Source organism: Oceanimonas sp. AH20CE76, from assembly GCF_039654065.1.
Classification (GTDB): Bacteria; Pseudomonadota; Gammaproteobacteria; order Enterobacterales; family Aeromonadaceae; genus Oceanimonas; species Oceanimonas smirnovii.
This window is the reverse complement of record NZ_CP155481.1, coordinates 1-55510: the sequence shown is the minus strand read 5'-3', so window position 1 is coordinate 55510 and position 55510 is coordinate 1. Positions and strand designations below refer to the sequence as shown.

The 55510-nt window shown below is 57.0% G+C and carries 58 protein-coding genes and 1 pseudogene (1 of these 59 cut by a window edge); 18 read left to right on the top strand and 41 right to left on the bottom strand.

The genetic code is table 11. The features are described from left to right. From atpB to mioC, 7 genes are all read right to left on the bottom strand, one after another. A protein-coding gene (gene atpB, locus N2M06_RS00295; protein WP_346351269.1) for a F0F1 ATP synthase subunit A crosses the window boundary here: on the bottom strand, window positions 1-93 show its 5' portion. Its footprint begins 687 nt before the window's first position; only the first 93 of its 780 coding nucleotides appear in the window; it begins with the start codon at window positions 91-93; the stop codon falls past the left edge of the window. Window positions 94-101: 8 nt separating this feature from the next. After that, window positions 102-494, bottom strand: a complete 393-nt coding sequence (locus tag N2M06_RS00290; RefSeq protein WP_019935685.1) for an ATP synthase subunit I — start codon at window positions 492-494, stop codon at window positions 102-104. Between the two features lie 198 nt (window positions 495-692). Further along, entirely contained in the window at window positions 693-1598 is a 906-nt protein-coding gene (locus N2M06_RS00285; protein WP_019935684.1) for a ParB/RepB/Spo0J family partition protein, read from the bottom strand. Continuing rightward, window positions 1595-2398, bottom strand: a complete 804-nt coding sequence (locus N2M06_RS00280) for a ParA family protein (protein WP_026344915.1) — start codon at window positions 2396-2398, stop codon at window positions 1595-1597. Before N2M06_RS00280 ends, N2M06_RS00285 begins: the two co-directional genes overlap by 4 nt. 9 nt (window positions 2399-2407) lie before the next feature. After that, window positions 2408-3031, bottom strand: coding sequence for a 16S rRNA (guanine(527)-N(7))-methyltransferase RsmG (gene rsmG / locus N2M06_RS00275; RefSeq protein ID WP_346352198.1), 624 nt, complete (start codon window positions 3029-3031; stop codon window positions 2408-2410). A gap of 8 nt (window positions 3032-3039) precedes the next feature. Further along, window positions 3040-4929, bottom strand: a complete 1890-nt coding sequence (gene mnmG, locus N2M06_RS00270) for a tRNA uridine-5-carboxymethylaminomethyl(34) synthesis enzyme MnmG (protein ID WP_346351268.1) — start codon at window positions 4927-4929, stop codon at window positions 3040-3042. Between the two features lie 520 nt (window positions 4930-5449). After that, entirely contained in the window at window positions 5450-5905 is a 456-nt protein-coding gene (mioC, locus tag N2M06_RS00265; RefSeq protein ID WP_317074106.1) for an FMN-binding protein MioC, read from the bottom strand. Window positions 5906-6227: 322 nt separating this feature from the next. On the opposite strand from mioC, the gene gdhA reads away from it, so the two are divergent. Next, window positions 6228-7580 (top strand): NADP-specific glutamate dehydrogenase, encoded by a 1353-nt coding sequence (gene gdhA, locus N2M06_RS00260; protein ID WP_317074107.1) that lies wholly within the window; start codon window positions 6228-6230, stop codon window positions 7578-7580. A gap of 72 nt (window positions 7581-7652) precedes the next feature. Here the strand turns inward: gdhA and N2M06_RS00255 are convergent, their stop codons facing one another. From N2M06_RS00255 to N2M06_RS00230, 6 genes are all read right to left on the bottom strand, one after another. Continuing rightward, window positions 7653-8003, bottom strand: a complete 351-nt coding sequence (locus N2M06_RS00255) for a RidA family protein (protein WP_019935660.1) — start codon at window positions 8001-8003, stop codon at window positions 7653-7655. An 81-nt stretch (window positions 8004-8084) separates the two neighbouring features. Then, entirely contained in the window at window positions 8085-10925 is a 2841-nt protein-coding gene (locus N2M06_RS00250; RefSeq protein ID WP_346351267.1) for an FAD-binding and (Fe-S)-binding domain-containing protein, read from the bottom strand. Then, on the bottom strand, window positions 10925-11578 hold the full coding sequence (locus tag N2M06_RS00245; RefSeq protein WP_317074109.1) for a lactate utilization protein C: 654 nt from the start codon (window positions 11576-11578) through the stop codon (window positions 10925-10927). Before N2M06_RS00245 ends, N2M06_RS00250 begins: the two co-directional genes overlap by 1 nt. Then, complete coding sequence (locus tag N2M06_RS00240; protein ID WP_346351266.1) at window positions 11578-12996, bottom strand: LutB/LldF family L-lactate oxidation iron-sulfur protein; 1419 nt, start codon at window positions 12994-12996, stop codon at window positions 11578-11580. The genes N2M06_RS00245 and N2M06_RS00240 overlap by 1 nt, the downstream gene beginning before the upstream one ends. Further along, on the bottom strand, window positions 12989-13759 hold the full coding sequence (locus N2M06_RS00235; RefSeq protein ID WP_317074111.1) for a (Fe-S)-binding protein: 771 nt from the start codon (window positions 13757-13759) through the stop codon (window positions 12989-12991). The genes N2M06_RS00240 and N2M06_RS00235 overlap by 8 nt, the downstream gene beginning before the upstream one ends. 59 nt (window positions 13760-13818) lie before the next feature. After that, on the bottom strand, window positions 13819-15516 hold the full coding sequence (locus tag N2M06_RS00230; RefSeq protein ID WP_346351265.1) for an L-lactate permease: 1698 nt from the start codon (window positions 15514-15516) through the stop codon (window positions 13819-13821). 172 nt (window positions 15517-15688) lie between these two features. Here N2M06_RS00230 and N2M06_RS00225 point away from each other — a divergent pair, with 172 nt between their 5' ends. Then, entirely contained in the window at window positions 15689-16591 is a 903-nt protein-coding gene (locus N2M06_RS00225; protein ID WP_346351264.1) for a LysR family transcriptional regulator, read from the top strand. Window positions 16592-16733: 142 nt separating this feature from the next. Further along, a complete protein-coding gene (locus tag N2M06_RS00220) occupies window positions 16734-17768 on the top strand; it encodes a Gfo/Idh/MocA family oxidoreductase (RefSeq protein WP_019935653.1) in 1035 nt (344 codons plus the stop codon). Between the two features lie 144 nt (window positions 17769-17912). Here the strand turns inward: N2M06_RS00220 and N2M06_RS00215 are convergent, their stop codons facing one another. Further along, complete coding sequence (locus N2M06_RS00215; protein ID WP_001067848.1) at window positions 17913-18617, bottom strand: IS6-like element IS26 family transposase; 705 nt, start codon at window positions 18615-18617, stop codon at window positions 17913-17915. A gap of 513 nt (window positions 18618-19130) precedes the next feature. Here N2M06_RS00215 and N2M06_RS00210 point away from each other — a divergent pair. Genes N2M06_RS00210 through mphR(A) form a run of 3 tightly spaced genes read left to right on the top strand, consistent with a single transcriptional unit; the run spans window position 19131 to window position 21855 of the window. Continuing rightward, complete coding sequence (locus N2M06_RS00210) at window positions 19131-20036, top strand: Mph(A) family macrolide 2'-phosphotransferase (RefSeq protein ID WP_000219391.1); 906 nt, start codon at window positions 19131-19133, stop codon at window positions 20034-20036. Further along, window positions 20033-21271, top strand: a complete 1239-nt coding sequence (gene mrx(A), locus N2M06_RS00205) for a macrolide resistance MFS transporter Mrx(A) (RefSeq protein ID WP_000004159.1) — start codon at window positions 20033-20035, stop codon at window positions 21269-21271. Before N2M06_RS00210 ends, mrx(A) begins: the two co-directional genes overlap by 4 nt. Beyond that, window positions 21271-21855, top strand: coding sequence for a macrolide-binding transcriptional repressor MphR(A) (gene mphR(A), locus N2M06_RS00200; RefSeq protein WP_001137892.1), 585 nt, complete (start codon window positions 21271-21273; stop codon window positions 21853-21855). Before mrx(A) ends, mphR(A) begins: the two co-directional genes overlap by 1 nt. A 404-nt stretch (window positions 21856-22259) precedes the next feature. Here mphR(A) and N2M06_RS00195 read toward each other — a convergent pair whose 3' ends face one another. Beyond that, on the bottom strand, window positions 22260-22952 hold the full coding sequence (locus tag N2M06_RS00195; RefSeq protein ID WP_064145616.1) for a S24 family peptidase: 693 nt from the start codon (window positions 22950-22952) through the stop codon (window positions 22260-22262). A gap of 107 nt (window positions 22953-23059) precedes the next feature. Here N2M06_RS00195 and N2M06_RS00190 point away from each other — a divergent pair, with 107 nt between their 5' ends. Continuing rightward, window positions 23060-23278, top strand: coding sequence for a hypothetical protein (locus tag N2M06_RS00190; protein WP_042881802.1), 219 nt, complete (start codon window positions 23060-23062; stop codon window positions 23276-23278). 19 nt (window positions 23279-23297) lie between these two features. Then, on the top strand, window positions 23298-23738 hold the full coding sequence (locus tag N2M06_RS00185) for a phage regulatory CII family protein (protein WP_162852153.1): 441 nt from the start codon (window positions 23298-23300) through the stop codon (window positions 23736-23738). On the opposite strand, the gene N2M06_RS00180 is transcribed toward N2M06_RS00185, so the two are convergent. From N2M06_RS00180 to N2M06_RS00165, 4 genes are all read right to left on the bottom strand, one after another. Continuing rightward, the gene (locus N2M06_RS00180; RefSeq protein ID WP_001389365.1) at window positions 23710-24474 is read right to left on the bottom strand and encodes an IS6-like element IS6100 family transposase; all 765 of its coding nucleotides are present in this window, start codon (window positions 24472-24474) and stop codon (window positions 23710-23712) included. The two genes, N2M06_RS00185 and N2M06_RS00180, sit on opposite strands and share 29 nt — an antisense overlap. A 506-nt stretch (window positions 24475-24980) precedes the next feature. Beyond that, window positions 24981-25481: a GNAT family N-acetyltransferase gene (locus N2M06_RS00175; protein ID WP_000376623.1), complete on the bottom strand. Its 501-nt coding sequence runs from the start codon at window positions 25479-25481 to the stop codon at window positions 24981-24983. Between the two features lie 127 nt (window positions 25482-25608). Then, a complete protein-coding gene (sul1, locus tag N2M06_RS00170; RefSeq protein ID WP_000259031.1) occupies window positions 25609-26448 on the bottom strand; it encodes a sulfonamide-resistant dihydropteroate synthase Sul1 in 840 nt (279 codons plus the stop codon). After that, window positions 26442-26777, bottom strand: a complete 336-nt coding sequence (locus tag N2M06_RS00165; protein ID WP_052238321.1) for an SMR family transporter — start codon at window positions 26775-26777, stop codon at window positions 26442-26444. The genes sul1 (N2M06_RS00170) and N2M06_RS00165 overlap by 7 nt, the downstream gene beginning before the upstream one ends. Here N2M06_RS00165 and hypA point away from each other — a divergent pair. Continuing rightward, a complete protein-coding gene (hypA, locus tag N2M06_RS00160) occupies window positions 26670-27035 on the top strand; it encodes a hydrogenase maturation nickel metallochaperone HypA (RefSeq protein ID WP_025999322.1) in 366 nt (121 codons plus the stop codon). The two genes, N2M06_RS00165 and hypA, sit on opposite strands and share 108 nt — an antisense overlap. A gap of 3 nt (window positions 27036-27038) precedes the next feature. On the opposite strand, the gene ampR is transcribed toward hypA, so the two are convergent. Beyond that, window positions 27039-27914 carry a LysR family transcriptional regulator AmpR gene (ampR, locus tag N2M06_RS00155; protein WP_004193231.1) on the bottom strand — a complete coding sequence of 292 codons (876 nt, stop codon included), beginning with the start codon at window positions 27912-27914 and terminating at the stop codon, window positions 27039-27041. A gap of 110 nt (window positions 27915-28024) precedes the next feature. Here ampR and N2M06_RS00150 point away from each other — a divergent pair, with 110 nt between their 5' ends. Both N2M06_RS00150 and N2M06_RS00145 read left to right on the top strand, forming a co-directional pair. Then, a complete protein-coding gene (locus N2M06_RS00150) occupies window positions 28025-29164 on the top strand; it encodes an extended-spectrum class C beta-lactamase DHA-1 (RefSeq protein ID WP_004236386.1) in 1140 nt (379 codons plus the stop codon). Between the two features lie 194 nt (window positions 29165-29358). After that, a complete protein-coding gene (locus N2M06_RS00145; RefSeq protein WP_346351263.1) occupies window positions 29359-30354 on the top strand; it encodes a hypothetical protein in 996 nt (331 codons plus the stop codon). A gap of 121 nt (window positions 30355-30475) precedes the next feature. Here N2M06_RS00145 and N2M06_RS00140 read toward each other — a convergent pair whose 3' ends face one another. From N2M06_RS00140 to fosK, 5 genes are all read right to left on the bottom strand, one after another. Continuing rightward, window positions 30476-32017 carry an IS91-like element ISCR1 family transposase gene (locus N2M06_RS00140; RefSeq protein ID WP_346351262.1) on the bottom strand — a complete coding sequence of 514 codons (1542 nt, stop codon included), beginning with the start codon at window positions 32015-32017 and terminating at the stop codon, window positions 30476-30478. A 404-nt stretch (window positions 32018-32421) separates the two neighbouring features. Beyond that, window positions 32422-33261, bottom strand: a complete 840-nt coding sequence (gene sul1 / locus N2M06_RS00135; RefSeq protein WP_000259031.1) for a sulfonamide-resistant dihydropteroate synthase Sul1 — start codon at window positions 33259-33261, stop codon at window positions 32422-32424. Beyond that, a complete protein-coding gene (locus N2M06_RS00130) occupies window positions 33255-33602 on the bottom strand; it encodes a quaternary ammonium compound efflux SMR transporter QacE delta 1 (protein WP_000679427.1) in 348 nt (115 codons plus the stop codon). The genes sul1 (N2M06_RS00135) and N2M06_RS00130 overlap by 7 nt, the downstream gene beginning before the upstream one ends. A 168-nt stretch (window positions 33603-33770) precedes the next feature. Next, a complete protein-coding gene (locus tag N2M06_RS00125; RefSeq protein ID WP_003159191.1) occupies window positions 33771-34325 on the bottom strand; it encodes an aminoglycoside N-acetyltransferase AAC(6')-Ib4 in 555 nt (184 codons plus the stop codon). A 112-nt stretch (window positions 34326-34437) separates the two neighbouring features. Beyond that, complete coding sequence (gene fosK, locus N2M06_RS00120; RefSeq protein ID WP_346351261.1) at window positions 34438-34836, bottom strand: fosfomycin resistance glutathione transferase FosK; 399 nt, start codon at window positions 34834-34836, stop codon at window positions 34438-34440. 159 nt (window positions 34837-34995) lie between these two features. Here fosK and intI1 point away from each other — a divergent pair. Then, window positions 34996-35793: pseudogene (intI1, locus tag N2M06_RS00115) on the top strand (class 1 integron integrase IntI1); the annotation flags it as partial. 52 nt (window positions 35794-35845) lie between these two features. Here the strand turns inward: intI1 and N2M06_RS00110 are convergent. Continuing rightward, complete coding sequence (locus N2M06_RS00110; protein WP_001067855.1) at window positions 35846-36550, bottom strand: IS6-like element IS26 family transposase; 705 nt, start codon at window positions 36548-36550, stop codon at window positions 35846-35848. Window positions 36551-36700: 150 nt separating this feature from the next. Here N2M06_RS00110 and N2M06_RS00105 point away from each other — a divergent pair, with 150 nt between their 5' ends. Further along, a complete protein-coding gene (locus N2M06_RS00105) occupies window positions 36701-37516 on the top strand; it encodes an aminoglycoside O-phosphotransferase APH(3')-Ia (RefSeq protein WP_000018329.1) in 816 nt (271 codons plus the stop codon). A 189-nt stretch (window positions 37517-37705) separates the two neighbouring features. Here N2M06_RS00105 and N2M06_RS00100 read toward each other — a convergent pair whose 3' ends face one another. Then, window positions 37706-38410 carry an IS6-like element IS26 family transposase gene (locus N2M06_RS00100; protein WP_001067855.1) on the bottom strand — a complete coding sequence of 235 codons (705 nt, stop codon included), beginning with the start codon at window positions 38408-38410 and terminating at the stop codon, window positions 37706-37708. 11 nt (window positions 38411-38421) lie between these two features. After that, window positions 38422-39354, bottom strand: coding sequence for a TDT family transporter (locus N2M06_RS00095; RefSeq protein ID WP_346351260.1), 933 nt, complete (start codon window positions 39352-39354; stop codon window positions 38422-38424). Between N2M06_RS00095 and N2M06_RS00090 the strand changes: the two genes are divergently transcribed. From N2M06_RS00090 to N2M06_RS00070, 5 genes are all read left to right on the top strand, one after another. Continuing rightward, a complete protein-coding gene (locus tag N2M06_RS00090; protein ID WP_346351259.1) occupies window positions 39341-39919 on the top strand; it encodes a LysR substrate-binding domain-containing protein in 579 nt (192 codons plus the stop codon). The two genes, N2M06_RS00095 and N2M06_RS00090, sit on opposite strands and share 14 nt — an antisense overlap. Window positions 39920-40002: 83 nt before the next feature. Next, on the top strand, window positions 40003-40935 hold the full coding sequence (locus tag N2M06_RS00085; protein ID WP_346351258.1) for a metal ABC transporter substrate-binding protein: 933 nt from the start codon (window positions 40003-40005) through the stop codon (window positions 40933-40935). Beyond that, window positions 40932-41840, top strand: coding sequence for a manganese/iron ABC transporter ATP-binding protein (locus tag N2M06_RS00080; protein WP_346351257.1), 909 nt, complete (start codon window positions 40932-40934; stop codon window positions 41838-41840). The genes N2M06_RS00085 and N2M06_RS00080 overlap by 4 nt, the downstream gene beginning before the upstream one ends. Further along, window positions 41824-42681, top strand: a complete 858-nt coding sequence (locus tag N2M06_RS00075; RefSeq protein ID WP_346351256.1) for a metal ABC transporter permease — start codon at window positions 41824-41826, stop codon at window positions 42679-42681. The genes N2M06_RS00080 and N2M06_RS00075 overlap by 17 nt, the downstream gene beginning before the upstream one ends. Next, window positions 42678-43505: a metal ABC transporter permease gene (locus tag N2M06_RS00070; RefSeq protein WP_346351255.1), complete on the top strand. Its 828-nt coding sequence runs from the start codon at window positions 42678-42680 to the stop codon at window positions 43503-43505. The genes N2M06_RS00075 and N2M06_RS00070 overlap by 4 nt, the downstream gene beginning before the upstream one ends. A 38-nt stretch (window positions 43506-43543) precedes the next feature. Here the strand turns inward: N2M06_RS00070 and N2M06_RS00065 are convergent, their stop codons facing one another. The 13 genes from N2M06_RS00065 to azu all read right to left on the bottom strand — a co-directional run bounded on the left by N2M06_RS00065 (window position 43544) and on the right by azu (window position 55189). Beyond that, window positions 43544-44587 carry an NADP-dependent oxidoreductase gene (locus tag N2M06_RS00065; RefSeq protein WP_346351254.1) on the bottom strand — a complete coding sequence of 348 codons (1044 nt, stop codon included), beginning with the start codon at window positions 44585-44587 and terminating at the stop codon, window positions 43544-43546. A gap of 29 nt (window positions 44588-44616) precedes the next feature. After that, a complete protein-coding gene (locus N2M06_RS00060; RefSeq protein ID WP_346351253.1) occupies window positions 44617-45774 on the bottom strand; it encodes an iron-containing alcohol dehydrogenase in 1158 nt (385 codons plus the stop codon). Between the two features lie 103 nt (window positions 45775-45877). Further along, the gene (locus tag N2M06_RS00055) at window positions 45878-46468 is read right to left on the bottom strand and encodes a TetR/AcrR family transcriptional regulator (protein WP_346351252.1); all 591 of its coding nucleotides are present in this window, start codon (window positions 46466-46468) and stop codon (window positions 45878-45880) included. A gap of 57 nt (window positions 46469-46525) precedes the next feature. Then, window positions 46526-48163, bottom strand: coding sequence for a methyl-accepting chemotaxis protein (locus N2M06_RS00050; protein ID WP_346351251.1), 1638 nt, complete (start codon window positions 48161-48163; stop codon window positions 46526-46528). A gap of 122 nt (window positions 48164-48285) precedes the next feature. Then, window positions 48286-49647: a tRNA uridine-5-carboxymethylaminomethyl(34) synthesis GTPase MnmE gene (gene mnmE, locus N2M06_RS00045; protein WP_346351250.1), complete on the bottom strand. Its 1362-nt coding sequence runs from the start codon at window positions 49645-49647 to the stop codon at window positions 48286-48288. A gap of 113 nt (window positions 49648-49760) precedes the next feature. Beyond that, a complete protein-coding gene (yidC, locus tag N2M06_RS00040; protein WP_317074123.1) occupies window positions 49761-51422 on the bottom strand; it encodes a membrane protein insertase YidC in 1662 nt (553 codons plus the stop codon). A 4-nt stretch (window positions 51423-51426) separates the two neighbouring features. Next, window positions 51427-51672, bottom strand: a complete 246-nt coding sequence (gene yidD / locus N2M06_RS00035; RefSeq protein WP_083928722.1) for a membrane protein insertion efficiency factor YidD — start codon at window positions 51670-51672, stop codon at window positions 51427-51429. Beyond that, window positions 51633-51995 (bottom strand): ribonuclease P protein component, encoded by a 363-nt coding sequence (gene rnpA / locus N2M06_RS00030; RefSeq protein ID WP_346351249.1) that lies wholly within the window; start codon window positions 51993-51995, stop codon window positions 51633-51635. Before rnpA ends, yidD begins: the two co-directional genes overlap by 40 nt. Further along, a complete protein-coding gene (gene rpmH, locus N2M06_RS00025) occupies window positions 51995-52129 on the bottom strand; it encodes a 50S ribosomal protein L34 (protein WP_019935639.1) in 135 nt (44 codons plus the stop codon). Before rpmH ends, rnpA begins: the two co-directional genes overlap by 1 nt. A 250-nt stretch (window positions 52130-52379) precedes the next feature. Next, the gene (locus N2M06_RS00020; RefSeq protein WP_346351248.1) at window positions 52380-53120 is read right to left on the bottom strand and encodes an amino acid ABC transporter ATP-binding protein; all 741 of its coding nucleotides are present in this window, start codon (window positions 53118-53120) and stop codon (window positions 52380-52382) included. 11 nt (window positions 53121-53131) lie between these two features. Then, the gene (locus tag N2M06_RS00015) at window positions 53132-53797 is read right to left on the bottom strand and encodes an amino acid ABC transporter permease (protein ID WP_019935637.1); all 666 of its coding nucleotides are present in this window, start codon (window positions 53795-53797) and stop codon (window positions 53132-53134) included. A gap of 2 nt (window positions 53798-53799) precedes the next feature. Further along, a complete protein-coding gene (locus N2M06_RS00010; protein WP_019935636.1) occupies window positions 53800-54558 on the bottom strand; it encodes an amino acid ABC transporter substrate-binding protein in 759 nt (252 codons plus the stop codon). A 178-nt stretch (window positions 54559-54736) separates the two neighbouring features. After that, the gene (azu, locus tag N2M06_RS00005) at window positions 54737-55189 is read right to left on the bottom strand and encodes an azurin (protein ID WP_019935634.1); all 453 of its coding nucleotides are present in this window, start codon (window positions 55187-55189) and stop codon (window positions 54737-54739) included. Window positions 55190-55510 lie beyond the last annotated feature (321 nt).

The following is a 55510-nucleotide window of genomic DNA, read 5'->3' as shown; positions in this document are numbered from 1 at the left end:
ATTCAACGCCCAGAATCCCGAACCAACCTGCAAGTGTGCAAGGTGGTGAGAGATATAATCCTGGGAAGTTAAGACATCTCCTGTTGCAGCCATGTGTTTTCCTAGTAACGGTTGTTGAGAGTGAATGAAGAAATCCACTGCATCAGCAATGCCAGGGTGTAAGCCGTGTACAGGGGCAAGATACTTACCTCCATGTACTTGAACACCAACACAAACAGCATGATGGTGCTCGTCAGCTTAATCCCTGCCCCACTGTAAAAGCTCGCCACAATGCTATGCGGCGTGGCATCGCTGGTACTTCTGGCCAACACCACCACACTGAAAAGACATTGGGGAACCCAGTAGATTCCGCCCCCTAGAAGGGCGGAACGAGCGGCAATCTCTCCCTGTCCGAAACCGAACAGAGCAGCGACTGCCACCACCAGGAGAAATTGATAAATCAGTATTACCAGCGCCACTTGTCTGTCACTGAGGTGCCGGGTTTTCTGCTTCACAACCACTCCTGATACAGTTAGGGGCCTTCCCGATGCACTTCCACCGGTTAAGCCCCAAAAAAGCAGGTCAAATTATACCCGTGAACGCCGCAAATGCAATTACACTAAATCCTTATTTTTCGCGGATTTCAGTGCTTTTTTTATGCATTTTCAGCACACTTGTGTTGACTGAAGGTTTACTACAATTTTTGCACAAACCTACTTGTCAGCGTCATCGCCAATGCCAAAGAAATGGCCAATTTTATCCAGCTCATTCAACGAGTTATAGGAAATAACCAGCTTACCTTTATCTTTACCCGATGACTTTATTTCTACTTTTATCCCTAATTTTTCACCAAACTCCTGCTCAAGCTGGGTCATGAACAGAGAGCGAGGCTGCTCATTTTTCGGCTTTTGCGGCGAAAGTACCTGTTTCACCAATTTTTCGGTTTCGCGTACCGTCAGTCCTTTTTGCACCACGATATGAGCGGTTTGAGACTGAAGTTCAGCTTCCAGAGCCAGTAATGCACGAGCATGGCCCATTTCCAGTGAGCCGTGCTCAACCAGCTGCTTCACATCGTCGTTAAGCTGATTAAGACGCAACAGGTTACTTACCGCACTGCGGCTTTTGCCCACGGCATCGGCCACCGTCTGGTGAGTGAATGCAAACTCTTCAATCAGTCGGGTCAGGGCACGGGCTTCTTCCATCACGTTAAGATCTTCGCGCTGAATGTTTTCAATCAGGCCAATGGCCAGCGCCTGCTTGTCAGACACCGGCTTGATAAGTACAGGCACCTTGCCAAGACCGGCCATACGTGCCGCCCGCCAGCGCCGCTCGCCCGCCAGAATTTCATAACCGCCGGCTTCAAGTGGCCGCACCACGATGGGCTGAATGATACCCTGCTGACGAATGGACTCGGCCAGTTCTTCCAGTGCCTGCTGTGACATGTCCCGGCGAGGCTGGTATTTACCCGGCTGCAGGGTATTGATGGCCAGATTTTGTAATTCGCCGCCGGCTCCTGCTTCAGAATGAGTATCGGCCTGTTCCCGGCGCAGATTGGCAGCTGAGCTGGTGCTGAGCAGAGCGTCCAGGCCTTTACCCAGTCCGCGACGTTTCATGTTCATGCTGTCTGTTCTACCTGTTCGGAGTTGGACTGTTCATCTTCAGCCCGGCGAAGAATTTCACCGGCCAGCGCCAGATAGGATTTGGCACCTACCGACGACTTGTCGTAATACATGGCGGGAGTGCCGTGGCTGGGGGCCTCGGCCAGACGGACATTACGCGGAATGACGGTACGATACACCTTGTCGCCGAAATAGCTTTTCAGCTGATCGGACACCTCATTGGACAGGCGGTTGCGGTGATCGTACATGGTGCGCAATATACCCTCGATTTTGAGCTCCGGATTCACCACCGCCGCCAGCTTACTGATGGTATCTACCAACGCAGTCAGACCTTCCAGTGCAAAATATTCACACTGCATGGGTACCAGCACCGAATCGGCCGCCGACATGGCGTTCACCGTCAGCAGGTTAAGGGATGGCGGGCAATCGATGAAAATGTAGTCATAGTGCTCTCGCACCGGTGCCAGCGCATTACGCAGCCGCACTTCCCGGGCAAAAAATTCCATCAATTTAATCTCGGCGGCGGTCACGTCACCGTTGCCGGCGATCAGGTCATAGCCTCCGCTGGTATCGGTGACCACCACATCGGCTACCGGCAGCTCGTCAACCAACAGCTCATAAGCGGTATTGGCCACCTGGTATTTGTCGACACCGCTGGCCATGGTGGCGTTGCCCTGGGGATCGAGATCGATCACCAGCACATTGCGTTTGGTGGCCGCCATGGATGCGGCCAGATTCACACAAGTAGTAGTTTTACCTACCCCACCTTTCTGATTGGCAATAGCAATGACTTTTCCCACCGAAAACCTCTACTGGCTGGCTTGCGAAATGACCACCAGATGGCGGTCGCCTTCCTGCCCGGGAACGTGCAGCGGATAAACACCGGAGCAGCTCAGGTGGGCGGGCAGGGTTGTTAACTCCTGCGCCGGAATTTGTCCCTTAAGGGCAAGAAAACAGCCGTCCGGTGCAGGCAAATGTGCGCACCAGCTTAGCATGTCGTCAAGGGAAGCAAAGGCCCGGCTCAGCACACCGTCGAACTTTTGCTCAGGCTGAAAGGCTTCCACCCGGCTCTGTACCGCTTCCACATTGGTCAGACCGAGCTGATGCACCACGGTGCGAATAAAGCGAATACGTTTACCCAGACTGTCGAGCAGCACAAACTGTTTATCCGGGTTAATAATGGCCAGAGGAAGGCCTGGCAGCCCCGGGCCTGTGCCCACATCGATAAAGCGCTTGCCTTCAAGGTAAGGGCTCACTACCAGGCTGTCCATGATATGGCGCACCAGCATGGCTTGCGGATCCCGAACCGAGGTGAGGTTATAGGCTTTGTTCCACTTGTGCAGCAAACCCACCAGTGCGATCAGCTGCTCGGCCTGTGATTCACTTACGTCAAGACTGGTCTCGGCCAGCAGCGAGTTCAGTTGTTGCAGCATCATAAACCTCAGGCCGACTTACGCAGCAAACCGCGTTTTTTTAAGTGAACCAGCAAAATGGAAATGGCCGCCGGGGTCACACCGGAGATACGCGATGCCTGCCCCAGGGTTTCCGGGTGAGCCTGGTTGAGCTTAGCGATCACCTCATTGGACAAGCCGGAGACCTCGGCATAGTCCAGATCCAATGGCAGTTTAGTGTGTTCGTTGCGCAGCTGCTTTTGAATTTCGTCCTTCTGGCGTTCAATGTAACCGGCGTATTTGGTCTGAATTTCTACCTGCTCGGCGGCCTGCTCATGGTCAATGCCAGGGCCGATGCCTTCAATGGCCATCAGGGTAGGGTAATCCAGCTCTGGGCGGCGCAGCAGCTCCTCCAGATTGTGTTCCCGGCTGAGGGGCGTTTTCAGTTTTTCATTCAGCGCCGGAGCGGCGGTGTGATTAGGGTTGATCCAGGTGCTGCGCAGACGCTGACCTTCCTGCTCGATGCGCTCCACCTTGTCGCAGAACAAGGCCCAGCGGTGATCGTCCACCAGCCCCAGTTTGCGGCCTTCCTCGGTCAGGCGCAGATCGGCATTATCTTCCCGCAGCAGCAGGCGATATTCCGCCCGGCTGGTAAACATGCGGTAGGGCTCCTGCGTACCCAGAGTGGACAGGTCGTCCATCATCACACCCAGATAGGCCTGATCCCGGCGCGGTGACCAGGCATCACGATCGGCTGCACGCAACGCAGCGTTGGTACCGGCCAACAACCCCTGAGCCCCCGCTTCCTCATAACCGGTGGTGCCATTAATTTGGCCGGCAAAGAACAGATTGTGAAGACACTTGTTTTCCATGTTGGATCGCAGATCCCGGGGATCGAAGTAATCGTACTCGATGGCGTAACCCGGTCGCATAATATGAGCCTGCTCAAAACCGCGGATCGAGCGCACTATCTGCAGCTGAACATCAAAGGGCAGACTGGTGGAAATGCCGTTGGGGTAGAGCTCAGTGCTGGTCAGGCCTTCCGGCTCTACAAAGATCTGGTGAGCATTCTTATCGGCAAAGCGCATGATCTTGTCTTCGATCGACGGACAGTAACGAGGCCCGATCCCTTCGATCACGCCGGCATACATGGGGCTGCGATCCAGGTTCTGGCGGATTACCTCATGGGTACGCTCATTGGTGTGGGTGATGTAGCAGGGCACCTGTTGTGGATGATCTGCCCGGCTGCTGATGAAGGAGAATACCGGAGTAGGATTGTCGCCGGGCTGAGCCTGCATTACTGAAAAATTCACGCTATTGGCATCAATACGGGGCGGAGTGCCGGTTTTCAGGCGGTCGATACGCAGCGGCAGTTCCCGCAAGCGGCTGGCCAGAGCAATGGACGGCGGATCACCGGCGCGACCGCCCTGATAGTTATCCATACCGATATGGATGCGGCCATTAAGAAAAGTCCCTACGGTCAACACCACGGTTTTGCCATGAAACCTGAGACCGGTCTGAGTGATCACGCCGGTAACCGTATCGCCATCGAGGATCAGATCGTCACAGGCCTGCTGAAAGATCTTCAGGTTAGGCTGGTTTTCCAGCCGGGTTCTGACGGCCTGGCGATAAAGCTGACGATCTGCCTGAGCGCGAGTAGCACGAACTGCAGGGCCTTTTGAGGCATTCAGGGTACGAAACTGAATGCCAGCACTGTCTGCAGCCTGAGCCATGATGCCACCCAGGGCATCAATTTCTTTTACCAGATGTCCTTTGCCAATACCGCCGATGGCAGGATTACAGGACATTTGTCCGAGTGTATCGATATTGTGGGTCAGCAGCAGGGTATTGGCTCCCATACGGGCAGCGGCGGCGGCTGCCTCCGTTCCGGCATGACCACCACCTACAACGATGACATCAAATGACTCTTCATATTGCATATCGAACACTCTTGAAACACTCAGCTGAAAGGATCTTTCCCCTCTGTGCCGGCGTGTCGTTGCTACCGGTTTACTCAAGGGGTGCACATTTTAGCTGTTTTACCGAAGGGATGGAAACCGGATCTGGGCGATCCTGCCATCACTTAATAGATCTTAGATCTTTAGATCGATCTTCTGTTGGATCTATTATTAGTGCCGTCAGGATCTGTGAATAAGCGTTATTTGATCAGTCAGATCATTTACTTAAGTGAGATCATTCACTGTGGAAAACGTATCCTGAACCTCAGTATGGATGGTGGTTAACTTGGTGTTTTATCCACATATGCTGACGGGATGAAATTTAATTTATAGGATAACTATAGGTTTAACACCGGTTTGCAGCATACTTATCAACATCTGTGGTTTTTGTCTTGTAAAAAAGATGAATGATCCAATGGCCTGGAACTGTTGATAACTTGGTGGAAGAAAATGCAGATCGCTTTCTGCATTTATGTTAATGATGATCCCTGTCAGCGTGGTATCAGCTGATCCCTGCTTCATTCAGGCACTGATCAAGCCAGATCTGTGCCTTCTGTTCCAAAAGATCTTCCGTTCTTACGTCTATTTCAAGTCGATCGCCGATCCGTGTTCCGCCCAGCTGCGCCAGTTGTTGATCCAGTTTCTGTATGGCGTGGCAAAAGGTATCGTAGCTGCTGTCACCCAGGCCTACTGCGAGATAGTTCAGCTGCTGTAAATCTGGCTGCTGATGCTGCAGAACATCAAGCAAAGGCTGAATATTGTCGGGTAAATCCCCTGCACCATGAGTGGAGCACACCAGCAACAGATAATTATCGGGGGTGATCAAGATGTGATCAAGCTGGGGAGAAGTGTGGATAACCGTTGTATGATCGGCAGACTGCAGATGATCAGCCAGGTCATCTGCCAGATCTTCGGCATTACCAAGGGTGGATCCCACCAGCAGAGTAAAGTGACTCATTTGTGCTCCTGTTATCGTAAAAAGGCTATTCTAGTGCTTATGTTTTCTGCAGGCATAGATTTCGCTGATGGTTTGAAGGCTATGTTACCTGTTCGATTATTGTGCTATTGCTGATTAAGTTACTGTTAATAAAAAGTAAAAAATGTTGTTAAAGTGAACAGGAACTTCTTTTTTTGTTCTAAGAAAGCATAAATATTCTGCTTTTTAGTATATATATTTGGAAATTAGTCATTGACCCGAGAACGGTGCCATATTTCAATAGTATGGGGTCTCGTAAGGTGTATCCCCGATGAGGTTTAGAAACAATAACAAGGAAGACATCGTGACGTATATTCATGACACCATTGTCAAACTGCAGAAGACCAGTCCGGCACAAGCAGAATTTTACCAAGCCGTAGAGGAAGTGCTCGACTCCCTGCAGCCCATTCTCGAAACCAATGAGAAGTACCAGAAACACGCCATCATTGAGCGCATGGTTGAGCCAGAGCGCCAGATCATGTTCCGGGTTCCCTGGGTTGACGATCAGGGCAACGTGCAGGTTAACAAAGGTTACCGCATCGAGTTCAACTCGGCGCTTGGCCCGTACAAGGGCGGTCTGCGTTTCCACCCCAGCGTAAACGCCGGCATTATCAAGTTCCTGGGCTTTGAACAGATTTTCAAAAATGCCCTTACCGGCCTGCCTATCGGTGGTGGTAAAGGTGGTGCCAACTTTGATCCCAAGGGCAAATCCGACGGCGAAATCATGCGCTTCTGCCAGTCCTTCATCAATGAACTGTACCGCCACATCGGCCCGACCACTGACGTGCCCGCCGGCGATATCGGCGTGGGTGCCCGTGAAATTGGCTATATGTTCGGCCAGTACAAGCGCCTGACCGGCAACTACGACGGCGTGTTCACCGGCAAGAGCCTGCTGTGGGGCGGTTCTCTGGTGCGTAAGGAAGCCACCGGTTACGGTTGTGTGTACTTCGCTCAGTATATGCTCGAAGCCAAAGGCGACACTCTGGCCGGCAAGCGCTGTCTGGTGTCCGGTGCCGGTAACGTAGCCATTTACACCATTGAGAAGCTGTATCAGCTGGGTGCTGTTCCGGTGACTTGTTCAGACTCCAGTGGTACCGTATATCACGAAACCGGTATCAACCTGGATACGCTGAAAGAACTGAAGGAAGTACGCAAGGTTCGCCTGAACGAATACGTTGCTGCTCATCCGGAAGCCAAGTTCATTCCTGCCGCCGACTATCCGGCCGATGGTAATGCAGTATGGCGTATACCGGCTCAGCTGGCCTTCCCCTGTGCCACCCAGAACGAGCTGTCTGAAGCCGACGCCAAGGCACTGGTTGCCAACGGTGTGATTGGAGTATCTGAAGGCGCTAATATGCCATCCACTCAGGATGCGGTAGAAGTGTTCCTGGATGCCAAAATCAGCTACGGCCCGGGCAAAGCTGCCAACGCCGGTGGTGTGGCCACCAGTCAGCTGGAAATGGCGCAGAACGCCAGCATGCAGCGCTGGAGCTTTGAAGAAGTGGACGAGAAGCTGAAAGTGATCATGAAGAACATCTTCCTGAACGCCAGCGAAACGGCTGCTGAATTCGGTGAGCCCCACAACCTGGTGCTGGGTGCCAACATTGCCGGTTTCCGCAAGGTAGCCGATGCCATGATTGAGCAGGGCGTGGTGTAACACGACCCCCCTCACCAGCGTAACGTCTAAAGGCCCGGCAGACCGGGCTTTTATTTTTTCTAAGCTTACGACTCAGATTTCGGTAGCCACTACCGATATTTCCACCAGCAGCTCGGGGCGGGCCATGGCGGCTTCCACGCAGGCCCGGGCAGGTGCATGACCTTCCGGCACCCAGGCATCCCACACTGCGTTCATGCCGGCAAAGTCGGCCATGGTTTTTACATAAATAGTGGCAGAGAGCATATGTTCGCGGTCGGATCCGGCTTCTTTCAGCAGCTCGTCCACTTTTTCCAGCATGGTGGTTGTCTGGCCGGTAATATCCTGAGTGGCATCCTTGCATACCTGGCCGCACAGATAGATGATGCCGTTATGCTTAACGATGCGGCTCATGCGCTGGCCAACCTGCTGACGTTCAATAGTCATTTATACTTCCTTTCCAGTTCAGCTGAGTGTTAAAAACCAGACATTACCGTCTGTCTTGATTTTGTAAACCGCTTATTTTTGTTATTCCGAAATAATCCGGGCTGGATCACTCAGGTTTTTGCTACAACTGGCTTCGTCCACCAGATAGAGAATGGACTCGTAGTGAATGCCACTGTGATGGCTGAGGCCCAGCTCACAGGTGCGGCTGTTGCTTACGCCCCGGGTACAACCTGCTGGCACCTGCTCCCGCAGCGGCTTGAGAGCGGCGGCGTTCAGTTCCGGCGTGGTGAAGCCCTTGTCGCCGGCAAAGCCGCAGCATTCGATGTGTTCGGGTACCACAACCTCTTTGGCGCAGCGCCGGGCCAGGGTCAGCATGGCGTCGGCCAGCCCCATGCGCCGGCTGCTGCAGGTGATGTGCAGCATCACGGTTTCCTTTACCGGGGTCAGCGTCAGCCGGTCCAGCGCCTGTTCCAGCACAAACTGCACCGGCTCAAACACCCTGAGCGGCAGGCGACCGGTTTCCTGGCTGCGTTTGGCGCAGGGGCTGGTGTCCATCAGTACCGGCCAGCGGCCCTGCTCCGAGGCTTGCCACAGCCGAGCCTCCAGCTCGGCGGCCTTGTTGTCGGCCAGTGCCGCCATGCCCTTGCTCTGATAAGGCATGCCGCAGCACAGGTTGTTCAGCGAGTCGGGCAGGATCACTTCAAAACCTGCCTTCTCCAGCACTGCCAGGGTGACTTCGGTAAGGGAGCGGGTGTCTTTCGCGCCCGGTGACTGCCCCAGCGTGCGGCTGGCGCAGGACGGAAAATACACCACCTTGTCCGGACCTGTGCCGCCGGCCCTGGGCCGGTGCGGGTTGGCGGCCGGGGTTTCCGGCAGCCACAGTGGCACTCGGTTTTTGCTCGCCTTGCGTAATCCGCTGTTCAGCCGGGTCAGGGTGTTTGCACCCAGCAGTTTGCGGCCCAGGCTGGCGGCGTTCAGCCCCAATGCCACGGCCTTGGTGGTAGCGGTGAAGTGATCCGCAGTCCAGCGGGCGATGGGCTCGAATCTTTGATAACGAACGGTGCGTAACTGACGCACCAGATCGCCGGTATTGATGCCCACCGGGCAGCGCTGGGCGCACAGGCCGGTGGCGGCGCAGGTGTCGATGCCCTGTTTATCGAACACGGTTTGCAGGGTGTCGTCGGTGTGCTCGCCGGTGGCGGCCCGACGGCTCAGCTCGCGAAACAGCACGATGCGCTGGCGCGGGGTCAGGCTGAGATCCCGGGACGGACACACCGCCTCGCAAAAGCCGCATTCGATGCATTTGTCGACCAGCTCGTCGGCGGCGGGCAGCGGCTTGAGGTCTTTCAGGTGGGCCTGATGATCGTCGTTGAGGATAACGCCGGGATTGAGCAGTCCCTCCGGGTCGAACAGGGCCTTGATGCGTTGCATCAGGGCGTAGCCGTCGCGACCCCACTCCAGCTCCACGTAGGGGGCCATGTTGCGGCCGGTGCCGTGCTCGGCCTTGAGCGAGCCGCCATAGTCCACCGCCACCAGCTGGGCCACGGCATCCATAAAGCCGCCGTAACGATCCAGCTCGGCCTGGGAATCAAACCCCTGAGTGAACACAAAGTGCAGGTTGCCGGCCAGGGCATGGCCGAAAATAATGGCCTCATGGTAGCCGAAACGGTCGAACAGGGCGGTCAGCTTGCGCACCGCCGGCGCCAGCTCGGCCACCGGAAAGGCCACGTCCTCGATGATGACGGTGGTGCCGGTTTCGCGCACCGCGCCCACCGCCGGAAACATGCCCTTGCGCATGCCCCAGAGGGTGGCACAGGTGACCTTGTCCTGGGTGAAGGCGACTTCGTTGCAGCGTGCAAAGGGGGTGACCGCGGCCATGGCCTGCTCGCATTTGTCCAGCAGCTCCGCCTCGCTGGCGCCGTGCACCTCCACCAGCAGGGCGGCAGCTTCCCCATCCAGCTCGGCCACAAACCCGGGCATGCCCGGCTTGTCGGCGATGGAGGCCAGGGCCCGGCCGTCCATCAGCTCCACCGCCGCCACCTGGGTCTCGGCCAGGGCGGTCACCGCCCGGCAGGTGGTTTCGATGTCCGCATACACCAGCAGGCAGGAGGCTTTGAAGGGGTGATCGGGCACGGTGTGATAGCTGACCTCGGCCATAAAGCCGAGGGTGCCTTCCGAGCCAATCATCAGGTGGGCCAGCATGTCGAACGGGTCGTCAAAGTCGGTCAGGGCGTTCAGGCTGTAGCCGGTGGTGTTTTTCAGCCGGTACTTGTGGCGAATGCGCTCGCTCAGCTCAGGGTTGGCCTTCACCTCCTCGCTCAGCTGCTTGAGGCCGGCCAGCAGCTCGGGTTTCTGCTCGGCAAAGCGGGCCCGGCTGTCGGCGTTCACGGTATCCAGTTGCGTGCCGTCGGCCAGTATCAGCTTAAGGCCGTGCAGGGTGCGGTAGGAGTTCTGGGCGGTACCGCAGCACATGCCGGAGGCATTGTTGGCGGCGATGCCGCCGATCTTGCAGCTGTTGATGGAGGCCGGATCCGGGCCGATTTTACGGCCGTAGGGCGTCAGGTAGCGGTTGGCGTCGGCGCCGATCACTCCGGGCTGCAGGGCAATGCGCCCGCCCTCGTCCTCGATGCGGTGGCCGCGCCAGTCGTCGGTGAGGGTGATCAGCACCGAATCGGACACCGCCTGGCCCGACAGACTGGTGCCGGCGGCGCGAAAAGTGCAGTGAAGGCGGTGTTGCCGGCAGGCCGCCAGCACGCGCACCACTTCGTCTTGGCTTGCCAGCCGCAGCACCAGTTTGGGCAGCAGCCGGTAAAAGCTGGCGTCGGTGCCATAGGCCAGGCACAGGGACGGATCGCTGATGATGCGCTCACTGGGCAGAAAGGTGGCCAGCTCGTCAGCCAGCCGCTGGTAGCGGGCCTCCATCAGGCATCCTCCAGGATCAGCACCGTCAGGGCGCTGGGGCCGTGGGCGCCGTAGGCCAGGGTTTGCTGAATGTCGGCGGTCTTGGACGGACCCGACACCAGCAGCAGGTTGGTGGGCATTCCCTGATTCCAGCCTTCGCTGGCCATCATGGCCGGCAGGTTGGTGTGCAGGGTGGAAGCCTTCAGGATGGCGACATGATGAGGCGGCACCAGCGACAGGGTACGCGGCTCCTCCGGGCCCGGCCACAGCACCAGGCTGCCGGTGGCGGCAATGGCGCCATGGCAGCCGGTGATGCCGGCATCCACCTGATTGAACAGCTCATCCTTCCACTCTTCCAGCGGGCGGTCAAAGCACACCCGTTCGGCGGTGCCGTTCAATGCTAGCGTGATCTCGTCAAAAAATTCGCCGCCGGTGCCGGTGGCCACCCGTTTAACGCCGGCCTGCGCCAGCCGCTCCCGCAGGGTGGTCACCAGGGCGGTACGGGGCAGGCGTAGCACCTCGGCATGGTTTTGTTCCAGCAGGCCGGTCAGCCGGGCCAGCATGGTGTCGGCATCGGTCTCGTTCCAGATGGGGTAGTCAGGCTCCGGGGCGTTGAGTGGCAGCGCATTGACCCGGCGCAGCCGGTCGAGAATGGCGGTACGGGCGGTCGACATTATTTGTTCCTCTCGGCCATGAGTTCACGCAGGGTTTTGGCGGCGGGTCTGGGCGCGGTGCGGCAGCGGGTCCAGGGGCCCAGTTTGCTTGGGATCAGCCGGCGCAACCGGGTCGCACACCAGGTCATGGTGCGGTACAGGGCCGGCTGGCGGGTAGCCAGGGCGAAGCTGCGCCAGATAAAGGCTTCGGTGTTGCTGGCTGCCGCTTTCTGACCGCGCAGCGGTAAAGCACCCGGGTTGGGCTCCTGCTTGGCCTCATGGCGCAGCCGTTGTAACAGTTCGGGGATCGGAATGCGTACCGGACAGACTTCGCCGCAGGCACCGCACAGGCTGGAGGCGGTGGGCAAGTCCTGAGTCGCATCCAGGCCCATCAGATGGGGTGAGATGATTTTGCCGATGGGGCCGGGGTAGACGGTGCCGTAGGCGTGGCCGCCAATGCGGGTATACACCGGGCAATGGTTCATACAGGCACCGCAGCGAATGCATTGCAGGGTCTTGCGCAGCTCTTCGTCGGCAAAGGCCTGGCTGCGGCCGTTGTCGAGCAGCACCAGGTGCACTTCCTTGGGGCCGTCCAGCTCATCGTCCTTGCGCGGGCCGCTGATCATGTTGAAGTAGGTGGTGATCAGCTGGCCGGTGGCAGAGCGGGTCAGGGCGCTGAACAGCGGCGGTACATCGGCCAGGTATTCCACCACCTTTTCAATGCCGGTAATGGCGATATGCACCTCGGGCACGGTAGTGCACATGCGGCCGTTGCCTTCGTTTTCCACCAGGCAAAGGGTGCCGGTTTCGGCTACCGCGAAGTTGACCCCGGACACGCCCACATCGGCGGTGCGGTACTTTTCTCGCAGCACCCGGCGGCCGGTCTGGATCAGGGTGTCCACGTCCAGGGTGTGCTCAAAGCCGGGCACGTGTTCGGCAAACAGGTCGGCTACCTGCCGCTTGTTCTTGTGAATGGCGGGCATGATGATGTGCGACGGCGTTTCCCGGCCGAGCTGGACGATATATTCGCCCATGTCGCTTTCCAGGCAGGTAATGCCTTCTTTGGCCATGGCGGCGTTGAGCTCAATTTCCTCGCTCACCATCGATTTTCCCTTTACAGCCAGGGTGCCGCCGTGGGACTGAATGATGTCGGTGAAGATGGCATTGGCCTGTTCGGCGTTTTCCGCCCAGTGCACGCGAATACCGTTGGCAATGCAGTTGGTTTCAAGCTGTTCCAGCAACTCGGGCAGCTTGCTCAGGCAGCGTTGGCGAATGGCCTCGGACCGATCGCGAATGGCGCTTTCCTCGTCGGCATCGTCAAAAGCGGTTTTACGCTTGTCGCGCAGGTAATCCATGGCACCGCGAAAGTTGGCGCGCAGCTCCTGGTCGGCCAGGGCTGCTTCGGCCTGGGGGTGAAAGTATTGGGGTTGGTTATGCATGGCGTTCCTCCAGCCGGTTCAGCAGAAAGCTGGCCAGGTGAATGCCCTGAAGGGGGCGACCCTGGTATTCCAGAGCACCGTTGATATTGAGCAGGCAGCCCCAGTCGGCACTTATCAGCTGCTCTGCCTGAGTGTCACTCAGATGCTGGGTTTTGTCTTGCACCATGGCCTCGCTGATGGCCGGGTGACGCACCGCAAAGGTGCCGCCAAAACCACAGCACTCGCTTTCGTAGGCCTGCTCGCGCAGCTCAACATGGTCCAGCTGGCCGAGCAGCTGGCGGGCGGTGACATGCACCTTCATCTCCCGGCGGGCGGCGCAGGAGGTGTGCAGCACCACTGAGGTGTCGGGGCCCTTGTCTTCCAGCCGGATGCGGCAGACATGCACCAGAAATTCGGTGAGTTCAAATACCCGATCACAGAATTCATTGGCTTTGTCCTCGTGTTCACTGCCGGCGAACAGGCGACGGTAGTGATGATGCATCATGCCACCACAGGATCCAGACAGTACCACCACCGGCCAGGGCTCGGGAAACAGCGCCATCTGGCTCAGCGCTGTGGTGCGGGCATCGTCGTTGTAGCCGGAGGAGTAGGCGGGCTGGCCGCAGCAACTCTGCTTGGGCACATAGACAACCTCGACCCCGGCCAGCTCCAGCAGACGAATGGCATCCAGCCCGCTTTGGGGCGAAAACAAATCCACCAGGCAGGTGGCGTAGACATAGACCTTTTCGGGTCTGGACGGATAGAGGCGAATAGCGGATGACATAAGCAATTCCTGTCAGGGTTACAACAAGGCCGCCGGCGAGTACCGGCGGCGGCAGAGCATCAGGACAGCGGCAGCAGCGGATCCGAGATACCCATTCCGTAGATGGCGATCATACCAATCACGCCGATGGCCACCAGATAGTAAAGGGTGGGCAGGGCGGTCTTGCGCAGCGTGGTGCCTTCCCGGCCCATCAGGCCGACGGTGGCCGAGGCCGCCACCACGTTGTGAATAGCGATCATGTTGCCGGCGGCAGCCCCCACCGCCTGCAGCGCCACCACCATGGCGGTGGACACCCCAAGAGTCTGGGCCACCTCGAACTGGAACTGGGAAAACATCATGTTGGACACGGTGTTGGAGCCGGCAATAAAGGCGCCCAGGGCACCGATCACGCCGCTGATGGCCGGGAAAAAGTCACCCACCTGATCTGCGGCCACCCGGGCCGCCATCACTGGCATGCTGGCCAGATCCGCTTCGTTGACGCCGGAGTTGATAAAGATCCGTACCATGGGCACGGTGAACATCAACACAAAACCGGCGCCGATCAGGGTCTTGCTCGACTCGTGAATGGCCGGGCCCAGATCCTTGAGCGAACGGGTCTGGCTCAGTACTGCCACCAGCGACACGAACACCAGAATGCCGCCGGGCAGGTACAGGGGCTGAATGCCGGCGCTGATCCCTGCCTCGCCCAGCAGGTTGTTGAAGGCAATGTTCCAGCCGGTGAGCAGGCCCTTGAAGCTGTCGCTGGTGCGGCTCAGTACCAGCAGTACCGGCAGCAGCAGATAGGGGAACCAGGCCAGGGCCAGGCTGATGGGCTTTTTCTGCAGGTCTTCCTTGTGAATGGCCAGGGTGCCCAGCCACTCCGCCGGCCAGTCTTTTTCCTCGGGGAAGTCAAAGGTGTGTTTGGGCACCAGAAAGCCCTTGCGGGCGGCGGTGACCACCACGGCCAGCCCCACCAGGCCGCCGATCAGGGACGGAAATTCGGGGCCGAGAAACACACCGGTGAAGGCATAGGGAATGGTAAAGGCGAGGCCCGCGAAAATGGCAAAGGGCAGAATTTCCAGGCCCTGCTTCCAGCTTTTTTCCTTGCCGAAAAAGCGGGTCAGCATCATGCACATGAACAGCGGCATCAGAATGCCGACAATGGCGTGGGTAATGGCCACGTTGCTGGTGACCGTTTGCAGGTAAGCCGGCCAGCCGGAGCCGGCTGCGCTCAGGGTGGTGTTGATGGCGGCATTATCGAGGCCGGTGGTCACACCGACGATAATCGGGGTGCCAACGGCACCGAAGGAAACCGGTGTGCTCTGGATCAGCATGCCCATCAGCACCGCGCCCAGCGCCGGAAAGCCCAGCGCCACCATCAGGGGGGCCGCCACGGCGGCGGGAGTGCCGAAGCCGGAGGCACCTTCAATAAAGCAGCCAAAGCACCAGGCCACGATAATGGCCTGCACCCGGCGATCCGGGCTGATGGCGGTAAAGCCATTGCGAATGGTGGTAATGGCACCGGTGTGCTTGAGGGTGTTGAGCAGCAGAATGGCACCGAAGATGATCCACAGCAGCGAGACGGAAATCACCAGTCCTTGCAGGGTGGACGCCAGCACCCGGGTGCCGGTCATGTCCCAGACCAGCAGGGCGATGACCACGGTCAGAATAAAGGCTAGTGGCATGGCGCGTTTGGCCGGCCATTGCAGGCCCACCAGCAGCACGGCGGCGAGCAGTATGGGAGAAAATGCCAGTAATGCCAGCAAAGTATCAGTCATAATGTGTGTATCCTTGTCACCTTGTTCATGGGTGGCAACCACTCCACCCGTATCCTTAATAATGTAGAGTACGATGGCACTCGCGGTGTTAAATGGATGTAAACTTTAATAATCTTTTTTTTGTTGATATATAGAGTTAATGAAATCCATTGTTTCCAAAACTGGTTAAATAATGCCGAGAACCGACGATCTCATTCTGTTTTCTCAGGTCATTGAGCTGGGCTCTTTCAGTAAGGCCGCTGATACCAATGGTCTGACCAATTCGGTAGTGAGCAAGCGTATTGCCCGGCTGGAAGCCGAGCTGGGCAGCACCCTGATCCACCGCACCACGCGCCGGTTGACGCTGACCGAGGCGGGCCGGGTGTTGTTTGAGCACGCTCGGGCAGTGGCGCAAACAGCCCAGGAGGCTTTTGATGCGGTGACCGGCTACAGCGACACCCTGCAGGGGCACATTCGCATGTCGGTACCTACCATTTCCGGGGAGTTGCTGCTGGCGGAGGCGGTGGCGCAATTTTGTGAACTGCATCCGGCTATCAGCGTCGACATGTCCCTGGACAACCGCTTTGTGGATCTGGTGGGTGAGGGTTATGACCTGGTGATCCGCACCGGTCATCTGGAAGACTCCAGCCTGATCGCCCGCCATATTCTGGACTCGCGCTGGACCATCTGTGCCGCCCCTGCCTACCTCAGCCGCCACGGCAAGCCTCAGGTGCCGGAAGATCTGCTGCAACATAACTGCCTGATTTACAGCTATCAGGAAAGCGGGGCCCGGGACTGGCTGTTCAGTCGCCATGGTGAGACCTATTCGCTGCGGGTGAGCGGCAACTTTTCCACCGACAACGCCGCCGCCCTGCGCAAGGCGGCCCTGGCCGGCCATGGCCTGGCCTATGTGCCCCGTTGCCTGGTGTATCCGGATCTGCAGGCGGGGCGGCTGGTGGAGCTGCTGCCCAGCCGGGTGGGCAAGGTATTGGGCATTTATGCTGTATATCCCTACAACCGCCAGCCGCCCCGCAAGATAAAGCTGCTGATTGAACATATTCGCGCCCGTTATATGGAGATCAGGCATTATTTCTGAGTATGTCTTCAGTCAGCCGAAAGTGAATGTTCCCGTGACATAGCCTTGACCCACCAACATAAGCTGTGGTTTGTTGTATGGCTAAATGTTTGATTATCTGGCCGGTGTGCAATGTGTTCATTGGTTCGGGATGAGGTTTATCATGATCAAAACCGCCGTAATCGGCTATGGCCCAACGGCCAGTATTTATCATCTGCCCTTTATCGACAGCCTGCCGGAGTTCGAGCTGGTGGCTATCAGTACCTCGCGGCCGGAGCGGGTGGAGCGGGACTGGCCTGAGGTGAAGGTGTATACCGATGTGGATGAAATGCTCAAGGAGTCCGGTGCCCGACTGGTAGTGATCACGGCACCCAACGAGGTGCATTATGAGCTGGGCCGTAAGGCACTGAGTATGGGACTGCATGTAGTGATGGAAAATCCGGCGGTCACTCAGCTGCACCAGGGCAGTGAGCTGATGCGCCTGGCGGAAGCCAGCCGGCTGTGTCTGATACCTTTTCACAATCGCCGTTGGGACAGTGATTTTCTTACCATCAAGCGCTTGCTGGCCGATGGCAAGGTGGGCCCGGTGCATGCTTTTGAATCGCACTTCGATCGCTTTCGGCCCACTCCCAAAGGGCAGCAAGACAAACCCGGTGTAGCCGCAGGCTCCTGGTTTGATCTGGGCGGCCATCTGGTAGACCAGGCGCTGGAGCTGTTTGGCAAGCCTCTGGCGGTGACCGGCCGCTGTTTGTCTCAGCGCCCGGGCTCTGATGTAACCGATTACTTTCATGTTCAGCTGCATTACGCCAGCAAGGAAGTGGTGCTGCATTCCAGCTCTTATCATCCCGGACCCACCTTGCGCTTTAAGTTGCAGGGCGAGCGGGGCTGCTATATCAAGCTGGGTTTTGATCCACAGGAAGAGCGCCTGCGGGACGGTATAGTGCCCGACTCGCCTTACCTGGCCAAGGAAGCAGAAAGTGATTATGGCATTTTCTATTCCGAGGACGATCCGGAAGTGATCGTGTCAGAGGTGGGAGGCTACCGGCATTTTTATGAAGAAACCGCCAGAGCCATTCGCGGTGAAGGCCCGTTGCCGGTCACCATTCGTGATGCGCTCAACGGGCTGAATATTATCATGCTGGCGGAAAAGAGCAGCCGGGAGGGAAAAACCCTGCCGGTGCCCGATGTGAATTACTGAGCCGGCTGCCGTGTTGGTGTGAGCAAACGGCTCAGCAGGGTGAGGTGCATAACATAGCGCAGGGCTACATAGGCCACCACCAGGGTGGCCACGGCACTGTTGCAAAGTTAGCGATGAGGCAGCCTTTTGTCTTATTCAAAGGCCTTACATTTCAAAAACTCTGCTTACCAGGCGCATTTCGCCCAGGGGATCACCATAATAAAATGCTGAGGCCTGGCCTTTGCGTAGTGCACGCATCACCTCAATACCTTTGATGGTGGCGTAAGCCGTCTTCATGGATTTAAATCCCAGCGTGGCGTCGATTATCCGTTTCAGTTTGCCATGATCGCATTCAATCACGTTGTTCCGGTACTTAATCTGTCGGTGTTCAACGTCAGACGGGCACCGGCCTTCGCGTTTGAGCAGAGCAAGCGCGCGACCATAGGCGGGCGCTTTATCCGTGTTGATGAATCGCGGGATCTGCCACTTCTTCACGTTGTTGAGGATTTTACCCAGAAACCGGTATGCAGCTTTGCTGTTACGACGGGAGGAGAGATAAAAATCGACAGTGCGGCCCCGGCTGTCGACGGCCCGGTACAGATACGCCCAGCGGCCATTGACCTTCACGTAGGTTTCATCCATGTGCCACGGGCAAAGATCGGAAGGGTTACGCCAGTACCAGCGCAGCCGTTTTTCCATTTCAGGCGCATAACGCTGAACCCAGCGGTAAATCGTGGAGTGATCGACATTCACTCCGCGTTCAGCCAGCATCTCCTGCAGCTCACGGTAACTGATGCCGTATTTGCAGTACCAGCGTACGGCCCACAGAATGATGTCACGCTGAAAATGCCGGCCTTTGAATGGGTTCATGTGCAGCTCCATCAGCAAAAGGGGATGATAAGTTTATCACCACCGACTATTTGCAACAGTGCCTGCATTCCAGCCTTGCCAAGGGAGAGCGGGGAGGTTAGTCAGCCCGGTTGCCGGTGTTATTTCCCCAAGCGGTTTGTTGCCACCGCTGCCAGTGTTGTGCTGGTCCTCCGGCTGGGGTTGTCCATCGTGCGAAATCAATTTGCTAACTATTGGTTAGCATATGCTTGGTTTGCTTTAAGTCAACACCCAAAAGTTAGTTTTTCAATTTTTTAATTCAGGGTCAGTTGGTGCAAGCTGTGGTGACGCAAAGGAAGGGGTAATTTTCGGATCATTGCCCTGCCGCCCGTTGCTCCGAACCACTGGGAGCTGGACCCCAACGATCTCGGGTGTGACGATGGACCTGTACTGAGGGGGCTGTGGGTCGTACCCCGATTCGCATGAGGATTGAATATAACCGACGTGACTGTTACATTTAGGTGGCTAAACCCGTCAAGCCCTCAGGAGTGAATCATGACCGTAGTCACGACCGCCGATACCTCCCAACTGTACGCACTTGCAGCCCGACATGGGCTCAAGCTCCATGGCCCGCTGACTGTCAATGAGCTTGGGCTCGACTATAGGATCGTGATCGCCACCGTCGACGATGGACGTCGGTGGGTGCTGCGCATCCCGCGCCGAGCCGAGGTAAGCGCGAAGGTCGAACCAGAGGCGCGGGTGCTGGCAATGCTCAAGAATCGCCTGCCGTTCGCGGTGCCGGACTGGCGCGTGGCCAACGCCGAGCTCGTTGCCTATCCCATGCTCGAAGACTCGACTGCGATGGTCATCCAGCCTGGTTCGTCCACGCCCGACTGGGTCGTGCCGCAGGACTCGGAGGTCTTCGCGGAGAGCTTCGCGACCGCGCTCGCCGCCCTGCATGCCGTCCCCATTTCCGCCGCCGTGGATGCGGGGATGCTCATCCGTACACCGACGCAGGCCCGTCAGAAGGTGGCCGACGACGTTGACCGCGTCCGACGCGAGTTCGTGGTGAACGACAAGCGCCTCCACCGGTGGCAGCGCTGGCTCGACGACGATTCGTCGTGGCCAGATTTCTCCGTGGTGGTGCATGGCGATCTCTACGTGGGCCATGTGCTCATCGACAACACGGAGCGCGTCAGCGGGATGATCGACTGGAGCGAGGCCCGCGTTGATGACCCTGCCATCGACATGGCCGCGCACCTTATGGTCTTTGGTGAAGAGGGGCTCGCGAAGCTCCTCCTCACGTATGAAGCGGCCGGTGGCCGGGTGTGGCCGCGGCTCGCCCACCACATCGCGGAGCGCCTTGCGTTCGGGGCGGTCACCTACGCACTCTTCGCCCTCGACTCGGGTAACGAAGAGTACCTCGCTGCGGCGAAGGCGCAGCTCGCCGCAGCGGAATGAGCGAACGTCGATATAGCCCGCTCGCGACGCTGTTCGCGGCGACCTTTCTCTTCCGGATCGGCAACGCGGTGGCGGCCCTCGCGCTTCCATGGTTCGTCCTGTCTCATACAAAGAGCGCGGCCTGGGCGGGCGCCACGGCCGCTAGCAGCGTCATCGCGACCATCATCGGCGCGTGGGTTGGTGGTGGCCTCGTCGATCGGTTCGGGCGCGCGCCCGTCGCATTGATCTCGGGTGTGGTGGGCGGCGTGGCCATGGCGAGCATCCCACTGCTCGATGCCGTTGGCGCCCTCTCGAACACTGGGCTGATCGCTTGCGTGGTGCTCGGTGCCGCGTTCGACGCACCCGGTATGGCCGCGCAGGACAGTGAGCTGCCCAAACTCGGCCACGTCGCCGGGCTCTCCGTTGAGCGCGTCTCGTCACTGAAAGCGGTGATCGGGAACGTCGCGATTCTAGGTGGCCCGGCCCTTGGGGGGGCCGCAATCGGCCTGCTTGGCGCTGCGCCAACGCTCGGGCTGACGGCGTTCTGCTCCGTCCTTGCAGGTCTGCTCGGCGCGTGGGTGCTTCCCGCGCGTGCCGCTCGGACGATGACCACGACGGCGACTCTCTCCATGCGCGCCGGCGTCGCTTTTCTCTGGAGCGAACCCCTGCTGCGCCCTCTCTTTGGTATAGTGATGATCTTCGTGGGCATCGTTGGCGCCAACGGCAGCGTCATCATGCCTGCGCTGTTTGTAGATGCAGGACGCCAAGTAGCAGAGCTCGGGCTGTTCTCCTCAATGATGGGGGCTGGTGGTCTCCTTGGCATTGCCATTCATGCGTCGGTCGGCGCCCGGATATCAGCGCAGAACTGGCTGGCGGTGGCATTTTGTGGCTCTGCGGTGGGCTCGCTTCTGCTTTCACAGTTGCCAGGCGTGCCGGTGCTGATGTTGTTGGGCGCGCTCGTGGGACTGCTGACCGGCTCAGTCTCTCCCATTCTCAACGCTGCCATCTACAACCGCACGCCGCCAGAACTTCTCGGCCGGGTACTCGGCACGGTCTCGGCGGTGATGCTGTCAGCCTCGCCCATGGTTATGCTTGCGGCCGGCGCGTTTGTCGACCTTGCTGGTCCGCTCCCTGGCCTCGTTGTATCGGCCGTGTTTGCGGGGCTCGTGGCTCTACTCTCGCTCCGTCTTCAATTTGCTACAATGGCGGCGGCAGCCACAGCCTCCGCCCCAACCCATACAGAAGGTGAACACTGATGCCCCGCCCCAAGCTCAAGTCCGATGACGAGGTACTCGAGGCCGCCACCGTAGTGCTGAAGCGTTGCGGTCCCATAGAGTTCACGCTCAGCGGAGTAGCAAAGGAGGTGGGGCTCTCCCGCGCAGCGTTAATCCAGCGCTTCACCAACCGCGATACGCTGCTGGTGAGGATGATGGAGCGCGGCGTCGAGCAGGTGCGGCATTACCTGAATGCGATACCGATAGGCGCAGGGCCGCAAGGGCTCTGGGAATTTTTGCAGGTGCTCGTTCGGAGCATGAACACTCGCAACGACTTCTCGGTGAACTATCTCATCTCCTGGTACGAGCTCCAGGTGCCGGAGCTACGCACGCTTGCGATCCAGCGGAACCGCGCGGTGGTGGAGGGGATCCGCAAGCGACTGCCCCCAGGTGCTCCTGCGGCAGCTGAGTTGCTCCTGCACTCGGTCATCGCTGGCGCGACGATGCAGTGGGCCGTCGATCCGGATGGTGAGCTAGCTGATCATGTGCTGGCTCAGATCGCTGCCATCCTGTGTTTAATGTTTCCCGAACACGACGATTTCCAACTCCTCCAGGCACATGCGTAAACGGAGGTGTGCAGAGTCCCTGCGGCAGGCGACGAACACGACCGTCGTCGATTAGTACCGGTACGGTCGGTGGTATCGAAGTCTTGATCACCACTCAGGTCTACGGCTTACAAATGGTGACCATCCCGATACTTGCGTCAGAGCACCGGGCCGATTCTTTGACAGTGAATCACTCCCGTAAGGTTGTGCCGGTGTGGGTGTCCCGGGTCGAGACGATACTCCGCCAATGCGCCCAGCAAACAACCTGGCCATCGCAGGTGGTGGGGAGCGGTGTGGCGGATGAGTTGGACAAGTTGGTGTAGCAGCACGAGCACGGCGAGATAACATCGCAGGAGTTCGACATGCTCAAGAGACAGCTGATTGCGAATCGCGATGCAGATTCATAACCCGATTGCGGGTTGGCTTCACTCCACCATCACCGAGCAGACTAGCACGGCGCATATCTGCACATCCTCATTGACCGGCAGCAGGGGGTATTGCGGGTTGAGAGGCTTTAACCACCAGGAACCGGAATCCATCACCAGCTCTTTGAAGGTCATGTCGCTGCCGTAGCGGGCGATCACCTTCTTGCCCGGGGCGGGCTCCACCTCAGGATCCACGATGATGATGGTGCCGTCAGGGTATGACTTGCCCCCCATGGGGGCCACCATGGAGTCGCCCTTCACCCGTACGGCATAGGCCCGGGTGCTGACGCGAACTGGGCTGATGGTGATCTCTTCTGCCTCTTCCAGGGTTGGGATATCGCCGCAGTCTTTGAACTCACCGGCGCTGACCCAAGAGATCAGGGGAACCTGGTAGACAGGGAAAGGCTGTGGTTCGACATTGCCGTCGCTCGTATCGGTGCCAGTCAGCAACCACTGCACGCTCTTGCCGGTGATGCGCGAGAGCTCTCCCAGCCGTTTGACCTCTGGCAGCCCCTCACCTTTCAGCCATTTCCCTACCGAGACCTCAGACAGATCTTCTCGCAACGTGCGCTTAAGCCGAACTATTCGGCCTCTAACGGGCCAGCCCATTTCATCGAGAGCGGCATTGAGTCGCTGCGAGAATGCCATTTTGTCGGCTTCATAACGCGCCATTGGTGTTTGTTTCTCATCCATTTCCTAACGTCCAGTTATTGTTTGTCAATTTGACCTAACTTTAACCTCTTGCGCATTTTACTAACCAAGAGTTATGATTTTGTGTGTGTAAAACGCCAGAGGACGCCATGCATACCCTGTTAACTCGATTCGGTACCAAGAGTGCCATCGCGGCTGCACTCGGCATCACCCCGGAGGGCGTCAGCAACGCTTTCAGGCGTGGCAAGGTGCCAAGCACCTGGGTGGCCAAGCTCAAGCAGCAAGGTTTGAGCCAATCTGAGCTCGCTGAATTGCCTCTGACTGACGAAGGGCGGGCGATTGTATCAGCATTCACCGGGCAATTATAACCAACCGTTAGGAATCACTATGACAGAGCAACGGAATGACACCACGGCAAAAGTCAGAGCGGTTTTCCGGTCATCGGACGTGATGGCTGCGGCTTATAGCATTGGCCACCGCTTCAACGCCAGCGAACTGGCGCGACTGATGGGGCGCAAGCCGGCGGAGTTTTGCAAGAAGCTCAACCCGGATTGCGATGACCGCCATCTCACCCTGGCCGAGGCGGTCGCCGTCACCGAGATCACCGGTGACAACGCCATCCTCGAAGCCTGGGCGGTGAGCCGCGGAAAGGTGCTAGTGGATCTGCCAGTTGGGGTGGTCAGTGACGATGACCTGGTGGAGCAGGTGCTGCTGGCGCAGGCGGTGTTCGGCAAGCTGATGCAGGGGCTCTGTTGCAAAGATTGGCGGCAGTCAGAGGTAGGCTGTCGCTCTGCGCCGATCAGGCGGCTGCTGCGAAATGGTGGTTGAGCATGCCCATGGCCTCCGTCAGCGCCGAGGGCCCAATGCCAAAAGCTCTCTCCACAAGGCGCACCTCGCCCCTGATGCCGGGCTGCAGGCACCAGGGGCGAGCCTGTCCTTTGCGCAGGGCTCGCATGACTTCGAATCCCTTGATCGTGGCATAGGCCGTGGGGATCGATTTGAAACCGCGCACCGGCTTGATCAGTATCTTGAGCTTTCCGTGATCGGCCTCGATCACGTTATTGAGATACTTCACCTGCCGGTGGGCCGTCTCCCGGTCCAGCTTTCCTTCGCGCTTCAATTCGGTGATCGCTGCACCATAGCTCGGCGCTTTGTCGGTATTGAGCGTGGCAGGCTTTTCCCAGTGCTTCAGGCCTCGCAGGGCCTTGCCCAGGAACCGCTTCGCTGCCTTGGCGCTGCGGGTCGGCGACAGGTAGAAATCGATCGTGTCGCCCCGCTTGTCGACTGCCCGGTACAGGTAGGTCCACTTGCCCCGCACCTTGACGTAGGTTTCATCCAGGCGCCAGCTCGGATCAAAGCCACGCCGCCAGAACCAGCGCAGCCGCTTCTCCATCTCCGGGGCGTAGCACTGGACCCAGCGATAGATCGTCGTATGGTCGACCGAAATGCCGCGTTCCGCCAGCATTTCCTCAAGGTCGCGATAGCTGATCGGATAGCGACAATACCAGCGCACCGCCCACAGGATCACATCACCCTGGAAATGGCGCCACTTGAAATCCGTCATCGTTCCGTCCGTCCAATCTCCGCCAAGCATGCTCAAGCTTCACGATTTTTGCAACAGAGCCCACACGAGTATTGAGCATAGTCGAGATTGGTGCAGATCACTTCTGATATTGAACTGTCAGGAGCTGGCTGCACAACAGCCATTACGCCCAATCAACTGGTGCAGTCGTCTTCTGAAAATGACATTTGGTATCTCTCATAAACGGATGTTTTTGAGAGAACTATCTTCGGCCTTCACACGCACGAAAGGCGGCGAAGCTCCGCCGTTAATCCGTCCGCCGGAGATCTCGCCCAGGCAGGCTGAAGGCCGAGCAAGCCTGACAGGCCCGAAAAGCCCGGCACGGGCGTCGGCGGCGATGACGGCGGCGGCATTATCCAGGGTTGATGATGGAAGTGGAGGATATCGACAACCTCTCGCGCAACCAAGACATCGCGGTCGGACTGCAAGTGATCTTGAAGCCACGGGCCCGTCCCACCCCGACATGGACCTCGATGCCCGAACGGACGTTAGATTTCGAGTTCTAGGCGTTCTGCGATGAAGGTTGGATCCCAGCCGGGATTGAAAGTGTCGACGTGGGTGAATCCGAGCCGCTCGTATAGGCCACGCAGGTTCGGGTGGCAGTCGAGCCGCAGCTTGGCGCACCCCTGCGTTCGCGCGGCATGGCGGCAAGCCTCGATCAGCGCGGAGCTGACACCCCGGCCCGCATGTGTCCGTCGCACCGCGAGCTTGTGCAGATATGCGGCCTCCCCCTTGAGGGCGTCGGGCCAGAACTCGGGATCCTCGGCCGACAAGGTGCAACAGCCGACGATGCCGTCGCTGCAACTCGCGACTAGGAGCTCGGATCTCAGGACGAAGGTCTCCGCGAATGTCCGGTCGATCCGCGCGACGTCCCAGGCGGGCGTTCCCTTGGCGGACATCCACGCCGCAGCGTCGTGCATCAGCCGCACAACCTCGTCGATATCACCCGAGCAGGCGACCCGAACGTTCGGAGGCTCCTCGCTGTCCATTCGCTCCCCTGGCGCGGTATGAACCGCCGCCTCATAGTGCAGTTTGATCCTGACGAGCCCAGCATGTCTGCGCCCACCTTCGCGGAACCTGACCAGGGTCCGCTAGCGGGCGGCCGGAAGGTGAATGCTAGGCATGATCTAACCCTCGGTCTCTGGCGTCGCGACTGCGAAATTTCGCGAGGGTTTCCGAGAAGGTGATTGCGCTTCGCAGATCTCCAGGCGCGTGGGTGCGGACGTAGTCAGCGCCATTGCCGATCGCGTGAAGTTCCGCCGCAAGGCTCGCTGGACCCAGATCCTTTACAGGAAGGCCAACGGTGGCGCCCAAGAAGGATTTCCGCGACACCGAGACCAATAGCGGAAGCCCCAACGCCGACTTCAGCTTTTGAAGGTTCGACAGCACGTGCAGCGATGTTTCCGGTGCGGGGCTCAAGAAAAATCCCATCCCCGGATCGAGGATGAGCCGGTCGGCAGCGACCCCGCTCCGTCGCAAGGCGGAAACCCGCGCCTCGAAGAACCGCACAATCTCGTCGAGCGCGTCTTCGGGTCGAAGGTGACCGGTGCGGGTGGCGATGCCATCCCGCTGCGCTGAGTGCATAACCACCAGCCTGCAGTCCGCCTCAGCAATATCGGGATAGAGCGCAGGGTCAGGAAATCCTTGGATATCGTTCAGGTAGCCCACGCCGCGCTTGAGCGCATAGCGCTGGGTTTCCGGTTGGAAGCTGTCGATTGAAACACGGTGCATCTGATCGGACAGGGCGTCTAAGAGCGGCGCAATACGTCTGATCTCATCGGCCGGCGATACAGGCCTCGCGTCCGGATGGCTGGCGGCCGGTCCGACATCCACGACGTCTGATCCGACTCGCAGCATTTCGATCGCCGCGGTGACAGCGCCGGCGGGGTCTAGCCGCCGGCTCTCATCGAAGAAGGAGTCCTCGGTGAGATTCAGAATGCCGAACACCGTCACCATGGCGTCGGCCTCCGCAGCGACTTCCACGATGGGGATCGGGCGAGCAAAAAGGCAGCAATTATGAGCCCCATACCTACAAAGCCCCACGCATCAAGCTTTTGCCCATGAAGCAACCAGGCAATGGCTGTAATTATGACGACGCCGAGTCCCGACCAGACTGCATAAGCAACACCGACAGGGATGGATTTCAGAACCAGAGAAAGAAAATAAAATGCGATGCCATAACCGATTATGACAACGGCGGAAGGGGCAAGCTTAGTAAAGCCCTCGGTGCGGCGGACATTATCCGCGAACAGGCTGAACAGCACGGCATTGCGCGGGTAACGGATGTCTGGCTGGAAGTCGGCGCACTGGCGGATGTTGAGGAGAGTGCACTGCATTTCTGTTTTGATATCGCCTGCCGTGATACCGTGGCGCAGGGCTGCACACTGCATATTGATGTTATCCCGGCACAGGCATGGTGCTGGGATTGCAGCCGTGAGGCCGAAATCATGCAGCACGCCGGATGCTGTCCGCACTGCGGCAGTGAACGGCTGCGCATCAGTGAAGGTGATGATTTGCGGGTAAAAAGCCTGGAAGGTGAGTGAGTTTTACGCCGCCGCCGTATTCAGCAGCCAGCGGGCGAATTGCTGCATGGCCGGGGTTTCCGTACGGGACTGTAACCGCGTCAGCCAGTAGCCGCCGAGGGTGATTTCTGCGGCAAACGGCTGTACCAGTGCGCCTGACTGTAACAGGCGGCTGAACATACATACCGGTGCGATCGCTACCCCGGCACCCAGTTGTGCCGCCTCGGCCATGGCCAGTGAGGTATCGAACACCATTACCGGCTGTGACGGGGAAGGCGGTGTGCCGCCCGCACAATCCAGCCAGCGGCTCCATTCATCCCGGCGGAATGAGCGCAGCAGGGTAAAGCGGTGAACATCATCCGGCTGCTGTAACTGTTCTGCAATGGCCGGTGAGCACAGCGGAGCGTGTGGTGCACTGAAAATCAGTTCCGCATCTGACTCATGCCACGCGCCGTTACCGAAACGGATCGTATAATCATGCCCTTCCGCCGCCGGGTCCACATGATTGTTATGGGTGGAGATATGCAGATCAATATGCGGATGGCTGTCATAGAATCCGGCCAGACGCGGCAGCAGCCAGCCTGCGGCAAATGTTCCCACCGCACCGACTTTCACCCGCTCACGGAACTGCCCGTGAGAAAAACACTCCAGAGTATCCGCAATCCGGTCAAACGCCTCATTGAGCACCGGCAGTAATCCCTCACCTTCATGGGTCAGCACCAGCCCGCGCGAGACGCGGGTAAACAGCACACAGCCGAGTTGTTCTTCCAGCGCCCTGACCTGCTGGCTGACGGCGGCATGGGTGACATTCAGCTCAATCGCCGCGCGGGTAAAACTGAGATGACGGGCGGCGGCCTCAAAGGCGCGCAGCGGGTTAAGGGGGAGATAACGTCTGACCATAATCCACCTGTAAGTTTTTCTTTAGGCTCTTGTTATAAATAACCGTTTGTTCTGTCCGGTGAATCTGACGATACTTGCCGCCGTTACTCACACACGGAAGGTTAATTCTGATGAAAAAATCGTTATCTGCAACACTGATTTCCGCTCTGCTGGCGTTTTCCGCCCCGGGGTTTTCTGCCGCTGATAATGTCGCGGCGGTGGTGGACAGCACCATTAAACCGCTGATGGCACAGCAGGATATTCCCGGGATGGCGGTTGCCGTCTCCGTAAAGGGTAAGCCCTATTATTTCAATTATGGTTTTGCCGATATTCAGGCAAAACAGCCGGTCACTGAAAATACACTATTTGAGCTCGGATCTGTAAGTAAAACTTTCACAGGTGTGCTGGGTGCGGTTTCTGTGGCGAAAAAAGAGATGGCGCTGAATGATCCGGCGGCAAAATACCAGCCGGAGCTGGCTCTGCCGCAGTGGAAGGGGATCACATTGCTGGATCTGGCTACCTATACCGCAGGCGGACTGCCGTTACAGGTGCCGGATGCGGTAAAAAGCCGTGCGGATCTGCTGAATTTCTATCAGCAGTGGCAGCCGTCCCGGAAACCGGGCGATATGCGTCTGTATGCAAACAGCAGTATCGGCCTGTTTGGTGCTCTGACCGCAAACGCGGCGGGGATGCCGTATGAGCAGTTGCTGACTGCACGGATCCTGGCACCGCTGGGGTTATCTCACACCTTTATTACTGTGCCGGAAAGTGCGCAAAGCCAGTATGCGTACGGTTATAAAAACAAAAAACCGGTCCGCGTGTCGCCGGGACAGCTTGATGCGGAATCTTACGGCGTGAAATCCGCCTCAAAAGATATGCTGCGCTGGGCGGAAATGAATATGGAGCCGTCACGGGCCGGTAATGCGGATCTGGAAATGGCAATGTATCTCGCCCAGACCCGCTACTATAAAACCGCCGCGATTAACCAGGGGCTGGGCTGGGAAATGTATGACTGGCCGCAGCAGAAAGATATGATCATTAACGGTGTGACCAACGAGGTCGCATTGCAGCCGCATCCGGTAACAGACAACCAGGTTCAGCCGTATAACCGTGCTTCCTGGGTGCATAAAACGGGCGCAACAACTGGTTTCGGCGCCTATGTCGCCTTTATTCCGGAAAAACAGGTGGCGATTGTGATTCTGGCGAATAAAAACTACCCGAATACCGAAAGAGTCAAAGCTGCACAGGCTATTTTGAGTGCACTGGAATAATTTTTTTCCTGAACAGGCCCCTGCGGATACGCCGGGGCCGTAATTTAAGATTATTCCTTATGCAATAATTTGCTTTATGGGCTGTTTTATGGAGGATGAGAGTATCGGGCACTGACAGCTTCCGGCTGAACCGGATTTCACTGTGTGCTGCGGCAAACTGATGTCAGTCTCAACACACAGAGGAAAATGTTGTCATGGACGTTCTGCGTTTTATCCTCCGCTTACCTTTTATTTTGCTGCGTCTGGCGGCTCGCAGTCTTGTTTATCTCTTTACTCTGCTGGGTTTTCTGCTGCGCCCGTTCACCGGACGGATCCGCTGGGCGGTGCCGGGCTGGGTGACCTTTGCCGGTAATCAGCTTGCCCGGCTGGAGCGGGGGGGCAACCGCTATCCGAAAACCATATCTGCCTTATTATTACTGACTGCTGCGGTGGCAGCGGGCAGTTATTACACCTGGCACTGGTATCAGAACAAACCGAAGCCGGTGGATGTTGCGCCGCTGGTGGTGCAGGATATTTCCGCGTCTGTGCAGCGCCCTTCGGCGGTTAATTATAACCGTGATGATAATTCAGCGCAGATTGTGGTGGTGACATTCTCCCGCTCTGCCGCACCGGTAACGCTGATCGGTAAACCGGTCACCGCCGGTATTACCCTGACCCCCGCAATGGAAGGTGAGTGGCAGTGGCGTAATGACCGTAAGCTGGTATTCACGGCGAAAAAAACCTTCCCGATGGGGAAAACCTACACCGTCGATATGGATGCCAAAACACTGCTGGCTCCGCAGGTGGCGTTAACAGAGAAACAAAAAACCTTTACCACCCCTGAGTTTTATTATCGCGGCGGCCGGGCGGAGTTCTATCAGGATCCGCAAGATCCGATGAAAAAACACGCCATTATCGGCCTGACCTTCAATGCCCCCGCTGATGTCAAAAATCTGGAATCGCGTCTGTCTATGACCCGTGACGGCAAGCCGGTGCCGTATACCGTCACTTATGATGATAAAAAACTCAAAGCCTGGATCCACTCCGGGCAGCTGGCACTCAATGATACAGACAGCGAAGTGTTGCTGACAGTCAGAGCCGGGTATAGGAAGTATAAACCACCTTTTTGCTCCTCATCCGAAGTATCTTACCTGAAATTCCCTCACTCGTTTACCGCTCAAGCCCCAATTTTAACTGCCGGTCCAGCCTAAACCGCTCTAATAAGGTTCGATTTGGCGGTAAAATCTCTAGCCTGATAGCTCGAGAGATACAAACTGCCCCACCGCCCCGTTTAAAAGTTGGCAGTGTTGAGCAGTGTTGGATTTGGGGTCGTCAGTCAAAGAGACGACTCTGTGATGGATCGAACAGGCTGGGAGTCAGTGGCGGCGCTCGTTCTGGTGGCAGCTCACGCTGCTTGGCGGCATTCGCCTTGGCTGTTTTCTGTTTCAGATGCTTGAGAATCTGCTCAATGACCTTCGGATCTTCGATGCTGGCAATCACTTTGACGTGACCGCCGCAGTGTTCGCAGACTTCAATATCAATATTGAAGACTCGCTTGAGGCGTTGCATCCAGGTCATGGCGCGGTGGCGCTCTGCAGGACTCTTGTCACGCCAGTTAGTATCGAGACCTTCCGATTTGTCGGGCTTCTTGCCCCGCTTGGCGGGTGTTACTTGAACTCGGTGTTTGCTGTTCGGTGCAAAGACGCCGTGGAAGCGTGTGAGGTTGACTCGCGGCTTAGGTACCAACGCAGCGAGTTTGGCGATGAAGTCCAGCGGCTCGAAGATCACATGGGTGGTGCCATTGCGGTACGGAGTTTTGAGCTCGTAACGCACCTGCCCATTGGCGGTTAATGCCAGACGTTTTTCTGAAACCGCTGGCCGACTAATGTAGCGACACAAGCGCTCAAGCTTATCCCGCTGATGCGCTTCGGCCATCACACCGGCGTGTAGCGAGAAACCAGCATGGTTGGCTACTCGACTGCTTGAGTCGGCTTTATCCTCACGCCCTGGCAAGGTTTGCAGGGTGAAGACTTTGCGCCCTTGCTGGGGGCCGACGGCAATGCGATACGTAACCGAAGCACCATGTAATTGAGTCAGCGTATCGTCTTCGCCCTCTTCCAGTGTCAACCACGTATTCTCGGCATCACGCTCCAAAATCCCACGCTTTTCCATGCAGCGAGCGATGCGATGGCTGAGGGTGTGAGCGAGCGTATTCAGCTCATCGTAAGTGGGTGCCTTGACACGATGGAAGCGTTGCTTGCCATAGTCATCTTCGGCATAGACACCATCGAGAAACAGCATGTGGTAGTGGACATTGAGATTTAGCGCGGAGCCAAAGCGTTGGATAAGAGTCACTGAGCCAGTTTGTGCAGAGGCTTTGGTGTAACCGGTTTTTTTGATCAGATGAGTTGAGAGTGTACGATAGACGATACTCAAGACCTGGCCCATCAGCTGGGGATGGCGAGCCAGCAAAAAGCGTAGCTGGAAAGGAAAGCTGAGCACCCACTGGCGAATGGGCTCCTTGGGGAAGACTTCGTCTATCAGCAGCGCCGCACTCTCGGCCATCCGGCGGGCACCGCAGCTAGGGCAAAAGCCGCGTCGTTTACAGCTGAAGGCGACCAGACGCTCGTGATGACAATCCTCGCAGCGAACCCGCATGAAACCATACTCCAGACGGCCACATTGGAGGAGGTCGTTGAATTCTTGTTGGATGTAGCGAGGCAGGTGTTGACCTTGGGCTTCGAGTGAGGCTTTGAAGGCTGGGTAGTGCTGCTCAACCAGCTGGTAGAGCAGCGTCTGGTCGGGTTGGTGGCGTTCGTAACCGTTTGTTTGAGTGGGCGATTGACTCGCCGTGGCGTTCCTTGCCAGCGACATGGGTATCCTCCGCTGATACTGTGGTTATGTACAGTATCAGCGGCTTGCGTTCAGACGTCCAGTCTGGCCCTAGACATCGCTAAATGCTTAACCCGCAATAGCCCTCACGAGTTGTTATCAGCCACTACCGGTTGAGCGAGAAGGTTTTGGGTTCAGGGTGCTATTGCTCCACCAATCACAATACTGAAGCCCCAACTGTTATCAGTTGGGGCTTTTTCTTGTCTGTTTGCGGCGGTTGCGTTTTATCGGTAGTCGTCGAGCTCTGCACCATCCCACATAAGAGCTTAACGGTGCGATCTTCAACGCCATCACACAAAACTTTCTTTTTCACGCACAGTCAACTTATTGGATGTTTTATTAACAACCCAAAAGGAGATATTTAGCGGGCGGCCGGAAGGTGAATGCTAGGCATGATCTAACCCTCGGTCTCTGGCGTCGCGACTGCGAAATTTCGCGAGGGTTTCCGAGAAGGTGATTGCGCTTCGCAGATCTCCAGGCGCGTGGGTGCGGACGTAGTCAGCGCCATTGCCGATCGCGTGAAGTTCCGCCGCAAGGCTCGCTGGACCCAGATCCTTTACAGGAAGGCCAACGGTGGCGCCCAAGAAGGATTTCCGCGACACCGAGACCAATAGCGGAAGCCCCAACGCCGACTTCAGCTTTTGAAGGTTCGACAGCACGTGCAGCGATGTTTCCGGTGCGGGGCTCAAGAAAAATCCCATCCCCGGATCGAGGATGAGCCGGTCGGCAGCGACCCCGCTCCGTCGCAAGGCGGAAACCCGCGCCTCGAAGAACCGCACAATCTCGTCGAGCGCGTCTTCGGGTCGAAGGTGACCGGTGCGGGTGGCGATGCCATCCCGCTGCGCTGAGTGCATAACCACCAGCCTGCAGTCCGCCTCAGCAATATCGGGATAGAGCGCAGGGTCAGGAAATCCTTGGATATCGTTCAGGTAGCCCACGCCGCGCTTGAGCGCATAGCGCTGGGTTTCCGGTTGGAAGCTGTCGATTGAAACACGGTGCATCTGATCGGACAGGGCGTCTAAGAGCGGCGCAATACGTCTGATCTCATCGGCCGGCGATACAGGCCTCGCGTCCGGATGGCTGGCGGCCGGTCCGACATCCACGACGTCTGATCCGACTCGCAGCATTTCGATCGCCGCGGTGACAGCGCCGGCGGGGTCTAGCCGCCGGCTCTCATCGAAGAAGGAGTCCTCGGTGAGATTCAGAATGCCGAACACCGTCACCATGGCGTCGGCCTCCGCAGCGACTTCCACGATGGGGATCGGGCGAGCAAAAAGGCAGCAATTATGAGCCCCATACCTACAAAGCCCCACGCATCAAGCTTTTGCCCATGAAGCAACCAGGCAATGGCTGTAATTATGACGACGCCGAGTCCCGACCAGACTGCATAAGCAACACCGACAGGGATGGATTTCAGAACCAGAGAAAGAAAATAAAATGCGATGCCATAACCGATTATGACAACGGCGGAAGGGGCAAGCTTAGTAAAGCCCTCGCTAGATTTTAATGCGGATGTTGCGATTACTTCGCCAACTATTGCGATAACAAGAAAAAGCCAGCCTTTCATGATATATCTCCCAATTTGTGTAGGGCTTATTATGCACGCTTAAAAATAATAAAAGCAGACTTGACCTGATAGTTTGGCTGTGAGCAATTATGTGCTTAGTGCATCTAACGTTTGACATGAGGGGCGACCAAGGGCGCCAGCCCTTGGACGTCCCCCTCGATGGAAGGGTTAGGCATCACTGCGTGTTCGCTCGAATGCCTGGCGTGTTTGAACCATGTACACGGCTGGACCATCTGGGGTGGTTACGGTACCTTGCCTCTCAAACCCCGCTTTCTCGTAGCATCGGATCGCTCGCAAGTTGCTCGGCGACGGGTCCGTTTGGATCTTGGTGACCTCGGGATCATTGAACAGCAACTCAACCAGTGCTCGAACCAGCTTGGTTCCCAAGCCTTTGCCCAGTTGTGATGCATTCGCCAGTGACTGGTCTATTCCGCGTACTCCTGGATCGGTTTCTTCTTCCCACCATCCGTCCCCGCTTCCAAGAGCAACGTACGACTGGGCATACCCAATCGGCTCTCCATTCAGCATTGCAATGTATGGAGTGACGGACTCTTGCGCTAAAACGCTTGGCAAGTACTGTTCCTGTACGTCAGCAAGTGTCGGGCGTGCTTCTTCTCCGCCCCACCACTCGACGATATGAGATCGATTTAGCCACTCATAGAGCATCGCAAGGTCATGCTCAGTCATGAGGCGCAGTGTGACGGAATCGTTGCTGTTGGTCACGATGCTGTACTTTGTGATGCCTAACGCCCGGCTTTGGGGCGGACTTGTAGCCGCGAAGCGGCGGAAAGGCCGTCCCAGCCCCGAAGGGGCGACAACAGCCGCTTGTTACGTTTCAGCACCAGACCAATCCCTTATATGGCGACTTCTCCAACTCAGCTAAGCGGGTTGCCAACGTCCCGCAATGAAGCTCAATGCGATGGCCGTTCGGATCAAGCAGATACACAGAATTGCCCTCACTGGTATTCTGCTTCCACTCTTCAACCTTGGCCTGTTTTAGCCTAGCGTGCAGCTCAGCAAGCTCGCCTTCGCCGACACTAAATGCCACATGCGTATAGTCGTTGGCGGGGTTAGGCTCTCCGACACTCAAACATACCCACATATCGCCCGCTGTTAAATAGGCGCCCGCTTCCCATACCACATGCAGCTTCATTCCCAGCAAGTCACGATAGAACTCAATTGAAGAGATCAAATCCCTGACGGAAAAAGTAATGTGATTGATACCAGTGATCATACGGCTGGCCCTAAGAAACGTAACTTTGTTTTAGGGCGACTGCCCTGCTGCGTAACATCGTTGCTGCTCCATAACATCAAACATCGACCCACGGCGTAACGCGCTTGCTGCTTGGATGCCCGAGGCATAGACTGTACAAAAAAACAGTCATAACAAGCCATGAAAACCGCCACTGCGCCGTTACCACCGCTGCGTTCGGTCAAGGTTCTGGACCAGTTGCGTGAGCGCATACGCTACTTGCATTACAGTTTACGAACCGAACAGGCTTATGTCCACTGGGTTCGTGCCTTCATCCGTTTCCACGGTGTGCGTCACCCGGCAACCTTGGGCAGCAGCGAAGTCGAGGCATTTCTGTCCTGGCTGGCGAACGAGCGCAAGGTTTCGGTCTCCACGCATCGTCAGGCATTGGCGGCCTTGCTGTTCTTCTACGGCAAGGTGCTGTGCACGGATCTGCCCTGGCTTCAGGAGATCGGAAGACCTCGGCCGTCGCGGCGCTTGCCGGTGGTGCTGACCCCGGATGAAGTGGTTCGCATCCTCGGTTTTCTGGAAGGCGAGCATCGTTTGTTCGCCCAGCTTCTGTATGGAACGGGCATGCGGATCAGTGAGGGTTTGCAACTGCGGGTCAAGGATCTGGATTTCGATCACGGCACGATCATCGTGCGGGAGGGCAAGGGCTCCAAGGATCGGGCCTTGATGTTACCCGAGAGCTTGGCACCCAGCCTGCGCGAGCAGCTGTCGCGTGCACGGGCATGGTGGCTGAAGGACCAGGCCGAGGGCCGCAGCGGCGTTGCGCTTCCCGACGCCCTTGAGCGGAAGTATCCGCGCGCCGGGCATTCCTGGCCGTGGTTCTGGGTTTTTGCGCAGCACACGCATTCGACCGATCCACGGAGCGGTGTCGTGCGTCGCCATCACATGTATGACCAGACCTTTCAGCGCGCCTTCAAACGTGCCGTAGAAGGCACTGTTGCAAAGTTAGCGATGAGGCAGCCTTTTGTCTTATTCAAAGGCCTTACATTTCAAAAACTCTGCTTACCAGGCGCATTTCGCCCAGGGGATCACCATAATAAAATGCTGAGGCCTGGCCTTTGCGTAGTGCACGCATCACCTCAATACCTTTGATGGTGGCGTAAGCCGTCTTCATGGATTTAAATCCCAGCGTGGCGCCGATTATCCGTTTCAGTTTGCCATGATCGCATTCAATCACGTTGTTCCGGTACTTAATCTGTCGGTGTTCAACGTCAGACGGGCACCGGCCTTCGCGTTTGAGCAGAGCAAGCGCGCGACCATAGGCGGGCGCTTTATCCGTGTTGATGAATCGCGGGATCTGCCACTTCTTCACGTTGTTGAGGATTTTACCCAGAAACCGGTATGCAGCTTTGCTGTTACGACGGGAGGAGAGATAAAAATCGACAGTGCGGCCCCGGCTGTCGACGGCCCGGTACAGATACGCCCAGCGGCCATTGACCTTCACGTAGGTTTCATCCATGTGCCACGGGCAAAGATCGGAAGGGTTACGCCAGTACCAGCGCAGCCGTTTTTCCATTTCAGGCGCATAACGCTGAACCCAGCGGTAAATCGTGGAGTGATCGACATTCACTCCGCGTTCAGCCAGCATCTCCTGCAGCTCACGGTAACTGATGCCGTATTTGCAGTACCAGCGTACGGCCCACAGAATGATGTCACGCTGAAAATGCCGGCCTTTGAATGGGTTCATGTGCAGCTCCATCAGCAAAAGGGGATGATAAGTTTATCACCACCGACTATTTGCAACAGTGCCCTCTGATGTTACATTGCACAAGATAAAAATATATCATCATGAACAATAAAACTGTCTGCTTACATAAACAGTAATACAAGGGGTGTTATGAGCCATATTCAACGGGAAACGTCTTGCTCGAGGCCGCGATTAAATTCCAACATGGATGCTGATTTATATGGGTATAAATGGGCTCGCGATAATGTCGGGCAATCAGGTGCGACAATCTATCGATTGTATGGGAAGCCCGATGCGCCAGAGTTGTTTCTGAAACATGGCAAAGGTAGCGTTGCCAATGATGTTACAGATGAGATGGTCAGACTAAACTGGCTGACGGAATTTATGCCTCTTCCGACCATCAAGCATTTTATCCGTACTCCTGATGATGCATGGTTACTCACCACTGCGATCCCCGGGAAAACAGCATTCCAGGTATTAGAAGAATATCCTGATTCAGGTGAAAATATTGTTGATGCGCTGGCAGTGTTCCTGCGCCGGTTGCATTCGATTCCTGTTTGTAATTGTCCTTTTAACAGCGATCGCGTATTTCGTCTCGCTCAGGCGCAATCACGAATGAATAACGGTTTGGTTGATGCGAGTGATTTTGATGACGAGCGTAATGGCTGGCCTGTTGAACAAGTCTGGAAAGAAATGCATAAGCTTTTGCCATTCTCACCGGATTCAGTCGTCACTCATGGTGATTTCTCACTTGATAACCTTATTTTTGACGAGGGGAAATTAATAGGTTGTATTGATGTTGGACGAGTCGGAATCGCAGACCGATACCAGGATCTTGCCATCCTATGGAACTGCCTCGGTGAGTTTTCTCCTTCATTACAGAAACGGCTTTTTCAAAAATATGGTATTGATAATCCTGATATGAATAAATTGCAGTTTCATTTGATGCTCGATGAGTTTTTCTAATCAGAATTGGTTAATTGGTTGTAACACTGGCAGAGCATTACGCTGACTTGACGGGACGGCGCTTCCCTACCCTCATGGCCGCCTCCCAGGAATCGACCCAGGTGCTTATCGTGGACATAATCCTTTACTCATAAATTGGCACTGTTGCAAAGTTAGCGATGAGGCAGCCTTTTGTCTTATTCAAAGGCCTTACATTTCAAAAACTCTGCTTACCAGGCGCATTTCGCCCAGGGGATCACCATAATAAAATGCTGAGGCCTGGCCTTTGCGTAGTGCACGCATCACCTCAATACCTTTGATGGTGGCGTAAGCCGTCTTCATGGATTTAAATCCCAGCGTGGCGCCGATTATCCGTTTCAGTTTGCCATGATCGCATTCAATCACGTTGTTCCGGTACTTAATCTGTCGGTGTTCAACGTCAGACGGGCACCGGCCTTCGCGTTTGAGCAGAGCAAGCGCGCGACCATAGGCGGGCGCTTTATCCGTGTTGATGAATCGCGGGATCTGCCACTTCTTCACGTTGTTGAGGATTTTACCCAGAAACCGGTATGCAGCTTTGCTGTTACGACGGGAGGAGAGATAAAAATCGACAGTGCGGCCCCGGCTGTCGACGGCCCGGTACAGATACGCCCAGCGGCCATTGACCTTCACGTAGGTTTCATCCATGTGCCACGGGCAAAGATCGGAAGGGTTACGCCAGTACCAGCGCAGCCGTTTTTCCATTTCAGGCGCATAACGCTGAACCCAGCGGTAAATCGTGGAGTGATCGACATTCACTCCGCGTTCAGCCAGCATCTCCTGCAGCTCACGGTAACTGATGCCGTATTTGCAGTACCAGCGTACGGCCCACAGAATGATGTCACGCTGAAAATGCCGGCCTTTGAATGGGTTCATGTGCAGCTCCATCAGCAAAAGGGGATGATAAGTTTATCACCACCGACTATTTGCAACAGTGCCGTGGCCACTACCAGCTCGAACTGAGCCAAGTGGCGCAGGCTGTTAAGGTCCGCCCCCTGCAGACCCAGTGTACCCAGCAGGTCAGACACTTTGAACAGGGCGGTAGCACCTATTACCAACGGAAAGGTAAAGGCGGCATAGCCCGGGCTGAACGGCAGCCGGAGCAGATGAAAAAAAGCCACGTAAATTAATGCGGTCATCAGCACTGCTATGCCCAGCAGAATGGCCACAAGCAGCAAATCAGGCTGTGGCATCACTGTCAGGTAACCGGCCAGGCTCAGGCTGGCCGGGGCCGCCATAATGGCAATGGTCGGCTTGGCAGCATCGGGCACTACAGGGCAAAAAATCAACCGGTACAGCATCAGCGGCAGCAGCAGACCATAGCAGCTGAGACCAAACCACATCAGACCCTGCGCCAGCGGATCAAACACACCACCCGGGCTGGCGACGGCAGCCACAATAATACCTACCGGCGGCACAAACCAGCTGGGCACCATATGGTGCAGGCGAAATTCCTTTACCCGGTGGCAAATAAACACCAGTAAGAACGCCAGATGCAAACCGGTGGCCAGCAGCCACAACAGGTGGCGGGCCGGCTCAGGCAGCGCAGCAGACACCACCATGGTAGCCATGGCATAGGTAGGTAACACACTGCCCACCACAGGGTGAGCCAGATCTTGCGCCAGCAGGCGTGGGTGTAGCAAAAACTTGGCGGTCAGAATAATCAGCAGCAGGGCAGCGATGGCGGCTCCCAGGTTCTGAGCCTGTCCGTTGAACAGGCCGGTGTTTTCCCAGCTCCAGCCCAGACTGGCAACGCCCAGGGCCAGTCCGGCTATGGGAGTGGGGGCGGCAGCCAGACGATGACGGGTGTTGTGCAGCATAACGGCTCTCCTCAGTGACTGCCGTCATGATAAAAACAACTTTTCATTAATTACTATTACCAACACACAAACCTTGTGTGACATGGTGGCCCGTTTTGAGCTGGATATGGCGCTGATAGAAGGGGAAAACCGCCACCCCGAGCTGGAAGCTCAGGCCTGGCTGACCGATGAAATGTGCATTGTGGCGGCCAGGGAGCATCCGTTGGCAAACCAAAGCCGGCTTACTCCTGCCAGTCTGGCCGGCTGTAACTGGGTGTTACGTGAGCCTCGCTCCGGTAGCCGGGAGCAGTTTGATCATCAGCTGGCCCCCCATCTTAATGGCATGGGGCGCACACTGGAGCTGAGCACGCCCGAGGCAGTGATGCAGGCGGTGGAGCAGGGCCTGGGGCTGGCGCTGATTTCCCGGCTGGCGGTGGCAGACCGGCTGGCATTAACGCGGCTGGCGGTGCTGGATGTGGGGCTTAAGTTGTCTCGCACTTTGCAGCTGGTGTGGCACCGCAAAAAGTATCACTCTGCCTTGTTGCGCCGGTTTGTGCATGAGTGTCAGGAAGCAGCGCCATGCTAGATTTTTATTGAAAATAGTTATCATTTATTTATTGTGTGAAATACACCAAACAGAGGGTCCTATCATAATAAAAAGGAGGTGCGATGATTTATTCAGGCGAGAGAAGGCGCGGTACGAATGGTGTTGTGCTGGCGGCATTACTGCTACTGGCAGCGCTGCCGGCCGGTGCCCAGGACAAATTCAAGGCAGTGACCACCTTTACCGTGATTGCCGACATGGCCCGCAATGTGGCCGGTGACGCCGCCGTGGTGGAGTCCATTACCAGACCCGGTGCCGAGATCCATGAATATCAGCCTACACCCGGTGATATTATTCGCGCTCATGATGCTCAGCTGATCCTTGCCAATGGCCTTAATCTGGAACTCTGGTTTGAAAAGTTCTATCAGAATCTGAAAGGTGTACCCGAAGTAGTGGTGAGCAATGGCATAGAGCCCATGGGTATCAATGATGGCCCCTATAAAGGCAAACCCAACCCCCATGCCTGGATGTCGCCGGAAAATGCTTATATTTACGTCGATAATATTGTGGCCGCTTTTGAAAAGTACGATCCGGACAATGCCGAGGTGTACCGGGTCAACGCTGCTGCCTACAAGCAGCAAATTGCCGAAGCAACCGCGCCTGTTCGCAAAGCATTTGAGCAAATTCCAGAACAGCAGCGCTGGCTGGTGACCAGTGAAGGTGCTTTTTCTTACCTTGCCCGGGATTATGGCCTGAACGAGTTGTACTTATGGCCGATCAACGCCGATCAGCAGGGTACGCCCCAGCAGGTGCGTCATGTGATCGATACGGTGCGCCGGCATGATATTCCGGTGGTATTCAGTGAAAGCACCGTCTCCGACAAGCCGGCCCGGCAGGTGGCCCGTGAAACCGGAGCTGATTATGGCGGTGTGCTGTATGTAGATTCACTGAGCGAGGCCGGCGGCCCGGTACCCACTTACCTGGAATTGCTTAAGGTCACGTCCAGCACCATTGTTAATGGCCTGACAAACGCTGCCAGCAAGGACGCTGACAAATGATTGCCTGCAGAGATATCAACACACTGGCGGCTTCCCCGGAAGGAGCTGGCATGGCAGTTGCTGGCGTAACCGTTACCTATCGTAATGGCCACACTGCATTGCGCGATGCCAGCTTTCATCTGCCGGTGGGAACCATAGCTGCGCTGGTAGGCGTGAACGGCTCCGGCAAGTCTACGTTGTTCAAGGCCATTATGGGCTTTTTACAGCCCGATGCCGGCAATATCCGGTTGCTGGGCATGCCGGTGCGCCAGGCGCTGAAGCAAAATCTGGTGGCTTATGTACCTCAGGCTGAAGAAGTAGACTGGAATTTTCCGGTACTGGTAGAAGATGTGGTCATGATGGGCCGCTATGGCCATATGGGATGGCTGCGCCGGCCCAGGGCTGCCGATCATGAAGCGGTGGAGCAAGCCCTGGTGCGGGTCAATATGACCGATTTTCGCCGTCGTCAGATTGGCGAGCTCTCTGGCGGCCAGAAAAAACGGGTGTTTCTGGCCCGGGCGCTGGCCCAGAACTGCCGGGTTATTTTGCTCGACGAGCCTTTTACCGGTGTGGATGTGAATACCGAAGAGCAGATAATTGCCTTGCTGCAGGAGCTGCGAAACGAAGGCCGGGTCATGCTGGTGTCCACTCACAACCTGGGGTCTGTGCCCGAGTTCTGCGACCGTACCATTATGATCAAGGGCACGGTTCTGGCTCACGGCACAACAGAAGAGACCTTTAATCAGGCCAATCTGGAGCTGGCCTTCGGTGGTGTGCTGCGTCACTTTATGCTGAACGGCGGCGTACTACCGATTGGAGTGATCAGTGACGATGAACGACCGCTGATCATCGAAGGCGGCCGGATACAAAGCCGTGACAGTTATGCCAGAGGTAAAGACGAGGGGAACGATGACACTTCTCCTTGAGCCCTTTACCTATGGCTATATGGTGAATGCCATCTGGGTATCGGCACTGGTGGGCAGCGTGTGTGCGTTTTTATCCTGTTATCTGATGCTCAAAGGCTGGTCGCTGATTGGCGATGCCCTTTCTCATTCCATTGTGCCCGGCGTAGCCGGTGCCTATATGCTGGGGCTGCCGTTTTCTCTCGGTGCCTTTCTGGCCGGTGGCCTGGCCGCCGGTGCCATGATGCTGCTGAACCAGCGCAGCAAGCTGAAAGAAGACGTGATTATCGGCCTGATTTTCTCGGCTTTTTTTGCTCTGGGGTTATTTATGGTGTCATTGCAGCCCATGGCAGTGAATATTCGCACCATAGTGCTGGGCAATATTCTGGCCATCGATCCTGCCGACATCCTGCAGCTGGTTATTATCAGCCTGGTGTCGCTGGCGGTGCTGCTGTGCAAATGGAAAGATCTGCTGGTGGTATTTTTTGATGAAAACCATGCTCATACCCTGGGGCTGAGTCCTGGTCTGCTGAAGCTGGTTTTTTTTACTTTGCTGGCGGCCTGCACAGTGGCCGCCATGCAAACAGTGGGTGCCTTTCTGGTGATCTGCATGGTGGTCACGCCCGGAGCCACTGCTTATCTGCTCAGTGATCGCTTTCCGGTACTGCTGGTGATTGCCGTTGCGCTGGGGGCCGTTACCAGCGCCCTGGGGGCTTATATCAGCTACTTTCTCAACGGGGCCACCGGAGCCCTGATAGTGGTGATGCAGACCCTGGTATTTTTGCTGGCCTTTGTATTTGCGCCCAAGCATGGCTATCTGTCCGCCCGCCGGCGCGCAGCCGAAGCCCGGGAGGCGCAGCCATGACAGATGCCTTGCTGTTGCCTTTTCAGTTCGACTTTATGGTGCGCGCCCTGATCATGGCCGTGGTGATTTCGGTGCCGGCGGCGCTGCTGTCCTGTTTTTTGGTGCTTAAAGGCTGGGCGCTGATGGGGGATGCCATGAGTCATGCGGTGTTTCCCGGTGTGGTGCTGGCTTATATGGCAGGCATACCGCTGGCGCTGGGAGCCTTTGGTGCCGGCATGGCCTGTGCGCTCAGCATTGGCTTTCTCGCCACCAACAGCCGTATCAAGCAGGACACCGTGATGGGCATAGTGTTTTCCGGCATGTTTGGCTTTGGTTTGCTGATTTATGTGCAGATTAGCGCTGAGGTGCACCTGGATCATATTCTGTTTGGCGATTTGCTGGGGGTAAGCCCAAGAGATATTCTGGAAACCGCTGCAGTGGCCCTGCTCACCCTGCTGGTGCTGGGCAGCAAGTGGAAAGACTTTTTGCTGCACGCCTTTGATCCGGTACAGGCCCGGTCGGTAGGGCTCAAGGTGGGCTGGCTGCACTATGGCCTGCTGTGTTTGATCACCCTCAGCATAGTGGCGGCGCTCACTTCTGTGGGCCTGCTGCTGGCCATTGCCCTGCTGATTGCCCCCGGGGCCACCGCCTTTCTGCTGACCCGGCGCTTTATTCATATGCTGCTGCTGTCGGTGGCCATTGGCATTACCGGCGGCTTTTTTGGGGTGTATATCGCTTTTTACCTCGACAGCGCTCCGGCACCTACCATAGTGCTGCTGATGACGGTGTTTTTTGTCATCGCCTTTGTGCTGGCGCACCGTAAAAAAAACATACTCACTGAGTAACTCAGGCCTTGGGGCAGCCAAGGCTGCCCCAAGGTATGTCAGTTCAGCTCGTCATTTCCAACGCGCACCACCAGTTTGCCGAAGTTTTGGCCCTGCAGCAGGCCGATAAAGGCCTCTGGTGCGTGTTCCAGCTCTTCCACTATCTGCTCGCGATAGTGAATTTTGCCTTCCCTCAGCCACTGGCTCATGTCTTGTACAAATTCATCATAACGGTGAGCATAGTCATCAAAGATGATAAAGCCCTTTACCGTCATGCGTTTGATCAAAATGGTAGCCATCAGCTGACCCAGGCGATCCGGCCCGTCCGGCAGCGTGGTGGCGTTATATTGCGAGATAAGGCCGCACACCGGAATGCGGGCACCGGTGTTGAGCAAGGGCAGCACAGCGCCCAGCACTTTGCCGCCCACATTCTCGTAGTAGATATCGATGCCATCGGGGCAGGCACCGGCCAGTTGTTCGGCAAAGTCACCGGCCTTGTGATCAAGGCAGACGTCCACGCCCAGGGTTTCCAGCGCATAGCGGCATTTCTCTTCACCACCGGCCACGGCCACCACCCGGCAGCCTTTGAGCTTGCCGATTTGCGCCACCATGGAGCCAACGGCACCGGTGGCGGCGGCGACGACTAGGGTTTCTCCGGCTTGCGGCCTGCCGATATCCAGCAGGCCCATATAGGCGGTGAAGCCGGGCATGCCGAGCACACCCAGTGCCCAGGAAGGAGACATGTGGGCAGGATCCAGTTTTATCAGTCCTTCACCGTCAGACAGCGCATAGTCCTGCCAGCCGCTGTAGCTCAGCACCCAGTCACCGGGCTGATAACCTGAGTGCCGGCTGGCATGCACCCGGCTGACGGTGCCGCCGACCATGGGATCCCCCACTGCCACCGGCTCGGCGTAGGATTTGGCATCACTCATGCGGCCACGCATATAAGGGTCCAGGCTCAGGTAAAGGGTGCGCAGCAGCAGCTGGCCTTCGGCAGGCTCGGGAATGGCGGTTTCCTTCAGGGCAAAGTTTTCACGGGTGGGTGCCCCCACCGGGCGTGATGCCAGGGTGATCTGACGGTTGCGGTTGGCTGTTTGCTTCATGGTGTGCTCCTTAAGCTGTGAGTTAACGCTTACAGACTGGCCAGCAGTATCTGGCGGCAGTGCGCGGGAGTGACATCGCCGTGTTCGCCCAGGGCCACCATGCCGTGCTGTTCCAGGCTGTTGATAATGCCGTCGATGTGTTCAGCACCCAGACCATAGTCGCCAAGACGGGTTTTAACGCCCATGGCTTCAAAGAAATCACGAGTATGCTTGATGGCGGCCTCGGCCTTGTCGTCGTCGCTGCCTTGATGAATATTCCAGACCCGCTCGGCATACTGCACCAGCTTGCCGATCTTGGCTGCTTTGCGCTGGCGCAGCATCTCCGGCAATACCACCGCCAGGGTCTGGGCATGATCCAGGTTGTGCAGGGCGGTCAGCTCATGACCTAGCATATGGCTGGCCCAGTCTTGCGGCACGCCGGCACCAATCAGGCCGTTCAGCGCCAGGGTGGCGGTCCACATCAGGCTGGCGCGAGTTGAGTAATCTTGTGGCTCGGTCAGGGCCTTGGGACCCAGTTCAATCAGGGTTTGCAGCAGGCCTTCGGCAAAGCGATCTTGTACCGGTGCCTGCGCGGGGTAAGTGAGGTATTGCTCCATTACGTGCACAAAGGCGTCTACCACGCCATTGGCCACTTGCCGGGTGGGCAGAGTGTAGGTTTTGACCGGATCCAGTACTGAAAACTGCGGATAGACCAGTTCACTCTTGAAGGGCAGCTTGGCCTGCAGTGACTTACGGGTGATCACCGAGCCCTGGTTCATCTCGGAGCCGGTAGCCGGCAGAGTCAGTACGGTGCCAAAGGGCAGAGCTTTTTCTATGTTCTGTCCCATGCTGGTCAGGATTTCCCAGGCATCACCTTCAAACAGAGCGGCAGCGGCCACGAATTTGGTACCGTCGATCACGGATCCGCCGCCAACGGCCAGCAGAAAGTCGATATTATGACGGCGTACCAGTGCCACTGCTTCCATCAGGGTTTCAAAGCTGGGATTGGGCTCAATGCCGCCGAACAGTTGTACTTCACGTTCACCCAGGGCCGCGGTCACTTCATCCAGGGTGCCGGTGCGGCGGGCGCTTTCGCCGCCAAACAACACCAGCACGCGAGCATTGGCCGGCACCAGCTGATCCAGGCTGGCAATTTTGCCGGCACCAAATTCGATACGGGTGGGATTGTAAAAGCTGAAATCCTGCATGGTTTTCCTCGTTTACTTGCAATAAAAAATACCTGAGTAGACCAGTCGTCTAGTGAGTTGGTCTGAAAAAGCCCGCTGTTATGGCGGGCTGAATGAGCCAGTATCAGTGATGCATCAGCAGCTGCCGGGTCATGGCCATGGCCTGGTTCATGTGCTGTTCGTCTCTGTGCAGCTTGGTCAGCAGGCTGGCACCCAACCACAGCTGATACAGGCTGGTGGCCAGCAGGGCCGGCTTGCTCTCTGCCGGCAGCGAGCCATCGGTAACACCGGCGGCAATGCAATCCTGAATGCGGCCTATGATCTTGCCGGTGCCGGCTTTCAGGGTCAGACGCATGGCTTCAGACAGGTCAGCCACCTCGGCACTCAGCTTGACCACCAGACAGTCGCTGCGCCCCTGCGGGCTGCAATAGCGATGCTGCCACTCATTCCAGTAGCTCATCAGTCGTTCGCGACCATTCAGCTGCGGCTGGCCGAACAGCGCATTCAGCTCGATCAGGTACTGGCTGAAATAGTCTTCCAGCAGCGCCTGGCCAAACTGCTCCTTGGACTTGAAGTAGTGATAAAAGGAGCCCTTGGGCACGCCGGCCTGTTGCAGCAGGGTACTGAGCCCCACCGAGCTGAAGCCCCGGGCGGCGAGGATCTCGCGGCCGGTATTCAGCAGATGCTGGCGAGTATCTTGATGTTTAGTGTTCATGGAGTGAATACTACTCCATGACTAGACCGATCGTCTAGTCATGGTTTGGGGCTGATACTACGCTTGGCCCAGACTGAACTTTCGCACCAGTTGATGCAGGCTGTCTGCCAGACGCTCCAGATCCTGCGAAGCTGATGAGGTATGACGGGCACTGCCGGCCACTTCATCCGACATACGGTCAATGCCGGCCAGGCTGCCGTTAAGCTCCGCCGCCACCGCACTTTGCTGCTCGGTGGCGGTGGCGATCTGCAGGTTCATTTCCGTCATGCTGGCTACCGCCGTGCTGATATGTTGCAGGGAGTCGGCCGCGTGGCGGGCTTCTTTAGCACCCCCCTCGATGATCTGCTGGCTGTTGTCCATGGCCTGGGTCACCGCTTCTGCCTGTTGTTGTAGACTGGCGATGGTCTGGTTGATTTCTTCAATGGACTGCTGGGTCCGTTGCGCCAGGTTGCGTACTTCCTCGGCCACCACCGCAAAGCCCCGCCCCGAATCACCGGCCCGCGCCGCTTCAATGGCGGCATTGAGTGCCAGCAGGTTAGTCTGCTCGGCAATGTCGCTGATGACCCGGGACACCACGCCGATGCGGGCGCTGTCTTCCTTAAGAGCCAGAGCCAGTGCGCCGGCCTGCCCAATTTCTCTGGCTGCCATTTCCACCTGGCGGCTGGAGTTTATTACTACCCGGTTGCTTTGTTCAGTTTGCTCTGCCGCCTCACGGGCGGCACCGGCAGCGTTTTGGGTATTAAGTGCCACATCGCGGAAGGTGGCTTCGAGCTGATGCATGGCACTGGCAATACGGGCGATTTCCTGCTGTTGGCTATCCAGCGCCGTGGATGACTGTGCCGACACTTGCCGTAGTTTTATGGTGGCACCTCCCACTCCGTCCAGGCTGGCGGAGATCTCCTGCACCAGATTGCGAATGCCGGCCTGCATGGAAATAAAGCTATCGGCCGCCTTTCCCAGTTCATCCTGAGAGAAATAACGACGATCGAGATCCTGGTCGAGCATGCCGTTCCTCACTCTGTCCATCTGAGCGTTAAGCCGGGCAAGAGGCAGACGTATACGGCGGTTGATAATGATGCCCATGATCAGCATAAAGCCAGCCAGCAGCAGGCACAGAATAATGACCAGTGTGCTGATGTTATCGATCACCGCTGATTCCTGATCCTTGATGGCTTTTGCTTCTGCGGCGATCTGCTGCTGAGTTTCGCCCAGCAGGGCAACGATGGCATCAAAGGGGGCCAGCATATCGGTGAGCATTTTTACCCGGGCCGCGTCTATGTTGCCCGCGTCGATCAGCCGCAGGTAATCGCCCTGCATGCCCTTGTAGGCGGTGATGCGGCGGCGGAAGTCGTTGATAAAGGCACGCACCTCGGGGCTGTTTGCCTGGCGCTGCATGGCCTCCAGGTAACGTTCCACCTGCTGGTCGTTGTGGTTGATCTTGGCCAGGATGTCGGCGTGCTCGCGCCGGTCGGTGGTGAGACCGTAGTCAAGGGCGAAACGGCGGTAGGTGACGGTGCTGTAACGCAGGTTGGAAATAGTCTGCAGCAGGCTGATATTGCGTTCCACTATGCTTTCCATTTGCCGCTGTATGCCCTGCATGGACAGGTAGATATACAGGCTGAAGGCCAATACCGCCAGCAGCATGGCACCAAACGAGGCGGTAAGCAGTGTCTTGATGGATAAACGAGCGAGCATGTCCTTGACTCCCGAAGTGGTGGTTTCGGGAGTATAAGTAAAGGTTATTTAAAGCTTAAACTCATATAACCTTTGGAATTGATTGCTTATAACGATGAGTTCCGCCGATGCTTTCTGCAGATTTATTTCCCGATACAGAATGACGAGAAAATCCTTCCCAGTAAATCATCAGAGGTGAATTCGCCGGTGATCTGGCTGAGCTGCTCCTGGGCCAGGCGCAGCTCTTCCGCCACCAGTTCGCCGGCCATGTACACCTCCAGCTGTTCCCTGGCCATGATCAGATGCTGGCTGGCGTGGTGCAGAGCGTCCAGGTGGCGCTGGCGGGCGCTGAAGCCGCCTTCGCCGCCGCCCTGAAAGCCCATGCAGGCCTTGAGGTGCTCCTTGAGCGCTTCCACCCCTTCGCCGGTACGGGCGGAAATGGGATAGACCGGGTGCTCGCCGTCGCTGCTGACGGTAAGTGACTCACCGGTGAGATCTGCCTTGTTCCGCACCACGGTCAGGCCGATGTGGGCCGGCAGCCGGTCGATAAAGTCGGGCCAGATGTCCTTGGGATGCAGCGCCGAGGTGGTCGTACCGTCCACCATAAACAGAATACGGTCGGCCTGTTCAATCTCGGCCCAGGCCCGCTCTATACCGATACGCTCTACCGCATCACTGGCCTCGCGCAGGCCGGCGGTGTCGATGATGTGCAGCGGCATACCGTCCAGGTGAATGTATTCCCGCAGCACATCCCGGGTGGTGCCGGCAATGTCGGTGACGATGGCCGATTCCTTGCCGGCCAGGGCGTTAAGCAGGCTGGACTTGCCGGCGTTGGGGCGGCCGGCGATCACCACCTTCATGCCCTCGCGCATAATGGCACCCTGGCGGGCTTCGCGCTGCACCTCGGTGAGCCGGTCCATAATGCCGTAGAGCTCGCCGGCGATTTTGCCGTCGGAGAGAAAGTCCACTTCCTCGTCGGGAAAATCGATGGCTGCTTCCACGTAAATGCGCAGGTGAGTGAGTGCTTCCACCAGACCGTGTACACGGGTAGAAAACTCTCCCTGCAGCGACTGCAGCGCCGAGCGGGCGGCCTGCTCGCTGGACGCTTCAATCAGGTCAGCAATGGCCTCGGCCTGGGCCAGATCCAGCTTGTCGTTGAGAAAGGCGCGTTCGCTGAATTCGCCGGCCCGCGCCGGACGCAGGCCGGGCAGAGCCAGTATGCGGCGTACCAGCATGTCCAGCACCACGGGGCCGCCGTGGCCCTGCAGCTCGAGCACGTCTTCGCCGGTAAAGCTGTTGGGGCCCTTGAACAGCAGGGCAATGCCCTGATCCAGAATCATGCCCTGTTCGTCTTTAAACGGCAGGTAGTCGGCATAGCGCACTCTGGGCACTTTGCCCAGCACAGCCTGAGCCACGGCCTCGGCCCGGGGGCCTGAGACGCGAATAATGCCGACGCCGCCGCGTCCGGGGGCGGTGGCCTGAGCGACGATGGTGTCGTTGGACATGGGTTCTGTTACTCCGGAGTTAGCGGTTCAGTATGACGGAAATATCCGCCAATAAAAAAGGCGGCCCTCAGGCCGCCCAGTGTATTGCGTTATTGCTGCTCAGGCCAGAGGCCTTATGAGGCAGCCTTGCCGTGCAGGCCTTTCTTCTCCAGCTGGCGGAAAATGTACCACTGCTGGGAGATGGTGACCACGTTGCTCACCAGCCAGTACAGGGTCAGACCGGCAGGGAACCACAGGAAGAAGAAGGTAAAAATGATGGGCATAAACTGCATTACCTTCTGCTGCATCGGATCGGTGACCGTGGTCGGACTCATTTTCTGAATCACATACATGCTGGCACCCATCAGAATGGGCAGCACAAAGTAAGGATCCCGCACCGACAGATCGTCAATCCACAGCATAAAGGGCGCATGACGCAGCTCTACCGACTCCATCAGTACCCAATACAGGGAGATAAAAATAGGCATCTGGATCAGGATGGGCAGGCAGCCGCCGAGCGGGTTGACCTTCTCTTTCTTGTACAGCTCCATCATGCCCTGAGACATCTTCTGGCGATCGTCGCCATAGCGCTCACGCAGTGCCATCAGCTTGGGCTGCAGCATGCGCATCTTGGCCATGGAGGTGTATTGAGCCTTGGTCAGCGGATACATGATGCCGCGTACCACAAAGGTGGTCAGAATAATGGCCAGACCCCAGTTAACCGCAAAGCTTTGCAGGAATTGCAGCAGCTTGAACAGCGGCTGGGCAATAAACCACAGCCAGCCGTAATCCACAGTCAGATCCAGGTTAGGGGCCACTTCGGCCATTTCATCCTGCAGCTTGGGACCCAGCCACAGCTTGGCGGAGATGCTTTGCTCTGAGCCTGCAGGCACTGTGGTAACCGGCGCTTTAAAGCCAATAATGCCCTGACCCTGATTGTTCAGGAAGCGGGTATAAAGCTGATTCTCACCATTTTCCGGTGCGACCCAGGCAGACACAAAGTAGTGCTGCAGCATACCAACCCAGCCGCCTTCGGTAGTACGGTTAAGGTTGGCTTCACGCACATCCTTGAAATCGTACTTGCTGTAGCGGGTTTCGCTGGTGGAATAGGCCGGACCGCGATAGGCAGAAGCCATCAGCATGCTGCCGCCGTCGTCACCGGGCTTGCTTTCGCTTTGCTTGAGCTGGGCGTAGAGCTGGGCCTGTACCGGCTGGCTGCTTGGGTTGTTGATGTCGTAGTTAACACCCACTACGTAGCGGCCACGCTCCAGGGTAAAGGTTTTGGTAAAGGTGACACCGGCTTCGTTGGTAAACGTCAGCGGCACGCTCAGGCTGCTTTCGCCTTCGGCCAGCTGATAGCGCTTTTGTTCAGCCTGATACAGAGGCCGGCCATTGGCGCTGGCGTCCGGACCGTCACGGCCAATCAGACCGCTCTGAGCCACGTTGACGAAGTTGGCACCCTGGCTCAGCAGCACGAACTTGTCGTCGGAATTGAGCTCGTCGTTGTGCTCCAGCAGCTCGGCGCGCACTATGTCGCCACCCTGGGTGTCGATAGTCAGCTCAAGGGTGTCGGAAGTAATGGTGACCAGCTGACGGCTGGCGGTAGTGGGAGCATCGGCAGGCACTTCGCCACCGGCCTGGTCCGACTCGGGAACAAAACTGTCGTCGCCTGTGCTGGTTTGAGTGCTCTGTTGCGCCGTTTCTGGCTGTGGCGCTTTATCCGTTTGCCACTGTTGCCAGATGAGAAAACTCACCAGCAGCAGCGCAATAACAAGTATGTTGCGTTGGGATTCCATAGTGTCAGTTTCTTCGCTTTGTCGGGACCGGATCGTGGCCGCTTGGACCTAAAGGATGGCATTTTAATAGACGTTTGATAGTTAACCAACCGCCTTTTACAAAACCGTGGAGTCGAATGGCTTCAATCGCGTATTGGGAGCAGGTGGGAGTGAAGCGGCACCTGGGGCCGAGCAGAGGGCTGATAACCAGCTGATAAAGCCGGATCAGGCCTATGCCGAGCTTTTGCAGCGGCGAGAGAGAGTGCGCCATAGCTTTTCCATCAGCTCGAACAGTTCGTCGTTGGGCACGTCTCCGATGCCTTTTTTGGCGATGACCACAATATCGACCGCAGGCAGTTTGTGCTGTTTAAGCCGGAATGACTCCCGCGCTACTCGCTTGACTCTGTTACGCCACACAGCGCGCTTGAGTGCTTTTTTGGGCACGGCAAGGCCAAGTCTCGGGTGTTCCAGACCATTGGGTTTGGCAAGCAAAGTGATATGAGGGGAGGCGGCTCTGACGGGGTTGTCGAAGACGTTTTTGAATTGAGCGGGAGTTAACAGACGTAACTCCCGTGAAAAGGCATGCCTGGCCATTAGGCGCTCAGACGGGCACGACCTTTGGCGCGACGAGCACGCAGTACCTTGCGACCACCAACAGTGGCCTTGCGAGCACGGAAACCGTGGCTGCGCTTGCGCTTCAGATTTGAAGGTTGAAAAGTGCGTTTCATTGTTATTACCGCTTCAGTTAACTGTACAGTTTGACCGCCATGGCATAAATGCCGTGCATCTGCCGAGACGACCCATAAAAGAGGGCGAATTCTAAACAGTTACGCGCACGGCGTCAATCACATGGCATTGAATACCGACCCGGTGCCGTTGCATGCATGGCAGACCGGATCGATTCCGGATCCTAAAGGATCGCGGGGCTGGCATTATACGCACACCACTGTACTTGGCAACTATATCGAGAGCTGTAAATCAGCCGGCAGGCAACACCTTGCGCAAAAAGGTGCGGGTGCGCGGATCCTGTGGTCTGGTGAGCAGCTCGCCGGGCGGCCCCTGTTCCACAATGCGGCCGCCATCCATAAAGATAACGCGGTCGGCCACGTCCCGGGCAAAGCCGATTTCGTGGGTCACCACCACCATAGTCTGGTGCGCCAGCGCCAGTTTTTTCATCAGCCCCAGCACTTCGTCTACCCATTCCGGATCCAGTGCCGAGGTGGGCTCGTCAAACAGCATGACGTTGGCGTGGCTGGCCATGGCCCGGCCAATGCCCACCCGCTGCTGCTGACCGCCGGACAGCGACGAGGGATAGGCGTTGGCTTTATCTTCCAGACCAATGTCGCCAAGAATACGCAGAGCTTCGGCCTGAGCCTCGGCCTTCGGCTTTTTCCAGACGGTGATCAGGCCTTCGGCGATGTTGTCCCGGGCGGTCTTGTTGGCGAACAGGGCATAGTTCTGAAACACAAAGGAGGTGCGCTTGCGCAGCTCAATGGCCTGCTTGCCACTGTGTTTAGCCAGATCAATGGTAAAGCCGTCAATCTCCAGACTGCCCGCTTCCGGCGTTTCCAGCAGGTTAAGGCAGCGCAGCAGGGTGGATTTTCCGGTGCCCGAGGGCCCAAGAATCACCACGATTTCACCTTTGCCAATATCCAGGCTGATGTCGTTCAGTACCGTCTGGCCGTCATAGACCTTGGTCAGATTACGTAACGTGATCATGCTGCCTCTGGTTAATAAGCCGCGTTCAGGCGGCGTTCCAGCCGGCCCTGCAGATAAGTAAAGAACACCACTACCGCCCAGTAGATCAGCGCTACCGCAATAAAGGACTCAAAAAACTTGAAGCTGCTTGAGGCTTCCTTTTGCGCCGTGGCCATAATTTCTGCCACACCAAGGGTAAAGGCCAGTGAGGTGCTTTTGATCATGTCGATGAAGTAGTTCATCAGCGAGGGCGTAGCGATACGCGCCGCCTGAGGCAGAATAATGCGCTTCATCGCCTGACCCCGGGTCATGCCGATGCTCATGGCCGCTTCCATCTGGCTTTTGTGAATACCCAGAATGGCGGCGCGAATCGACTCGGCCATATAGGCAGAAAAGTGCAGGGTCAGGCCAATGACCGCAGCGGTAAAGGCATTCATGCCAATAAAAACAGGAAAAATCTGGGGCAGGCCGTAATACAGCAAAAACAGCTGCACCAGCAGCGGCGTGCCGCGGAAAAACGAAATAAACAGCCGGGCCAGGGCGTTCAGCCCCGGCAGCGCAAAGGTTCTGATCACCGCCAGGGTGCCGGCGATGATCAGCGCGAGAACAAAGCCCAGCAGCGCCATTTCCATGGTGGTTCCCAGATATTTAAACAGGATAGGAAACAGCGCCAGGGTGTAGTCGAGATCGAACTGCATGCTTAATTACTGGTAATGTCGGCGTTTAGCCATTTCTCGGAAATCGCTTTCAGGGTACCGTCGGCACGCATGTCGGCCAGCGCCTGGTTCACCTCGGCCAGCAGCGCCTGCTGCTCGGGGCTTTTCACAAAGGGAAAGGCGTTTTCCATGGTTTCAAAGGGCTTGCCCGCCAGCTGCAGTGGCAGGCCGGCTTCGTTGATCAGCTGCACCGAACCCACTCTGTCCATTACAAAGGCGTCAATCCGGCCCAGGGCCACGTCCTGCTCCAGATTGGTCTCGTAGGTGATGATATTGATCTCGTTGTTGGTGTCGTGCTTGCGCATCAGCTGCTCAAAGTTGGAGCCCAGGTTGACCGCCACCTTCTTGCCCTTGAGATCGTCCAGGCCCTGAATGCTGTCATTACCTTTACGCACCACTATCTGCACGCCGTCATAGACATAGGGATCGGCAAAATCGTATTTTTCCAGTCGTTCGGGGGTTACCGTGATCTGGTTGGAAATGGTGTCGATGCGGCCGGTATCGAGCATGCCGAACAGACCGGAGAAGTTGGTGGTGACAAACTCCACATCCCGGCCGATGCGCTTGCCAATTTCATTCCATACGTCTACTTCAAAACCCTGCAGCTCATCCTGTTTGACGAAGGTAAAGGGGAAGTAGCGGCCGGACATACCCACCTTGACCGGATCGGCCGCCATGGCCGGGGTAATGAGGGCTGCTGACAGGGCCAGAGCAGCACCTGCACGGCGAAGGGATGCAAACATATAACTCTCCTTATTATGAACCTGGGCGGAAATCATTGTACCCGGCATCATTACAGCATAAATGACGGAGACCTTTTTATACCAGCCGGGCCATGAAGCCAAACAGATCCGCCAGCCAGACGGCAATAAAAATGCCGGCAACAGCCGGCATGGGTAACACTGTGTTGTAGCGCTGAGCTTACTCGGTAATAACGAACTTGCCTTTCATCATGCCGATGTGGCCGGGGAAGGAGCAGAAGTAGCTGTAGTCACCACCGGCAGTCATGCCTTCGGTGCTGAAGGTCACGGAGCTGCTTTCGCCACCGCCGATCAGATCAGTGTGAGCAATAATACGTTCGTCGCTGGTATCGAGATAGTCGTTATCGGCGCCGGCACTGATAGCGCCGTTGGCGATTTCCTGCATATCGGCGGTTTCACTCAGTACCCAGTTATGGCCCATGACGTTTTTAGCCAGGCTACCGGTGTGATTCAGTGTCAGCGTTACTTCCTTGCAGCTGGCAGGTACGCTCAGCTCCTGCTGATTAAATTGCATGGCATCGTTGCCTTCAATGGTCAGGGAGCAATCGTCTGCCATGGCGGGCAGGGCCGCAGACAGCAATACCAGGCCGGCCAGAGACTTTACTACTTTCATATCAAGAACTCCTCGGTTTGGGGAAGTACCAATAGTGCCCACATAAGGGTGCACAAGATATAACCATGACACAAGACAGTCATTATCATCAATACATTACATCAATGATCCAGACACAAGTCCGGATCATTGGTATCGGTGAGTGAACACAATATGTGTGTAGCTTGTTTATAAAATTGAAGATCCTGTGATTAAGGTGTGGTTTATTCACAGATGTCAAGGATCATATTTTTCAGGATCGGCCTGATCCGGCTAGAGATCCTGAAGGCGCACAAGTAGAATGACTGCCCCCTTGATTGATCCCTTACTTCAGGAGTTCCA

Coding starts and splice junctions, on each gene's coding strand:
- N2M06_RS00285 (WP_019935684.1), bottom strand. CDS start 1,598: ATGAACATGAAACGTCGCGGACTGGGTAAAGGCCTGGACGCTCTGCTC.
- rsmG (WP_346352198.1), bottom strand. CDS start 3,031: ATGCTGCAACAACTGAACTCGCTGCTGGCCGAGACCAGTCTTGACGTA.
- mnmG (WP_346351268.1), bottom strand. CDS start 4,929: ATGCAATATGAAGAGTCATTTGATGTCATCGTTGTAGGTGGTGGTCAT.
- mioC (WP_317074106.1), bottom strand. CDS start 5,905: ATGAGTCACTTTACTCTGCTGGTGGGATCCACCCTTGGTAATGCCGAA.
- N2M06_RS00255 (WP_019935660.1), bottom strand. CDS start 8,003: ATGACTATTGAACGTCAGCAGGTTGGCCAGCGCATGAGCCGCATCGTT.
- N2M06_RS00250 (WP_346351267.1), bottom strand. CDS start 10,925: ATGGAGGCCCGCTACCAGCGGCTGGCTGACGAGCTGGCCACCTTTCTG.
- N2M06_RS00245 (WP_317074109.1), bottom strand. CDS start 11,578: ATGTCGACCGCCCGTACCGCCATTCTCGACCGGCTGCGCCGGGTCAAT.
- N2M06_RS00240 (WP_346351266.1), bottom strand. CDS start 12,996: ATGCATAACCAACCCCAATACTTTCACCCCCAGGCCGAAGCAGCCCTG.
- N2M06_RS00235 (WP_317074111.1), bottom strand. CDS start 13,759: ATGTCATCCGCTATTCGCCTCTATCCGTCCAGACCCGAAAAGGTCTAT.
- N2M06_RS00230 (WP_346351265.1), bottom strand. CDS start 15,516: ATGACTGATACTTTGCTGGCATTACTGGCATTTTCTCCCATACTGCTC.
- N2M06_RS00225 (WP_346351264.1), top strand. CDS start 15,689: ATGCCGAGAACCGACGATCTCATTCTGTTTTCTCAGGTCATTGAGCTG.
- N2M06_RS00220 (WP_019935653.1), top strand. CDS start 16,734: ATGATCAAAACCGCCGTAATCGGCTATGGCCCAACGGCCAGTATTTAT.
- N2M06_RS00215 (WP_001067848.1), bottom strand. CDS start 18,617: ATGAACCCATTCAAAGGCCGGCATTTTCAGCGTGACATCATTCTGTGG.
- N2M06_RS00210 (WP_000219391.1), top strand. CDS start 19,131: ATGACCGTAGTCACGACCGCCGATACCTCCCAACTGTACGCACTTGCA.
- N2M06_RS00195 (WP_064145616.1), bottom strand. CDS start 22,952: ATGGATGAGAAACAAACACCAATGGCGCGTTATGAAGCCGACAAAATG.
- N2M06_RS00190 (WP_042881802.1), top strand. CDS start 23,060: ATGCATACCCTGTTAACTCGATTCGGTACCAAGAGTGCCATCGCGGCT.
- N2M06_RS00185 (WP_162852153.1), top strand. CDS start 23,298: ATGACAGAGCAACGGAATGACACCACGGCAAAAGTCAGAGCGGTTTTC.
- N2M06_RS00180 (WP_001389365.1), bottom strand. CDS start 24,474: ATGACGGATTTCAAGTGGCGCCATTTCCAGGGTGATGTGATCCTGTGG.
- N2M06_RS00175 (WP_000376623.1), bottom strand. CDS start 25,481: ATGGACAGCGAGGAGCCTCCGAACGTTCGGGTCGCCTGCTCGGGTGAT.
- sul1 (WP_000259031.1), bottom strand. CDS start 26,448: ATGGTGACGGTGTTCGGCATTCTGAATCTCACCGAGGACTCCTTCTTC.
- ampR (WP_004193231.1), bottom strand. CDS start 27,914: ATGGTCAGACGTTATCTCCCCCTTAACCCGCTGCGCGCCTTTGAGGCC.
- N2M06_RS00150 (WP_004236386.1), top strand. CDS start 28,025: ATGAAAAAATCGTTATCTGCAACACTGATTTCCGCTCTGCTGGCGTTT.
- N2M06_RS00145 (WP_346351263.1), top strand. CDS start 29,359: ATGGACGTTCTGCGTTTTATCCTCCGCTTACCTTTTATTTTGCTGCGT.
- N2M06_RS00140 (WP_346351262.1), bottom strand. CDS start 32,017: ATGTCGCTGGCAAGGAACGCCACGGCGAGTCAATCGCCCACTCAAACA.
- sul1 (WP_000259031.1), bottom strand. CDS start 33,261: ATGGTGACGGTGTTCGGCATTCTGAATCTCACCGAGGACTCCTTCTTC.
- N2M06_RS00130 (WP_000679427.1), bottom strand. CDS start 33,602: ATGAAAGGCTGGCTTTTTCTTGTTATCGCAATAGTTGGCGAAGTAATC.
- fosK (WP_346351261.1), bottom strand. CDS start 34,836: ATGATCACTGGTATCAATCACATTACTTTTTCCGTCAGGGATTTGATC.
- N2M06_RS00110 (WP_001067855.1), bottom strand. CDS start 36,550: ATGAACCCATTCAAAGGCCGGCATTTTCAGCGTGACATCATTCTGTGG.
- N2M06_RS00105 (WP_000018329.1), top strand. CDS start 36,701: ATGAGCCATATTCAACGGGAAACGTCTTGCTCGAGGCCGCGATTAAAT.
- N2M06_RS00100 (WP_001067855.1), bottom strand. CDS start 38,410: ATGAACCCATTCAAAGGCCGGCATTTTCAGCGTGACATCATTCTGTGG.
- N2M06_RS00095 (WP_346351260.1), bottom strand. CDS start 39,354: ATGCTGCACAACACCCGTCATCGTCTGGCTGCCGCCCCCACTCCCATA.
- N2M06_RS00085 (WP_346351258.1), top strand. CDS start 40,003: ATGATTTATTCAGGCGAGAGAAGGCGCGGTACGAATGGTGTTGTGCTG.
- N2M06_RS00080 (WP_346351257.1), top strand. CDS start 40,932: ATGATTGCCTGCAGAGATATCAACACACTGGCGGCTTCCCCGGAAGGA.
- N2M06_RS00075 (WP_346351256.1), top strand. CDS start 41,824: ATGACACTTCTCCTTGAGCCCTTTACCTATGGCTATATGGTGAATGCC.
- N2M06_RS00070 (WP_346351255.1), top strand. CDS start 42,678: ATGACAGATGCCTTGCTGTTGCCTTTTCAGTTCGACTTTATGGTGCGC.
- N2M06_RS00065 (WP_346351254.1), bottom strand. CDS start 44,587: ATGAAGCAAACAGCCAACCGCAACCGTCAGATCACCCTGGCATCACGC.
- N2M06_RS00060 (WP_346351253.1), bottom strand. CDS start 45,774: ATGCAGGATTTCAGCTTTTACAATCCCACCCGTATCGAATTTGGTGCC.
- N2M06_RS00055 (WP_346351252.1), bottom strand. CDS start 46,468: ATGAACACTAAACATCAAGATACTCGCCAGCATCTGCTGAATACCGGC.
- N2M06_RS00050 (WP_346351251.1), bottom strand. CDS start 48,163: ATGCTCGCTCGTTTATCCATCAAGACACTGCTTACCGCCTCGTTTGGT.
- mnmE (WP_346351250.1), bottom strand. CDS start 49,647: ATGTCCAACGACACCATCGTCGCTCAGGCCACCGCCCCCGGACGCGGC.
- yidC (WP_317074123.1), bottom strand. CDS start 51,422: ATGGAATCCCAACGCAACATACTTGTTATTGCGCTGCTGCTGGTGAGT.
- yidD (WP_083928722.1), bottom strand. CDS start 51,672: ATGGCGCACTCTCTCTCGCCGCTGCAAAAGCTCGGCATAGGCCTGATC.
- rnpA (WP_346351249.1), bottom strand. CDS start 51,995: ATGGCCAGGCATGCCTTTTCACGGGAGTTACGTCTGTTAACTCCCGCT.
- rpmH (WP_019935639.1), bottom strand. CDS start 52,129: ATGAAACGCACTTTTCAACCTTCAAATCTGAAGCGCAAGCGCAGCCAC.
- N2M06_RS00020 (WP_346351248.1), bottom strand. CDS start 53,120: ATGATCACGTTACGTAATCTGACCAAGGTCTATGACGGCCAGACGGTA.
- N2M06_RS00015 (WP_019935637.1), bottom strand. CDS start 53,797: ATGCAGTTCGATCTCGACTACACCCTGGCGCTGTTTCCTATCCTGTTT.
- N2M06_RS00010 (WP_019935636.1), bottom strand. CDS start 54,558: ATGTTTGCATCCCTTCGCCGTGCAGGTGCTGCTCTGGCCCTGTCAGCA.
- azu (WP_019935634.1), bottom strand. CDS start 55,189: ATGAAAGTAGTAAAGTCTCTGGCCGGCCTGGTATTGCTGTCTGCGGCC.